The sequence below is a fragment of the Streptomyces pseudovenezuelae genome (genome assembly GCF_029892565.1).
GTDB lineage: Bacteria > Actinomycetota > Actinomycetes > Streptomycetales > Streptomycetaceae > Streptomyces > Streptomyces pseudovenezuelae_A.
The window spans coordinates 1-56099 of sequence record NZ_JARXVH010000033.1 but is presented as its reverse complement, the minus strand read 5'-3'; the positions used below and the strand labels follow the sequence as shown (position 1 = coordinate 56099).

Sequence of the window (56099 nt, the reverse complement as noted above, 5' to 3'; positions counted from 1 at the left end):
CAGGACGTAATGGAGGGCTGTGCCATTGCCCCAGGAGGCGCCCTGCACCTTGTAGAGGCCCGCGGATCCGTAGAGGAAGCAGACCTGGGCCGCGATGACGAACATGCCGCAGTTGTGGAGTACTGCCGTCAAGGTCCGGCGAGACATGGCCAGTTGGTGTCGGAGGTCGTCTGCTCCTGAGTCTGTCGAGCCGCTCTCCCCCTTTCCCGCGGAGGCTCGGCGCCGGGTTCTGCGCGCGTCCAGGGACCAGCGTCGGCCGCACGCGGTGAGGACGAGGTAGAGGGCCATCAGGAGGATGAGGTTGTCTCCTCCGTCGGTCATGAAGATCGCCCTGGCGTGGAACGACGCCACCACGACCGCGAACAGCACGGACACCACCCGGGTCCGCCAGCCCAGGAGGAACAACGCGGACGTGAGGAGGGCCAGCGCGTAGCACGTCTCGAAGTAGGGCCGGCTGTCGGACAGGGTGAGGATGCTGGCCCACCCGGTCTGGCCGAACAACTGCCTGGCCAGCTCGGGCGTCCAAGGTGACCCGGGCCCCCAGATCTCGTCGCGGTGCGGAAACTCGCGCAGCAGGAAGACGAGGTAGAGGAGGCCGTAGCCGATGCGCAGAACGGCCGCGGCGTAGAGGGAGACCGGCCGCTCGGTCAGGACGGTGAGGAGCGCACCGACCCTCTCCGGTCCGCGGCGCCGCGGACCTGGGTCCGCCCCGTCGGGGGTACGTGGGACACCTCGATGCGGAACGAGTGCCTGCTCAGTTTCCATGGGAGGTCACCTTCCACCAGGGCAGATACCGCGTTTCGACAGGCTTCGGCGCGGCAGCGGCCGAGCCGGGGCCGGGCCCCTCGGCCGGCGCGGCGATGGGCACGGTGATCACCCGCAGCTGGACGGACTCGAACGTGCCGCCGCGGTGGTCGGTGATGCGGTCCGCCGCGATGTCGGTCAGGTACTTCTGCATCATCAGCGCCCGCTCCGAGCGGGGCCGGTCGTCACCACCATGGGTTTCGAGGTACGAACTCCAGGCCCGCCGCAGCATGTTCTGCGCGGTGTGGCTCGGGAAGACGTCGTGTCTCACCGCCGAGTTGTCGACGCCGCTCAGATCGAACCAGCCGCTCACGTGCACCCTGCCGTCCGGGGCGGTGTGCATGGTCCGTGCAGAGATCTGCCGGTTGACCGACTCCGGATCCGGAGCGAAGAGCCGCCAGTTCTGCTCGAACAGGGGGAAGACCCACGCGTTGACCTGCCGGCTGTACTGCCGGGAGAGAGGGTTCGGGGGCGCCACGTGCAGGAACACGAGGAGTACATGGACCAGGGACGTCGCCAGACACAGGGCCACAGCAACGCTCGTCCCCGCCTTCAGCAGGAGGGGCGGAGGCTTCGAAGGCCCTTGGCGGGCAAGGGTTGTCCCGCCCCGGTCCGTCCGCCCTGCCTGTCCCGCCTGCCCTGTCGCCTCGGCGCCGATCCGGTCCGGTTCGTCGACGTCCACCGTTTCGATGCCGCCCAGCACGGTCCCACCCGGCCTTTCATTCCTGGCTTCTCTCACTTTGTTTCTCCTGAGATTTCGCCAACGGCGCGCGACGGAATCGACAACGATCCGTCGCGCGCCGCTCGTCCTGCTCGCTCAAGGGGAGCTGAAGCTAGGCAGATTTCTTGTGGTGACTTTCGTGATCGCTGCCGTAGCCCTCGGGCTTGTCGGGCTTGCCTTCATGCCCGCCGTAACCGCCGTGCTCTTCGGGCTTCCCGCCGTGGTCGTGGTCGTTGGGCTTCCCACCGTGGTCATGGCCGCCGGGCTTGTGGCCGTGATCGTGATGGCCGTTTCCACCGGTCGAGCCGCCCGTCGCACCACCGTTCGTACCGGCTGTGGTGGCGCCCGTGGTGCCGCTGGTGGTGGCGCCCGCGACGAGACCGCCCACCGCGCCGGTGGTTCCACCCGACGTCAGGACACCGCCGAGAAGACCGCCGGTTCCGCCACCCGTCGGCACGCCGCCGATGACGCCGACCGTGGTGCTTCCCGTCGTGCCCGCCGTGGCGCCGCCCGACGTGGCACCGGCGACAACACCGCCCGTGATCAGACTACCGGTGGTTCCGCCCGCGGCACACGTACCGCGGCTGATCGTGTTGTTGTCCAGCGTCACGGCGCCGGTACGGGCCAGCGCCCGGCCGGCGATGGTCGTTCCCGTCGTGACGGTGATCGACTCCTGGGCCATGATGGTGCCCACGAACGTGGAGTTGGTGCCGAGGGTGGCCGAACTGCCGATCTGCCAGTACACGTTGCACGGCGAGGCGCCGTTGACGAGCGACACGTTGCTGCCGGACGCCGTCGTCAGGGTCGAACCGATCTGGAAGACCCATACGGCATTGGGGTCACCGTGCGCGTCGAGCGTGAGCGTGCCGGTGATACCCGCGGAGATGGGTGCCTTGTAGACGCCCGGATCCAGCGTCCTGCCACCGAGCTCCACGGGGTCGGGAGCGGTGGGGTACGTGACGTCCGGCGCCTGACCGGCGGCGTTGTTGTACCCCGTGACCAGGTCGCTCTTGGCCTGGAGCGCCACCGCGTCCGCAGAGTGCTGGGCCCCGAGCACCGTGCCGGGCGGGAATCCGGTGATGGCCGTTCCCGGCGACACTCCGAGATCACCGGTGATCGACGAGGGCCCGGTGTTGGTGACTTGTGAACCGGCCAGTACGGCGAAGCTGGTCGCCGTACCGAGAGGTACGGGTGTGGCAACGGCACTTGCGCGTGTCGGCGTCATCGCGAGCACGACCGCGGCGATCACCACGGCCGTCAGCGCCGCGAACCAGACCGACATGGTGCGCCGTACTGGAGCGTCAGGGATATTCAGCGTCATCGAGGGGCCAACTCCTATCAGGGATGGTGCCTGTTTGGTGGTTCTCGGTCGCGGGGAATCTCCTGCATATCTTTCGCTGGCATATTACGCACGAGCGGAATCGGATTGCGATTCATTCGACTGACTTCACCGAAATCGGCGAACAATTCGCGAAATACACAGAACTGCTTAATAGGCCGAATGGCGCCTATCTATTATCCGGGCGAGCAAGGCATAAAATCACTAAAGCGCAATTCTCCCTGACGGGGGCAGGTGGGCGCGGCCGGCAAACGGAGACCGTGCGGCGAGAAGATCACGCAAGCATGGTCTGACGAGAGGTCCGAGCGTGACGGGGCATTCAGCGCACGAGCGGCACGGACCGCAGTAATACTGGTTGCGGGTTGGTGCACTCTCACGTGCAACCGCCCGGAAGGGCGACTCCGGCGCGTATGCGCCGGAGTCGTTGTCTCGACCGTCGGTTCGGTTGGCGCGGGAGATTTCAGCACCCGCCTCTCGAATAGAGCTCGCAGATCAGCAAGAAGTCACCGCTGCCGACTCAAATGCCCGGCAGGGTTCCGTAGGACGGATTGCACCGGCCCGCACTCGGCTCGGAAGGGAGGGGACGTGACCCAGGCGGCCGACATCCGTAAGCGGCGCAACCACGATGTCGTCGACCCGAACGGACGCAAGATCGGCATGCTCGAAGCGATCTATGTGGACACCGTCACCGACGAACCGGCCATGGCCACCGTCCGGACCGGGCCGCCCACTCGCCGGCGCCTGGTTTTTTGTCCCCCTCGACGAAGCGATCCTCGGGCCGGGCTACCTCAAGGTCTCGTATGCGAAGAGCCTGGTGAGGAAGGCTTCTTCGATCGGCACGGACGACATCCTGCCCGCCGCGCAGGAAGAGGCGATCTTCCAGCACTACGGCATGACGTACGAGTCGGGCGCCGGCGGCGAACGGCAATTCGCCTGCCGCTGAGCGACCGAGTCGGGCCCAAGGGAGTGTTCGAGTCGTGATGCTCTTCCTGCTACTGGTCCTCGTGGCCGTCGTCCGAGGAATCATCGGCGCGGCAGCCGAGGGCCTGGGCTATCTGCTGGCCATCGGCGGCCTTCGCCGCTGTACGGCTGTCCCGGCGCAGCCGGCGTCCCCTCCGGACAAGGACAAGGCCGCTGCCGCCTTCGCACGGTGGGATGCGTTTCTCGTACGCAGGAGGGACGCGGAAGTACCGCTGGTGTCGCTGGAGTTGGCGGTCGCCAGTGCCGCACGGCTCGTGTCCAGGGCCGGAATGCTCATACGCCGGGTGCCGCTGGACGGGGACCGTGAAGGGGAACGATTTACGGGGGCACCATGTCTCTGTCGTACGAACAACATGGCTGTGCGGCTCCCCTGCCTACCTGGCCCATGTGGGCTTCGCCGCCCATGTCCCCGCCACCTTCGGCGAGGCGCTGATGGCGGGCGCGTTGGCGCACCGGCACAGGCACCGCGGGCCGTTCGGGGCCGAGCGGATCGCGGAGGAGCTGCTCGCCCACGGGCTGCTGGAGTTCCTGTACACGGACCAGGTAGGTGCACGGGAAGTCGCTCGACACATCTTCGACGGCCTGAGACGGATGGCCAGGGTCAGTACTCCCTGGCGGCTCCCACTGCCCTGCTCGACGCCGATGCGGCCTGCGTCTCGCCAAGGGGCAGGGCGTCACCGAGGACGTCGAGCCGTTGTCCGGGCCGCAAGCTGTTGCCGGACCGGGACGTGATGTCGATTCGTACTTCCCGTCGAGACAGGGGGAGGACCGTGCGATCCAGCGCGAGTTCACTGGTGCGGAGGGCTGCCCCCTCCCCGCGTCAGTGGGGACCACAACAGCCTTCCCGCTGCCGAGGAGCCACCCGAACACGTCCGTCTGGCTCGCTCAGCAGGAGAGTTTGGACGTCAATGCATCAAATGCCTGGGTAACCGGAGTTGCCTCAAAGGAGTTTGGCGGACACGAATCATGGCAATTCAGACAGGTGAACTCGGCTGTCGTCCCTCGGTTGAGGGCCGGGGCGTGACGACTGCAGGTGTGATGTCCGGCCGCTCCGAGTCCGCCGTCACAGGCTCAGCAGGAGGTCCCGGACCGCGGTGGGCTGGGACAGGAACGGGTGGTGGCCGGCGTCGAGTTCGACGATGTTGCCGGCCCGGCGGGCGAACTCGTGCTGGAGACGCATCGGGGTGCCCCGGTCCTGGGTGCAGGCGAGGTACGTCGAGGGCACCTGTTGCCAGGCGGCCGCCCCGACCGGCTGCCCGGTCACCTGCAGGTTCTGCCGGGCCAGGTGGTCCGCGGCCTGTGCCTGGACCTCGGAGTCGCAGTCCTGCAGGAACGTGTCCACGAGCAGTTCGGGGCGGACCCCGAAGGTGCCGGCGTCGGGGTCGACGTCGAGGAACGGGGCGGGGCCGCCGTCCCCGAACTCCGACAGGCTCTGCCCGACCTCGGGCAGGTAGCTGGAGACCAGCAGTAGGTGGCGCACTGACTCGATGCCCGCGGCGGCTTCCGCGGTGATGATGCCACCGTAGCTGTGGGCGACCACGATGGTCGGCTCGTCGCTGCCCTGCAGCACCTGCCGCACCGCGGCCACATCCTCGGGCAGCCCCGGACCGTCGACGCCGACGCCGACGGGCAGGCCCGCCTCGCCGCAGCTCGGCAGCGCCGGTGCCACGCTCGACACTCCTCGCTCCCGCAGCAGTTCGGCGGTCCGGTGCCACCACCACGACCCGTCCCGCACACACGCCCCATGCACGAACACGACCCTCATCGCTGCCTCCACGTCTGCCTCGACTTACCCCCGCCGACGATAGACGTAGTAGCTGTTACGTGAAAAAGTGCGGGCCATGGGGAGACGACCGCAACCGCACATCAAGGTGGGGTTGCTCGATGCCTGCGCCGATCACGCCCTGGCGTACGGGCTCCCCGACCGGCTGGAGCCGCTGGCCACCGCCACCGGGACCTCAGCCCGCATGCTGATCTACCACTTCGGTACCCGTGACGCCCTGCTGCGGGCCATCCTGGGGCGCGCGCGACAACGTCAGCTCGACATGTTCGGCGACCTCTTGCGCGTACGACCCGACGAGCCGTACACGGCAACCCTGAACCGGGCCTGGACTTCCATCACTGGCCCGGACGGGCAGCCGTACCTGCGGATGTTCGGTCAGCTGCGCGAGAGTGCGGAGCAGCAGCTGTGGCCCAACTTCCGGCGCACCGCGACGACCGACTGGCTCGGACCGCTCGAGGACGGTCTGCGCAGCATCGGTCGACCGGATCTCGCGACCCTTGTTCTCGCGGTCATCCGTGGTCTGCTCATGGATCTCGACGCCACCGGCGACACCCGGCGCACCGACCGGGCCTTCCGTGACTTCCTCGTCGCGATCGAGCACCTGCCCAGCGGCGACGGCTCAACCCCCAACCGCTCCCGGGAACCGGGCGGGAGCATGCGAGGCAAGAGGGCGTTACAGCCGCGCGGCCGTGCGGATCAGTCCGGCGAGGGCGAGGGAGCGGCTGTGCGCGGGCCAGGCGATGTGGGTGACGACGGGGGGTGCGTCGGTCAGAGGGACGGCGGTGTGCCCGGCCCATAGCCAGGAGCGGGCGGAGTCGGGGAAGACGGCCATGGTGCGCCCGAGGGCGATCAGCTGGGCCAGCTGCGTCTGGTCGTGGATCTCGGGGCCCGGTCCGGGTGGATACGTGCCGTGGCGGGGCCAGCGGGCGAGCGGAAGATCGGGGACGTCGCCGACATCGGCCAGGCACAACGTCTTGCGCGTGGCGAGGGGGTGCCCGGCGGGCAGGACGGCGATCTGTCCCTCGGTCATCAGTTCCTCGCTGTCGAACCCGGCGAGGGAGTTGTACGGGGCGTGCATGAGCGCCACATCGGCACGGCCGTCGCGCAGCAGCTCCGGCTGCTCACACATGCCGCACGGCAGCACCTCGATCTCGGCGGCACAGGGCTCGGCCGCGTAGGCGTCGAGGAGCTTTCGCAGCAGCTCGTGGGACGCGGCGGCCTTCACCGCCAGCACCAGGCGGTCGCGGGGACCGCCCGGACGGTCGGCGCCGCCGGCGCGACGGGTGCGGCGAGCGGCGGCGGTGCTCGCGTCGAGGGCCGCACGGCCCTCGTGCAGCAGCACCTCTCCGGCGCCGGTCAGGGAGACGCCGCGCCGGTTGCGGGTCAACAGGGAGACGCCGAGGCGCCGTTCGAGCTGCTGGATCGCCCGGGACAGCGGTGGTTGGGCCATGCCGAGGCGCTCGGCGGCACGGCCGAAGTGCAGTTCTTCGGCGACAGCCACGAAGTACCTCAGCTCGCGGGTCTCCAGGGCATCCATGGCCACAGCGTAGCTTCTGGGTGATACCCACCAGGTATGACAGGGCACCCGTTCGGTGTTGGCCGCACCGCTCGTCCGCGAGTGACCATCAACAGCATGAGCGAAACGAAGATCGCGCTGGTGACCGGCGCGAACAAGGGAATCGGGTACGAGATCGCGGCCGGGCTGGGTGTCCTCGGGTACCGCGTGGGTGTGGGAGCCCGCGAGGAGGTCCGGCGCGAGAGCGCCGTGGAGAGGCTGCGTGCCGCCGGCGTGGACGCGTTCGGGGTGCCGCTGGAGGTGACGGGCGACCGGAGCGTCACCGATGCCGCGGAACTGATCGAACGGCAGACAGGGCGCCTGGACGTCCTGGTCAACAACGCCGGCATCTCAGGAGACACGGGGCCGGGGTGGGTCCAGGACCCGACCACCCTCGACCTCGACCTGGTCCGCACGGTCGTGGAGACCAACGTCATCGGTGTCATCCGGGTGACCAACGCGATGCTCCCGCTGCTGCGGCGTTCGACGTCGCCCCGCATCGTCAACGTCTCCAGCGCCGTCGCCTCCCTGACCCGGCAGGCGGACCCGGACATCGAGATCGGCCCCGTCATGGCGGCCTACTCGCCGTCGAAGTCGTTCCTCAACGCCGTCACCGTGCAGTACGCCCGGCAGTTGGCCGATACGGACATCCTGATCAACGCCGCGTGCCCGGGCCTGGTCGCGACCGACTTCACCGGCTTCCACGGACCCCGCACTCCTGAGCAGGGCGCGGCCACAGCGATCCGGCTCGCCACGCTGCCCGACGGAGGCCCGACCGGCTCGTTCTTCGAGGACGACGGCGTCATCCCCTGGTAGCGCACGCAGGTGCTCCAGCTCCTCCTTCGCGAACACCTGCGCAATCAGGAACAAGCCCCGAAACCACCGAAGTTCCTACCGCCGACGCGGATCCAGGACCACCGCCGACCACCCCCTGCAGCCACACGCCGACCACGCGGCAGAGCGCCGGCCAATGCTCCTCATCGCCTCGGGAACCGGCCGCGCTCCTCCGTACGAAGCCGCGGGGTCAACAGACCAGGGACCGGCTCAGTGGGCCCGAGCGCAGATGGCGGCCCCGGGGTTCGGTGTCCGTCAGCAGGCCGGCCTCGATGACGGGACGGCCGCCCACCACGACGGTCTCCGGCCAGCCTGTGACGGACATGCCCTCGTACGGCGTGTAGTCCGTGGCCATGTGCAGGCCGGAACTGCGGACGGTCCGGGTGGCCTTGGGGTCCCAGATCGCCAGGTCCGCGTCCGAGCCGGGCGCGATGACTCCCTTGCGGGGGTAGAGGCCGTTGAGCCTGGCCGGGTTGGCGCACATCAACTCGACGAAGCGGCCCGTCGGAAGACCGCCCTTGACTACCAACTCGCTGAAGATCACCGGCATACGGGTCTCCACGCCCGGCAGACCGTTGGGCATCGCCCGTACGTCGTGACTCACCGACTCCTTCTGGGCCGTGTCGTAGCAGCAGTGGTCGCTGCCGATCGTCGCCACCTGGCCCATGAGCAGTCGTGAACGCAGCCCGGCGACCGTACCGGCGTCCCGCAACGGCGGGCAGCACACGAAGCGTTCGGGATGCGGGCCCGCGTACGCCGTGTCGTCGAGAACCAAGTGGTGGGCCACCGTCTCCGTGAACGCCCGCACTCCCCGGCCGCGGGCGCGGGCCACCAGGTCGACCGCCTCGGGTGTCGATTGGTGAACGAAGTATACCGGGGCCGACACCGACTCGGCGATGGCGAGGATCTCGGCGACCGACGCGTTCTCGGCCAACTCCGGCCGCGTACCGGAGTGATGGGACGCGCTGATCGACCCGGCGGCCTCACCGCGCTCCTGCGTGTCCGCGATGATGTGGTCGGCCTCGCAGTGGATGACCACCATGCCGCCCAGATCCCGCAGTGTCGTCATCACATTCAGGATGGTCTTCTCGTCGGCCATGGTCTCGCCGCGGTAGGTGGTGAACATCTTCACCGTGACGATGCCGTCGGAGGCCAGCGACCGCAGCTGCTCCGGCACGGTGTCGTCCCACTCGACCACACACCCGTGCAGCGCGCTGTCGCACAACCCCTGTGCCGCCTTGGCGCGCTGGGCCGCGGCGACGTCGGCCGGGTTCTCGCCGGGGCGCGGGATGGCGAAGTCCACGATCGTGGTCGTACCCCCGAAGACGGCCGCCGTGGTGGCCTGACGGTAGTCGTCGAGGGAGGTGAAGTCCCCCGAGGTGAAGCCGACATGGCAGTGCGGGTCCACGCCGCCGGGCAGCACGAGGCGTCCGGAAGCGTCCAACTCGGTGGTGCCGGGGGCCTGTACGGTGCGGTACGCGCCCGGCTCCACCACCCCGAGCACCTTGCCGCCGCCCACCAGGACGTCCGCGACGCCCTGCCAGTCTGCGTTGACCACGGTGCCGCCTCGGACGACGAGGTCGACGGGTTCGATCGATGAGGGGTGGGACATGGCAGACCTCCAGCGAGGACGAAGTGTCAGAGAGAGGCGAGGTAGGCGTGCCAGCCGCCGTGGGCGGTGATGTCGACGACGCCGGGGGCCGCTAGCGCGGAGGCGCGCATGCGCATCGAGAAGGAGCCCGAACCGTCCGCCAGGGCGATCACACCCAGTTCGAGTTCTTCGGGCTCCTCGGGGAGCAGTTGCTCGCGCAGCACCTCGTAACTGACCTCGTACACCTCGCCGTTGATCGCCGCGCCGCCCTCCGTGACCGGGTGCAGACCGGGGAACTCGTCGCGTACGGAGAAGAAGCGGTACGTGGCTGCCGTGCGGGCGGGGCCGAGCAGGCGGGCCTCGCTCAGCGCGTGGTTGAGGGTGCCTCCGGACATCGCCTGGCCGTTGACGAACATCTTCAAGGTCATGGGGGAGTGCCTTTCAGGGCGATACGGGAGTGGTGGCGTCGTCGTACAGCAGGCGGCCGGGGCCGAGGTCGTCCACCGGGTCGGCCGCGACCTCCCCGGCTATCTGGCGGGCCAGCGTGTCGCCCCACACCGGGGCGAGGGTGAAGGCGTAGGTGCCGCCCGCGACGAAGAAACCGGGGTGGCCGGGGACTTCGCCGATCACCGGCATCTCGTCCGGGGTCGCGGCCAGCGGTCCGGCCCACATGCGCAGCAGCCGCAGGTCGCCGAGGAACGGCAGGATGCGCCCGGCCTGGGCGAGGTTGCCGGCCATGCTGGGCACGCTGACGGTGTTGCGGCCTTCCATGTCGAGCTTCGCCGCGGGCCAGCCGCCGCCGATCAGGAGGTTTCCCGCACTGACCTGCTTGACCGACATGCCCTCGCCGATGTGCTGGACCAAGTGATGCATGACCGGCGGGACCCGCACGGTCACGTGCATCTGGATCGCGACCGGAGACATCTGTATCCCCACCCCTGCGAGCGCGGAGATCTCGGTGATCCACGGCCCGGCCGCGTTGACGACGACGGGTGCGGTCCAACTGCGGTCGTCCGAGAGCACCTTGTAGTCGTCGCCGACCCGCTGGATGCCGGTCACCGGGGTGAAGGCGTGCAGTTCGGCGCCGAGGCGGCGGGCCGCGGTCAGATAGGCGGGGGTGATCAGGAGCGGGTTGGCGTAGCCGTCGAGCGGGCACCAACTGGCGGCGCGTACACGGTCGGAGAGCAGCGGCAGCTGCTTACGGGCCTCGTCGCCGGTGACCACCTCAGTGGGGATGCCCGCCCGCCGCTCCCACTCGTGCTTCTCCCTCAACTCCTCTTCCTGCACGGCGGTTTCGGCGACCATGAAGCCACCGCCGCGCCGCAACTCCACGTCGGCGCCGAGCCGTTCCTCGATCTGCGCCCAGTGGTCCGACGCCCGTCGTTGCAGTGGCAGCAGGCGGGCGCTGTCGACCGGGACCTCCTGGCCCGGGCGGCGGGTGTGGATGGCCTGGATGTGGAGGTTGCCCGCGGTGGTGCCGGAGCCCTCGCGGTTGGGCCCGCCGCGCTCCAACACCACGACCCGGTAACCGCGTTCGGCGAGATGGAAGGCGGCACTGGCACCGAGGACGCCGGCGCCGATGACGATGACGTCGGGCCGGGTCACGGGACCTCCTGCCCTTCGACCGTCGCGGCCATGGGCAGCGGCCGTATCGGCATCCGGGCCGCGAAGCACTCCGCCGCCCGGTTTGGCCCGGAGCCCCGCCCGGCCAACGCAGCGACGATGTGGCCGCATTCGCGTCCCTGGCAGGGGCCCATGCCGGCGCGGGTGGCGGCCTTGGTGCCGTGCAGGTCGTTCCAGCCGGTCTCGGCGGCCTGCCGGATCTCACCCGCGCTGACGCCCTCGCAGCGGCAGACCTGGGTGTCGTCGGGGATGTCGGCCGTGGCCGGCATGGGGTAGAGGCGGTCGGCCAGTGCCGCGAAACGGTCCAGGGAGCGGGCCCGGCGGCGGAGACCGGCCACCGGTGCGGGCGCGCGTTCGGGGGCCAGGCGGCGCAGGATCGCATGGGCGGCGAGCTGTCCTCGTACGCCCGCCGCCTGCACCCCCGCGATACCGGCACAGTCCCCGGCGACGTACAAGCCGTCGACCGAGGTTGTACCGTCCGCGTCCACGACCGGGAGCTGTTCCGTGCCCGTCGGGTCCGCCTGGGTGTCGCAGCCCAGCAGCCGGGGGAGTTCGGTGCTGGGGCGGAAGCCGAATCCCACGCACAGCGCGTCGGTCTCCAACCGCCGTACGCGGCCGTCCTCGTGGCCGATGTCCACCGCGGTGACCTGGGTGTCGCCGTACGCGGCGAGCACGCGGGCGCCTTGTTCGACGCGCACGCCGTGCCGGGCGAGGGTGAGCAGATAGCGGGCCGCCTCCGCGAGCCGGGCGGGTTGCCGCAGTGTGCCACCGAGCGCAGAAGCGCGGGGGCGGTACGGGTGGTTGAGCTCGACCAGCGCCTCGATCCGGGCGCCCACCTCCAGCAGCGCGCAGGCGACCGGCAGCAGGAACGGGCCGGTCCCGGCCAGCACGACCCGGTTGCCCACGGGAACCCGGTCCATGGTGGCCAGGTGCAGGGCGAAACCGGGGGTGACCACGCCCGGCAGCGTCCAGCCAGGGAAGGGCAGGGAGCGTTCGTACGCACCTGTGGCGGCGAGTGTGGCCCGGGTGTTGATGCGGCCGAGGGCGCCCGTGCGGACGTCGGAGGTGAAGAGGGTGCGGCCCGCGTCCTCGGCGCCCCAGACCAGGGTGCCGGTGCGTACGACGACCTCGGCTTCCCGCACCTGGCGGATCAGCTCGGTGCCGCGCGGGCGGAAGTCACCGAAGGCGGCGGTGAGTTGCGCGGGCCGGCGCTTGTAGTACTGACCGCCCAGGGTGTCGGACTCGTCGAGCAGTACGACGCTCAGCCCGCCCTGCGCCAGGACCAGCGCCGCGTGCAGTCCCGCCGGACCGCCGCCGACCACCGCGACATCCGCCTCCGACCCCGTCATGAGGTCAGCCATGCGCGGCCGTCGGCAGGGGCTCGGTATGGGTGCGGATGTCCATGCCGTCGGTGACGTGCGCGGTGCAACTGCGGGAGCCGGGGCGGCCGTTGATGGTCACCTCGCACTCCAGGCAGACGCCCATTCCGCAGAACGGGCCGCGCAGCTGGCCGTTGACGGGGTTGCGGCGCAGCGGCCAGATGCCGGCCGCGACCAGGACGGCGGTCACGGACTGGCCCGCCCAGGCCTGGCCGGGGGCGCCGTCGATGGTCACGGTGACCGTCTGCGGCGGTGAGTTGGTGCTCATGGCTGTGCTCACAGGGCTGAAGAGGGGTGGGGGCTTCACAGGATGCGCTCCAGGAACTGGCGGGTGCGTTCGTGTTCCGGCGCGGAGAAGAAGAGGTCCGGGGACTTGTCCTCCACCACCAGGCCGTCGGCGATGAACGCCACCCGGTCGGCGGCCGCCCGGGCGAAGCCCATCTCATGGCTGACGACGATCATGGTCATGCCCTCCTCGCGGAGCCGGACCATGACGTCGAGGACCTCGCCGACCATCTCCGGATCGAGCGCCGAGGTGGGTTCGTCGAAGAGCAGCAGTTCCGGGCGCATCGCCAGGGCGCGCGCGATGGCCACCCGCTGCTGCTGGCCGCCGGAGAGCTGGGCGGGGTAGGAGCGGGTCTTGTCGGCGAGGCCCACCATGGCCAGCAACTCGCCCGCCGCGACGCGTGCTTCGGCCTTGGACACGCCGTTCACGTGCACCGGACCGGACGCCACGTTGTCCAGCGCGGTCATGTTCGGGAACAGGTTGAACTGCTGGAACACCATGCCGGTGCGCCGCCGCTGGACGGCGATTCGCCGCTCCCGCAGGGCGAGTTGGCGTCCGCCCCGGTCGCCGTAGCCGATCCGCTCGCCGCAGATGCTGACGGTGCCCGAGTCGGGGGTCTCCAGGTGATTGAGGGTGCGCAGGAACGTGCTCTTGCCGCCACCCGAAGGGCCCAGGACGAGGACGACCTCCCCTCGCCGGACCGTCAGGTCGATGCCCTTGAGGACCTCGACATGGCCGTACGACTTGCGGACCTGGCGCGCTTCCACGACCGTCTCGATGGTCATCGGGTCTCCATTTCGAGTGCCGGAACGGCGGCGCTCTTGATACGGCGGCCACGGCTCGGCCCGGTCTGGTGGCCGCGGCCGACCCGGATCTCCAGCCACCGCTGGACCAGGCCCCACAGGGTGGTCATCGCCAGGTAGTACAGGGCCGCAGCGGTGAGGCCCTCCAGGACACGGAAGTTGGTCTGGACGGCGAACTGCGTGCGGCGCAGCAGTTCTTCGACGGAGATCACCGAGACGAGCGTGGTCGTCTTGAGCAGCCCGTTGAAGCTGTTGCCGAGCGGCGGGACCATCACGCGCAGCGCCTGCGGCATGACCACCACCCGGAACACCTTCCAGGGCGGCATGCCCAGCGCGCGGGCGGCCTCGGACTGACCGCGCGGGACGGACAACACCCCGGCGCGGACGATCTCCGAGAGATACGCCGCCTCGTTGAGGACCAGACCGGTCAGGGCCGCGCTGATCACGCCGAGGCGCAGGCCCACCTGGGGCAACCCCGTGTAGATGATGACCAGTTGGACCAGTAGAGGCGTGCCGCGCATCAGCCACACGTAGCAGCCGGTGACCGCCCGGACCGGTGCGATGCGGGACGCTCTGCCCAGTGCCACGAGCACGGCGAGCGGAAGGGCGAGCGCCATGCTGACCGTGGTCAGCCAGATCGTCGTCCAGGCTCCCTGGATGAGCTGGGGATTGGTGAGGAAGTCGAAGAAGGCATCCCAGGACCACATGGCTCTCGTCCTTCGCTGGTTACTTCGCGCTGATCGCGCCGGTGGTCACCTTGAGGTCGCCGGTGTAGGCCGTGACGCCGTACTTCTTGAACAACGTGGCCAAGTAGCCGTTGCTACGAAGGGTGTTGAGCGCCTCCGCCACCGCGTCGGCGGGCTTCTGCTTGCCGAAGCCGAGGGCGAGCGGGGCGGGGTTCATGCCCTTGACCGCCGTCTCGAAGCGGCCGTCCTTCTGGTAGTAGCCGGTGACCGCCTCGACGATGGCCACGCCCTCGACCTGGCCTGCGGACAGTGCCTGGTAGGCGTCGGCGGTGGTGGTGAAGGTGCGGACGGTGACCTGCTTCTTGCCGGCCGCCTTCAGCTCCTTGTTGAGCGCGGTGAGGGTGTCGAACTCGTAGCCCGGGGCCTCCACGGCGATGGTCTTGCCGGACAGGTCGTCCTCGGAGGCGATCTTCTTCGGGTTGCCCTTGGCGACGGAGATGGAGACGCCCTGGATCTCGTACGGGACGAGCTTGACGGTCTTGGCGCGCTCCGGTGTGTAGAACATGCCGGTGTCGATCATGTCCCAGCGTCCGGACTGCACGCCGGGGATCTGCGCGTCGAAGGGGATGTTGACGAACTTCGGGGTGAGACAGAGGAGTTTGGCTATCTCGTCGCCGAGGTCCACCCGCATGCCGACGATCTTGTTGGAGGCGTCCAGGTACTGCATGGGCGGCAGGGTCGCGTTGGTCGATATCGTCAACGTTCCTGCCTTGACCAGGTCCGCCTTGCCCACCTTGGGCGTGCAGCCGGTCGGGGCCGCGGCGGCGGACGACGAGGACGAGTCCTCGCTGCCGCAGGCCGCCACGGTCAGAAGCAGGGCGGCGGCGGAGGAGGCCGCGATGAGAAGTCTGCGCACGGTCGGTTCACCTTTTTCCGGTGCTGGTGGAACAGGAGTGCAGCCCGGCCTCGTCGAGCGCCTCGGACAGGCCGAGCAGCGCGGACGGGTCCTCCAGGGGGAGCAGCGGGGGGCGTACGTGCCCTCCGGGCTGCCCGAGCAGCCGCATGGCGGCTTTGAGCTGCGAGGTGGGTGAGGCGAACCGTGAGCTGTAGTCGTCGTTGACGAGCAGGTTCACAAGCCGTTCGTAGCGTGCGGACCATTCCCGGGCCTGGTCGAGGTCACCGGCCCAGTAGGCCTCGTAGAAGGGGACGGCGAAGGGGGCGCCGAGGCCGCCGCCGTCGATGTTTCCGGCTCCGCCGAACTCGGCCATGACGGCCATGCCCCGGCGGTGGATGAAGCGGCCGAAGACCTGGACCTTCCCGGCCAGGGCGGCGCAGGTGTCCGCGACCTTCAACTCGTCGCCGGAGCTGTCCTTGACGGCCACCACGGTGTCCAACTCGGCCAGCCCGACCAGGGTGTCGACGGTGATGTCGACGGCGGTGCCGCGCGGCCAGTTGTAGACCATGAGCGGCAGGTCGACCGCCCCGGCGAGAGTGGCGTAGAAGGCGTGGATCTCGTCCTGGCTCGGGTGGACGTACGGCGGCGGGGTGGTGAGGATGCCGTCCGCGCCGATCGAGCGGGCGTGTTCGCCGTAGCGCGCGGACTCGGCCGCGGTGTACGCGCCGCAGCCGATCACCACCGGTATCTGTCCGGAGAGTTCGGCGACCGCGATCTCGGCCACCCGGCGGCGCTCCTCGGGGGTCTGGGAGAACCACTCGCCGGTCGTGCCGTTCACCAGGACACCGTGCACGCCGTGCTCCGCGTACAGCGCGAGCAGTACGCGCCAGGCGTCCTCGTCGAGGGAGCCGTCGGCGGTGAAGGGGGTGGGTGCGGCGGGCCAGTAGCCGCGCCAGGGGACGGCACTCGGAGTGGTCATGATGTGCTCCGTGGGATCGATTGCACAGCACGGTCGCAGTGGGCCGGGGCGGAGGTCAATGCCGTTTTGGCTGGAAATTGCTCGTGAAACGCATTGTTTACGCCACCGACTTCACGGGATCTGCCATCATGGCGATCACGGCTCGGCGCTTGAGGAGGGCCGTATGGGATCGATTTCATGATCGGATCGGGGGTGGGCCGGTGGCAGTCACCTTGGACGAGGTGGCCGAGGCCGCGGGGGTCTCCAAGAGCACGGCTTCGCGGGTGCTCAGCGGATCGAGCCGGGTCAGCGACCGGACGAAGCGGGCGGTGCAGTCCGCGGCGGAGCGGCTCGGCTACCGGCCGAACCGGATCGCCAGCGGACTGCGCACGCGGCGCAGCAACCTGATCGGGCTGGTGATAACCAACCTGGTCAACGCCTCGTTCCACGTCATCACCGAGGTGCTCCAGCAGCGTCTGGACGAGCGCGGCTACCAGGTGCTGCTGTGCGTCACGGACGCGGATCCGGCGCGCGAGGCCCGCTATCTGGACATGCTGCTCGACCACCGGGTTGACGGGCTGATCATCGTCGGCACCGGGGACAACACCGAGATGGTCCGGCAGGTGGGCGCGGCCGGCATCCCGGTGGTCAACCTGATGCGCACACCCCAGAACGTCCCCGGCGACTCCGTGATGGCCGCCGACCGGGAGGGCGCCGAACTGGCCGCCCAGCACCTGATCGGGCTCGGTCACCGGCGCATCGCCTTCATCGGCGGGCCCGCGCACATCGACTCCGGGCGCGACCGTTACGCCGGGTTCGCCGCGGCCCTCGCCGCCGCCGGGCTCGAACCCGATCCCGACCTGTGCGCGCGGGGGCCCTACACCATGGCGTTCGGGGCGGAGGCGGCCCGGCGGGTGATGGCCGCGGAGCGTCCGCCCACCGCGCTGTACAGCGCCAACCACGAGGCGACGTTCGGGACCCTCGGGGCGCTGGTCCAGCTCGGGGTCCGGGTGCCGGAGCAGCTCTCCCTCGTGTGCCACGAGGAGGCTCCCTGGTTCTCGTACTGGCACCCGCCGATCACGGTCGTCGACAACGGTGCGCGGGACCTCGGTGAGCTCGCCGCGGAGCAGTTGCTGCGCCGCATCGACAGTCGGCCCGACATCGGCGGGCCTGGCGGCCCGGAGGGTGCCGGGCGGCTCATCCGTGTCGGGTCCCGGCTGGTGGTGCGGAGTTCGACGACGGCTCCGGGGCGTCCGGGGGCGGCTCCGCTCACCCCTTGAGGTCGTCGTGACCGTGCAGGTGGGCCAGTACGTCCTCCAGGGGGAGGTCGAAGCGGTCCTTGTCCGCGGTCCAGTGCCGCATGACCGTGGCGCTGGCCTCGGCCAGGTCGGGTGGGAGGCCGGTGGAGCGCAGGGTGGTCGCGATCTCCTCCATCTCCGGGGCCCAGCGCCAGGCCCGGGCCGCGACGCTGGGGAGCTGGTCCACCTCGGCGAGGATCTTTGAGGTGACCGACTCGGCTTCCAGGGCCAGTTCGGCGCCTACTCCGTGGCTCGTGGCGAGTGCGTGCGAGACGGCGGCGAGGGCGCGGGCGGACTTCTGGAAGGAGGCGAAGGACATCTTCAGGGCCGACGCGGCACCGACGCCGGCGTCGAGCGGCCTGGCGAGTACCTCCGTACCCTTGAAGAGTGAGGCGACCCGGTCGGCGGCCTCCGCGTCGCCGCTCAGGTAGAGCCGGGGGGAGCCGTTCCCTCCCGGGGGAGCGCCGATGATCGAGCCGTCGACCATGACGATGCCGCGTTGGTGGCAGGCGGCGGCGATGCGGAGCGTCCGCTCGGGGCTGATGGCGTTCGCGTCCATGTAGATGCCGCGGAAGGCATGCCCGAGGACTTCGTGCGCGACGTTCTCCGCCGCGTGGGGCGGGCAGATCGACAGGACCAAGTCGCTGACGGCCAGGGCGGCTTCGAGCGACTCGGCCGCCTCCAGCCCCGCTTCCCGGGCTCGCTCGATACTGGCGGGACCGCGGCCGGCGGGGACGTAGAGCACGCGCGCACCGGCACGGCGTACCCGGGCACCGACCGGAGCGCCCATGGAGCCTGGGTGCAGGAGTGTCACTGTCGTCGTCATGGACGAGTCCTTGTGGAGTCGGGGCGGTGGAGGGAGGAGGACTCCACGGTACGAGGGAGATCGGCCGGTGCAGGCGCCGGGGCGACCCGCACGAGTCGACGTCCCAGGGGCGGCGCGGGACGATGGAGACAGCGGCGCTCGGAGGCGCATGCGGCGCACGGGGCCGTGGTCACCTGAGGGAGGCCGCCATGGCTCGGGCCGGATCGGGAACAGTGCGCAGGACCCCCGTCGTCATCGAGGATGGCGGCACCTTCTCGGGCAACCATCCCTGGAAGATACGACTGGTCAAGCATGGCCCGCGGGACGAGTCGGCGAACTTCCGCGCGGCGAAGACGACGGCGAAGAAGATTCTCCAGGAGATGGCCACGGCCGGGACCACCCTGCCGTACGGGCCCCCGCCGTTCGAGATGCACCACGGCGGGAGCCTGTGGGTTAGGGCGGCGGACGGTTGGCGGATGTACCGGGCCAGGGTCGGTATCGAGTGGAGCATGCAGTTCTGCGCCGACCCCGCGAAGATCGACCGGCTGCGGCGGGAGGCCGCCGATCTCGTCGACGCGTTTCCGTTCACGCTCCCGGCCCTGGACGCCATGGGCTACAAGCGTGCCGCGCGCCTCCTGCGCACTCCGATCACGGACGCGCCCGGTGTCGCCGCGTGGACCGACTCCCTCTTCAACGCGTGTGTGCCGCTGAGCAAGAACAATCACCAGGGGATCCTCCCCAAAGCGGCCGGCGAGCATCACTACCCCTGGCCGATCAAGGGCGCGGAGTTCATCAAGGTCGACGACTTCCAGCTGTGGGTGACCCTGCCCGACGGTACCCACGCCGGTGTCGTTCCGATGAAGCGGCGGGGCTCCGGCGACGGGCGGGTACGCATCGTCCACGCCCGGCACGGCACACCCGCCGGAGACGCCCTGGCCGAGGCGCAGGGGAAGGGCGAGATGGCGGTTCTCCCGGCGGACAGCGACATCGCTCTCAAGGCGTTCAAGGAGCAGATCCCGCCCGGAGCGGCGACCGCGGACGGCGCGCTGGTCACCGGCCGGGCACGCCGCGTCGCCACAGGCACGCGGCGCAGAAACAACCGGCTCCCCGGTTAGCCACCGGCTCCCCGGTCCTTTCAGAAACCGGCCTTCCGGGGGGCGAGGAGTGATCATGCCGCGCAAGATCGTCATCTGCCTCGACGGGACGGGCAACCAGGTCGGCGCCCGGAACCCGACCAACGTGGTCAAGCTGTTCGAGATGCTGGCGGCGGCCGACCCCGCACGCCAACTCCTCTACTACGACGCCGGGGTCGGCACCATGTCGGCGGCCACCGCGCGCGGACCGCTCGGCCGCCGGATCTCCCGGACGAGCGGACTCGCGTTCGGTACGGGGCTGAAGGCAAACCTCGTCGAGGCCTACACGTACCTGATGCAGAACTGGCAGCCGCAGGACTCGGTGTACGTCTTCGGGTTCAGCCGCGGCGCCTACACGGCCCGCGCCCTCGTCGGGATGCTGAACAAGCCCGGACTCATGCGCCCAGGCTCGGAGAACCTCGTCTCCTACGCCGTGGCGAGATACGCCTTCAACCAGGACATCGACGAGAGCATGGAGGCGGTCGCACGCTTCTCGCACGCCTTCTGCCGGCGCACCGAGGACGAGCCGCTGTGGGAGACGGTCAAGCTCAACAACAGGCAACAGATCTCGCGCTACGCCCTGCCCATCGCCTACCTCGGCCTCTGGGACACCGTGAAAGCGGCCGGCATCCTCCGCCTCGGCAACCTCCACTGGCCCTACACCCGCCAACTCCCCAACGCCGCCCGTATCCGCCACGCCGTGTCCCTCGACGAGAAACGGCGCCCATACCGGGAGTTCCTCGTCACACCGCGACCGGAGCCGGTCCGGGACACGCTGGAGGAGGTGTGGTTCGCGGGCGTGCACTCCGATGTCGGCGGGACGTTCGACCACGAGGAGCATGCGCCGCTGCTGTCCACCATCACCCTGAAGTGGATCACCGACGGTGTGTGTGCGGACCTGGACTTCCGGCCCGGTGCATACGCCGAAGTGACCGCGTTGAACGAGGACTTCGCTTCCGCGCCCGTCCACGACAACGGCCCGCTGTGGATACTTGTCGGTCGGCGGTCGCGCGCCGTGCCCGACGACGCGGTGTTCCACGCGAGCGTCCGACTCCGGCGGGAGCAGGACCCGACGTACCGTCCGGACCTGCCCGCACCGGACGCTCCCGGCTGCTGGGCGGATCCCGACTGGCTGACGCCGGCCTGCGACTGACCGGGCCCCTGGCTACGGCACCAGGGTTCCGCCGTCCGTCGGCCGAGCCGCGTCCCGCAGTGCCCCCAACAGGGCGGCCGCCGCCGGGATACGCAGCGTGTCCGGCCATAGGAGGGCCAAGACGCGGCGGACGGGCCAGCCGGCGAGGGGGCGGGCGACCATCCGGGGGGTCGAAGTGTGCGGTCACGCCCGGTTCGTTCATGACGGCGAGGCCGATGCGGTTGGCGACCAGGCTGTGCAGGGTCAGTTGGTCGTCGGCGGTGGCCGCTGTCCGGGGGGTGAATCCGGCGTCGCGGCATGCGGCCAGGAAGCGGGTACGGCCGGACTCCAGCACCCAGCGTTCGCCCGCGAGGTCGACCAACGACACCGTGGGAGAGGCCGCGGCCGGGTGGTCGGCGGGGAGCAGGGCACAGCGGCGGTCGGTGAGCAGTGGGACGCGGCGCGGGCCGGGGTCCACGATCACGGACGGGTCGCCCGTGCTGTCGGGGGTGTCGCCTGTGCTGTCAGGCCGGCGGTCCGTCTCCGTTTCCCTTGCCCTCTTTTTCCTTCTCCCTGAAGTCCAGGTCGCACATCACCGCGAGTTCGACCGCGACCTCCAGCAACAGACCGCCCTTCCATCAACCAGCGGCACGTCGGCGGGGTCGTCGCGACCGGCCGCTCGGGCGTCACCGAGCTGCTGCCCTGTGCGCTCGGAGCACTCCTCGCGGCAGCCGTGCTCACCGCACTCGGCCTGCGGCCGCGGCTCACCGCGGTCCGCGAGGACAGGGGCGACAGACCCCGGGTGCCCGCCCAGGCCGGCACCACCGATACCCGCCGGTTCAGGTACTGGACGCCGTCTGGTCCTGCAGCTCGCCGCGCCAGCATGAGGTCGGCGAAGTCCGGCCCACCGGCGTCACGTCTGCCCAGGCGATTCACGCTGAGGGCCAGGACCACCAGGGCCGCGCCCTCGGGGCGTCTGGGGTCGCGGCCGGTGAGTTCGGCGAAGCGGTTGAGGCGCTGTTGGATGGTGTTGCGGTGGCAGTACAGGGCGGCGGCCGTGTCGGCGAGGGAACCGCTGCCCGACAGGTGCACCTGGACGGTCCACAGCAGGTGGTCCGCCTCCGCCGGGGGAGCCCCGGCGTGCAGGCCACCGAACACGTCGCCCGCCAGATCCCGGCCGAGGTCCCCGGCCCGGTGGACCAGGACGTCGAGCCAGCTGTCCTCCAGGCGATGCGGTTCGGTGGCCTCGGGCGGCAGGACGCGGGCCGCGGCGGTCGCCAGCGTCACCGCGCGGGGCAGTTCGGTCAGCCCGGTCACCTCAGGGGAGACTCCGCACGGTGTCCCTGAAACTGTGCCAGCACCGCGTCCCGGGTCAGCCGGGGGCTCAACTGGACGACCAGGACCATGTCCGAGGCGACCGCCTGCTGTTGCAGCGGGGCACCGAGGTCACGGAGTGCGTTGGCGACTCCGCGCAGGAAGGCTTCACCGCCTCCCGGGAGCGACCGCACACAGGAATCGCCCGGACACCTGGAACCCGAGCGCCCGCGCTGCGTCCCGCACCACGGTCGGGTTGCGACCGTCGCTGTCCAGGAGCCGGCTGAACCACAGCCGCCGCTCGTCCTCCGCCCGCCGCCCCATCTCCAGCACGGTCCGCTGATAGGCGGTCTAAAAGCCCGGGGAAACTGGGGTTGTCTTAAGGGAGTTCGGCGGAGACCTGCGAGGTCATCCGGGAGGGTTTTGGAGAGGTGGAGGCTGGCGTCCCGGGCTTCTCGACGAGTTCCCGTTGATGGTGTGGACGATCATGCCGATCCTGGGCGGTCCAGGAGTTGTAGTTATCCTCACAAACCATGCAATGAGAGCTTTTTCGTGACACCGGTCACGTCACGGAACCGCCACCTCGTCTACGTTCGCAGGTCTGTGCCCCCGCCCCCGAACTGCCGAGGCCCCATGCCATACCGCCCGAATCCCCGACCGACCACGCGCAGTGCGAGCACGCACGGCCGACGCGGCAGGCGTGCAGGCCTCTGCGCGGTTCTCCTCACCGGCTCCGTGACCATCCTCCTCGCGGCAGGCACTGTGGGTCCGGGCGCGGCAGCCGTCACCGAGACGGCGGAGCGCTCCGGAGCCAGGACCACACAGGCGCCTGTGACGAACGAGGCGCGCGTGACGACCGCCGTGCTGGACTTGGACCACCCCGCCCGGAATCCGCAGGTGCGTGGGAAGGACATTCCTTACGACACGGCCAGCATCATCAAGGTCGACATCCTCGCCGTGCTGCTCCTCCAAGCCCAGGACGCCGGACATGGCCTCACCCAGCAGGAGCGCACCCAGGCCGAGGCGATGATCGAGCGCAGCGACAACGACGCGGCGAACGCGCTCTGGCGGCGGATCGGCCTGGCGCCCGGCCTGGAAGCGGTGAACAAGCGCCTCGGCCTGTCCTCGACCGTGGGCGGGGCCGGCGGCAAGTGGGGACTCACGCGCACCACCGTGACCGACCAGATCCGCCTGCTGCGCGCAGTGTTCGCCGATGGCGGGACCACGTCCGCAAGCGAGCCCGCACTGACCACGACGTCACGGAACTACATACGTACGCTGATGACCCGCATCGCCGCCGGACAGTCCTGGGGCGTCTCTGCGGCCTCCGACTCCGGATGGGCGCTCAAGAACGGCTGGCTGCAACGCAGCACCACCGGACTGTGGGACATCAACAGCGTCGGACAGGTGACCTCGGGAACACACCACTACCTCGTCGCGGTTCTCTCCGACGGCAACGTGTCGATGACGGGCGGCATTGCGGCGGTCGAACGCGCGGCCCGCGCGGCGGTCTCCTCGGCACGGGCGGCCGGGTGACGGCGGAAGGTGATGGCACCTCCGGTTGACGGCAATGGCCCCACCGGGCCATGTCGACTGCGCGGATCGCCGCACTGACGACGGGACGACGTGAACCGGGCGGATCCGGACCAGGCGCCACGGCCTGCCGCATGATGACCGCCGACACCAGCCTCTCCACCGTCCCGCGCATCCTCAGCCACCTCACCCGCACCAGCCTCTGAATGTGGTCGGCGGCAGCCGGACCACTGACGGGGCTAGGACTGACGGCGCGCGAAAAGGACCGCCCCTGGAACGCTGTCGTCGGGGTCGAGCAGTATCTGAGCCTCGACCGTGAACCCGGCATCGCGTAGCCAGGCCGCCACTTTGTCAGGCTGGCGGCGGTGGACGTAAACGTTCATCGGGCGACCGCCGTAGCCCTGGGTCTTCAGCCTTGACTGGTTGCCGACGTGAAAGCCGAGCAGAAGTGATCCGCCGGGACGCAACACCCGCCGGAAGTGCCCGAAGACCGTGGGGACGGCCTCGTCGGGGATGTGAATCACCGACCAAAATGCGAGCAGGCCGGCGACCGAAACATCGGTGAGGGCGAGGTCCGTCATCGAGCCCACTTCGAACCGCAGGCGAGGGTGGTCACGCCGAGCGACATCGATCATCACGGGGGAAAGGTCAATGCCGAAAGCATCCACACCCAGCTCGTGGAGGTGAGCGGTGACCTGTCCAGGCCCGCAGCCCACGTCCGCCACCGGTCCGCCGCCAGCGGCGTGGACCAAGTCTGCGAACAACGTCAGAGTCGCCCGAAGATACGGTTTCTCGGCCAGAGCCTCGCGTATTTGGTCGGCATAGTTAACCGCGACCGTGTCGTACAACCACTTCCCGTCGAAGGAGGCACTGGCGGTCATCGCGCTGGAGCGGTACGGCTCGAGTCTGCGGCTCGAGGACCTCAGGGACTCCTCGGTGTACCCGCTCATCCGGCTCCGCCGGCACTTCGAGTTCCTCCGGGACGGCCAGCTCGACCAGCAGTTCCTGCGGGGTTGCCTGTTCGGCGACTTCGCCAACGAGATCAGCGATCACAGCGAGATCATCCGGGAGGCGCTCCGGGAGGGCTTCGCCTTCTGGGCCGAATGCCTGACGTGCGCGGTTGCGGACGCCCAGGCGGCGGGCCAGGTGTCAGCCGGACAGGACCCGGCAACGCTCGCCGCATTCCTGCTCAACGCCTGGGAAGGGACGCTGATCTCCTCCCGGACCGAGCGGTCCGCCAAGGCCTTCAAGCCGTTCTTCGACACGGTCTTCGGGGTACTGCTGCGCTGAGCTTGGTCTTTAACCAGGAGCCGCCGAAGGGTCCCCGGTATCGGACTACGAAAGGCGGTCGGCGCCGCCGTCGGGGGCGGCGTGGGCCAGGCCAGTCCGGTAGGCGATGACGACGAGTTGGGCCCTGTCGCGAGCCTCCAGCTTCGTCATGGAGCGCTGCACGTGGGCGCGGACGGTGAAGGGGCTGAGGAACATCCGCTCGGCGATCTCCTGGTTGGACAGACCGGTCGCGACCAGAGCCACCATCTCGCGTTCGCGCGGCGTGAGCACGGCGAGCTGTTCGGGGTGGTGCGGCGCGTCCGGTGTGGCCAGGAAACGGGCGACCAATGAGCGGGTCGCAGCTGGGGACAGAAGAGTGTCGCCGTCGGCGATCGTACGCACGGCGTCCAGTAGGTCCTCGGCTCCGATGCCCTTGCCGATGAAGCCGCCGGCCCCCGCGCGCAGCGCCTGAGCGACGTACTCGTCGGTCTCGTACGTGGTAAGGATCAGGATGCGACTGGCACGTAGTTCCGGGTCCGCGCAGATCTCCGACGTGGCGGTGAGACCGTCCACCTCGGGCATACGGATGTCCATGATCACCACGTCCGGGCGCAGCTCCCGGGTGAGTCTCACCGCCTCCCTGCCGTCGGTGGCCTCGCCGACCACGGTGATGTCGTCGGCGGTGTCGAGAAGCATCCGGAAGGCCCCGCGCAGGAGGGCCTGATCGTCGGCGAGCAGCACCCGGAGCGTCACGGCGTATCCCCGGCCTCTCCGTCGCCCGTTCGTTCGTCGTCTGTCGCTCCGTCGGCCATTCGCCCCTCGATGGTTGCTGCTTCGTCAGTCGTACGCGTCGTGTACTTGACGGGCGGGACGGGTAGCTGGGTGGAGACGAGGAAGCCGCCCTCCGGGCGCCTGCCCGCAGAGAGGTGTCCCCCGACCGCCGTGGCACGTTCACGCATCCCGATCAGACCATAGCCGGGTGGTCGGTCCGCCGCCGCGGACGCAATCGGTCCCGTGGACGCGGTCGGCGCCATACGGGCGCCGCCTCCGTCGTCGGCGACGGTGATGGTCACGCGATCGCGGTTCCAGGCGAGGCGCACCCGGGCGCTACCGGTACCGGCGTGCTTGGTCACGTTGGTCAGTGCCTCCTGGACGATGCGGTAGGCGGTGAGGTCCACTCCCGGCGGCAGCGGCCTGGCCGTGCCCTCCTGGTGCACCGACACCTCCAGACCCGCGCGGCGGAAGGACTCCAGGAGCGTGGGAAGCCGGGACAGCCCGGGCGCCGGTTCGGCGGGCGCGGCAGTGTCCCCGGACTGACGCAGCAGACCGACCGTGGCCCGCAGGTCGTCCAGCGCGGCGCTCGTGGTCTCGACGAGCTCCTTCAGGCTCCTGCGGGTCTGCTCCGGGCGGACGTCGAAGAGGTGGGCGGCGACCGTGGCCTGCGCGTTGGCCAGGGTGATCTGATGGGCCACGAGGTCGTGCAGTTCCCGGGCGATGCGCACCCGTTCCTCGGCCACTCTCCGGCGCGCCTCGCTGTCCCGGCTCTTCTCGGCCTGCCAGGCCCGCTCCTCCACAGCCGCCAGGTAGGCCCGCCGGTTCTGCGCCGAGTGACCGAGTACGCCGGCCACCAGCGGGAACGCCGCGACCGCTCCGATCCTGCTGGCGTCCTGCCACGAGTTGGTCCCGAACGGGAGGGTCGAGGCGCTCAGCAGCGCCGTGGAGGTGAGCACCACCGTGGTTGCCACGCGCTGTTCCACGCGCACGGCGAGCGAGTAGGCGGTGATCACGGCGGGGGCCACGATGAGCGGGCTCAGCAGGAGACCCGACGGCGCGACCAGCATGCCGCAGACGGTCGTGACCGCCATGGCGGCCAGGGGCGTCCTGTGCCGCACCGGCAGCACGGCACAGGACACCACGGCGATGAGGTAGGCGGCGGCGGACGGCGGAGACAGCGGCTTGTCGTCGGCCCGCACCACGCCGCCGAGCAGACAGAGCGCGAACGCCGTCGCCGTGATCGCTCCCTCCCGCCACCACGTGCCGCGTGGTCGCGGGCCACCGCCACCCGTGTTCGTCATGGCCGGCTCAGTCCCGGCCGATGGGGAGCCGCCGCACCGCTGCGTCCGACTCGGTCGCGGACGCCGGGACTCGCCTGCTCAGTGCCTCACCCTCGATATCCACATTCGGCAACACACGGTTCAGGATACGAGGCAGCCACCAGGCCCGGTGGCCGAGCAGTGCCAGGACCGCGGGTGCGATCGCCATCCGGACCACGAAGGCGTCGAAGGCGACGGCGGAGGCCAGGCCGACGCCCATCGTCTGGATGGTCGGACTGCTCATCCCGATGAATCCGGCGAACACGCTGATCATGATGATCGCCGCCGCGGCCACCACACGTCCGCTGTGCCGGAAACCGTTGACGATCGCCTCGTCGGGGGACGCGCCACGGACGTAGGCCTCCCGCATCCGGGTGAGGAGGAAGACCTCGTAATCCATGGCGAGGCCGAACACTATTCCGATGATGAGAATCGGCATCAGCGACATGACCGGTCCGGTCTGTTCGATGCCGACCAGGTCTGCCGCCCAGCCCCACTGGAAGACAGCGACGAGGACGCCGAAGGCGGAACCCACCGACAGCAGGAAGCCGAGCGCGGCCTTGACCGGGATCAGGATCGAGCGGAAGACCACCATCAGCAGGAGCACCGCCAGGCCGATGACCACGGTCAGATAGGGGATGAGGGCGTCGGACATCGCTTCGGAGATGTCGATGTTCATCGCGGTGGTGCCGGTCACCAGGACGGCGGCGCCCCTGTCGGCCTCGATACCGGTGACCGCGCTCCGGATCGCGTGCACCAGGTCCTTGGTCTCACCACTGTTCGGCGCGGTCTGCGGGACGGCGGTGAGGACGGCTGTGTCCTTGGTCCGGCTGAGAACCGGATCACCGACCGACGCGACGCCGTCCACTCCCCGTACGGTCCTGACGACCTGGTCAGTGGTGGCGCGGGTGTCCTCGTCCGCCGACTCAGACGTGTCCACGACCACGGTCAACGGGCCGTTGAAGCCGGGGCCGAAGCCTTCTGACAGCAGGTCGTAGGCGCGGCGCTCGGTGGTCTCCACCGACTTGGACTCGTCTCCGGGCAGGCCGAGTTCGAGGCTCAGCGCCGGTAGGGCGACGGCGCCGAGACCGAGTACGGCGATCATCAGCACGGCTCCCGGCCGGCGCAGCACGAACCGCGCCCAGCGGGTGCCGAGCCCAGGCCGGCCGGCCGCGGTGGGCACCGGGTGCGGGAGCTTCCTTCCCGGCCGGGTGGCCCTGCGGACGGCGCGGGAGAGTATCCGCCGGCCGCAGAAGCCGAACAGCGCGGGGACCAGGGTGAGTGCGACGAGTACGGCAAGGGCCACGGCGCCCGCGCCGCCCAAGCCCATCTTGGTGAGTTCGGGGATTCCGACGACCCCCAGCCCGACCAGGGCGATGAAGACGGTCGCGCCGGCGAAGACGACGGCGGATCCGGCCGTGCCCACTGCCCGGCCGGCGGCCTCCTCCGGCTCGCTGCCCTCAGCGAGTTCGTCGCGGAAGCGCGAGGTGATGAAGAGTGCGTAGTCGATGCCGACCGCCAGCCCGAGCATCAGCGCCAGAATGGCGACGGTGGAGGTCAGGCCCAGCGGAACGGCCAGCGCGGTGATCAGGCCGAAGGCGATGGCCACGCCCACGAAGGCGGTCAGCAGCGACAGTCCGGCCGCGACCAGCGACCCGAGGGCGAGGGCAAGGACCACGGCCGCGACGACCACGCCCACGATCTCCGTCGTACCGCCCGGTTCCTCTTCCGAATCCAGGGCCGAGCCGCCGATCTCCACGGTCAGGCCCGCGTCCCGGGCCTGGCTCGCGGCGTCCTCCAGGGCGCTCTTCGTCTGCTCGGTCAGGTCGACGGCGTCCGCGGTGTAGGTGACGGTGGAGTAGGCGATGGTGCCGTCCTCGCTGACAGCGCCGGTCTCATAGGGGTCGGTGGCCGAGGCGACCTGATCGTCCCCGTCCAGTGAGCCGAGCGTGTCCTCGACGGCCGCCTTGTTCTCCCTGGCCGTAACCCGCTGCCCGTCCGGGGCCTGGAACACCAAACGGGCTTCGGCACCCTGGGAGTTGCTCTGGGGGAAGCGCTCGTCCAGCAGGTCGAACGCCTTCTGCGACTCGGTACCGGGCATGGAGAGTTCCTCTTCCTCCCCGGCCGGCGCCATGGCGGCGGCGGCAACGGCCAGCAGTAGGGCACCCAGCCACAGAAGAAGCACGCGCCGGCGCCGCCGGAAGGCCCACCGTCCGATCCGGTAAAGAATTGTTGCCACTTGTTGATCACTCCAGACGCCGCAGGGCAAGGGGAATGCGCGGGATTCACGCGTCTCCCACACTTCCCTCCGGCGCCCCGGCCGGGCATCGTTCCCCGTCGCCGTCTTTCCCTGGTGCAGCCCGACCAGCTGCTCACGTGTCCTGGTGCCTACGCACTACAGGCCGACTTGGGTCTCAACGGGCTTGACCTGGAGTTCAGTGACCTGGGGTTACAGCCGGACCGTCACGCCGTCGGCGGACGAGCGGTGCGCCTCGACGAGGACGCCCGCGCGCACCTAAACCGGATGGCAGGTGCCACGCCAAGCGATCGGCCCTCCGTCCATGCCACCGAGCGGGTCAGCCCGGCGCTGCGCCAGCAGCTGGCCACCGCGGTGAGTACGTGATCCCCCGCTACTTTGCGGCTGGTGTCTGAGCCAGGACATCAGGGCCAACGGACCAGATCGTCTGAGACAGGGGCCAATTCGCAGGAGACAGGGACAGTTACCTCAGGTGGAGCGAGACGGACGAACACTCGGCGTCTCACTCAATCGCTGATGCGACTGACGGGCTATGAGCTCGTAACACGATCATGATCGGGCCTTCTGCGGCCTCCTCCAGCAGATGAGGCCGCAGGCCAAAGAGACGAATGCGTCGTGGAGTTCGGTTCGGCGTTCCCAGCGGACGGCGAGGCGCTTGAACTGGTGGAGCAGGGCGAAGGTCTGCTCGACGACGTAGCGGAGTTTTCCCAGGCCCTTGATGTTCGGGGCGCCCTTGCGGGAGATGACCGGCAGAATCCGCCGCTGACGCAACTGTTCGCGGTGGGCGTTGGAGTCGTAGCCCTTGTCGCCCAGGAGCGAGTCGGGGCGGTGGCGCGGCCGGCCGGGGCGGCCTGCGACGGGCGGGATGCCGTCGACGAGGGCGAGGGTCTGGGTGACGTCGTTGACGTTGGCCGCGGTGGTGACGACCTTGAGCGGGGTGCCTCGTCCGTCGCAGATCAGGTGGTGCTTGCTGCCTGTCTTTCGCCGGCCGACCGGCGACGGACCGGTGTCGGCTCCCCTTTTTTCGCACGGATGTGGGAGCCGTCCACACACGCACTCGCACAGCTCGACGTACCGGAAGGACAGACCGCCGTAGAGGTGCCGACCGAGCTGTTCGAGCACCTGACCAAGGACGGCCAACTGTCCGGCGAGATCAGGAAGTTCACCGCCCCGATCATGCTCGTCACGGAACAGGGAACATGCGTACTCCAAGGCCCGGAAATGCACGATCCTGAAGCCCTGAGCCAGATGCGCATGCCCGACTATGAGACCTGCATCGAGGTCCCCAAGTCCTCGATCATGGCCCTACTGGAGGAGAGCAGTGGACCTGATCACCCCCGCACAGCGTGACGAGCTGTTCCGCAGCTTCGAGCGTGACGCCTTCCACCTGGAGCTGCGGGACGACTACGGATCTCCCGTCGAAGACACGCCGTACGCCAGGTGGCAGCGGGGCGAGCCCGACGACTACGCGTGGCTCGACCTGTGGATGACGCTGATGAAGCGCGTCACGGGTGAAGGCAAGACCGTGCGACGTGTCCGAGTCATCACGGAGCCACACTCCGAGTACGTCGGATGGGAGCACTCGCTGACCCACCTCAACATCGAGGCCGGCGAGGACATCCGATGGCTACCGCGACACCGGTTGCCCGAGGCCGTCACCTTCCCCCTGGACGGCAACGACTGGTGGCTGTACGACGACCGTCTCCTTGCAGTCGGTCACTTCGATCCGGAGGGCCGCGTCCTCGGGTCAGAGATCGTCGAGGACCCTGACACGGTGGCCGCCTGCATCCGTGCGCGCGACCTGCTCTGGGCCGACGCCATCCCACACGCCGAGTACAAGCCCTGACCCGTCAGTGAGCAACCAAGCACAAGAAGCACGAGAGGCACTGGGTGCCCGGCTACGTGGATTCCGCAAGGATGCGGGGTTCGCGAGCGGTCGGGCATTCGCCGTGGCCACCGGGTGGGCGGAGTCGAAGGTCTCCCGGCTGGAGAACGGCAAGCAGAACCCCAGCGAAGATGACATCCGCACCTGGTGCATGAAGACCGACAGGCAAGAGCACCTCGCCGACCTGATCGCCACGGTCCGCCACATCGATGAGCTGTGGCTTGAGTGGCGCCGGCAGTTTCAGACCGGTGCGGAGCAGCGGCAGAAGAAGGCCTTGCCGGTCTACGCCAAGACCAAGGTCTTCCGCATCTGGCACCCGACGCTGGTGTGGGGAACCCTCCAGACCGCGGAGTACGCGGCGGAGACCTTCCGCCAGGTCGTCGACTACTACGAGATTCCCGACGACGCGGAAGCCGCCACCGCCAAGCGGCTGGAACGACAGCAGTACCTGTACCGAGGCAACCGGATCTTCAACGTCGTGCTCGGCGAGCAGGCGCTCTACACGAACTTCGGAGGACCGGAGGTGATGAAGGGGCAGCTCGACCGACTGCTGGCGGTGATGCGACTGCCCCGCCTGAGCCTGGGCATCATCCCGCGCTCCGCCCCCATCGGTATCTGGCCCGGCAACTCCTTCTCGATGTTCGACGACAAGCTCGTCCTTGTTGAGACCTACTCGGCGGAGTTCTCCGTCACGCAGCCCCGAGAGATCGAGCTCTACGCCAAGGCCTTCGCCCTCTTGAAGCAATCGGCGGTCTACGGCACCGCTGTCCGAGACCTCATCCTCACCGCCAGCCAACACTTCGATCAGATGCCGAGCGACTAGGAGAGCACCATGCAGCCTGTGACCCCGAACTGGCGGACCAGCACCTACACCGGGACCGAGAACTGCGTTGAAGTAGCCGACAACGAACCGACGAAAGTGATGGTGCGGGACACGAAGGCTCGCAGCCGCGGAATCATGGCCGTCCAGCCGACCGTGTGGGAGGTATTCCTGGAGGTCGTCAAGAAGGGATAGTGGTGTACCCCGCACGGGGCCGCGTGCGCGGGGTGCTGATCACGCGGAGTGAATTACTGAGGTTTGAACTCGGGTTGTCGTAGCCGATGACACGGCTTGATCGTCGCGGTACGCCGTTGATATGAGGTATGCGCAGGGCGGTGGCATGTCCGATGAGCGTCGACAGTTCCGTGAAGGCGTCCGGATGATGGTCGCTGAGCGGTTCGCCCTGGGCAAGCCGAGTTCGGTGATCGCGAAGGAACTGCGGGTCAGCGCCCGGTCGGTGCAGCGGTCGCGCGGGTCCTGAGACAAGTGCCTGCGGGCTCTGCGGTCGGTAGGTTCGGCATTGCCACCACGATTGGGTGAAGCCCAATTCGCCCAGCTGGAGCGGGAGTTGGCCAAGGGGCAGGTCGCGCACGGGTGGCCGGATCAGCGATGGACGCTGTCGCGGGTCAAGACCGTAATCGGGCGGCGCTTCCACAAGAGCTACACCCCATAGGGGGTGCGCAAGCTCCTGATCCGGCAGGGGTTCTCTTGTCAGGTGCTGGCCAGACGGGCCCTCGAACGTGACAAGGAGCAGGTCACCGGCTGGGTGAAGAAGATCTGGCCGCAGGTGGAAGGACCGCGCGGCGGCGCTCGACGCGTGGATCGCCTTCGAGGGCGAGTCCGGTTGTTCGATGACGCCGCCGATCGCCCGCACCTGGGCCCGACGGGGGCACACACCCGTCATCCGGGTTCGCGGCCATACCCGCCGTCGTATCTCGATCGCCGCCCTGACCTGTTACAGGAGCGGCGAACGGTCCGGGCTTATCTACCGGCCGCGCCGCGACGACGGCCGACGCGACGGACGCAAGAGATCCAGAACCGTCCCCAATAGCGGCCAAAACTGCTTGTGACCAGCACGTTAGCGTTTACCGAGCCAACTGGGCAGACCCCGGAATCAGGCCATTGCAGTAGATTCGACTCTCGGTCACGGTCGATGCAGACTGCGTTCCAGATGAGCAAACAAGATGACTGACGCAACTGCGGTGCCCACCGTTGTCAACACTGGATGCACCTTGAGGTGGTTACCGGTAGTTCGTTAAATCCGGAGGTCGAGGTCAATGCCGTGTCCGGTAGTGACCGCGTTGATCAGTGCCTGCAGGTCGGAGGGCGGGTCCTTGTCCGTCCAGGCTTGCCACCACCGGTTGAGGGTGACGGCGGGGGTGAGCCAGGAACGGATGGCTCGTAAGGCCCTGGGCCAGCAAGGCTGTTGGGGCTGGTGGGACCGGTCTGGTCCCCCTCTCTGCCCCCTTGTCGGGGCACGGGTCCGGCGCGGTGGCGTCCAGGGCTCCGGGTGGGGCGAACCATTGGTCCCAGCAGAAGGAGAAGGCGCAGTTGACCAGGGTTTGGTGGCGGCGGATGGCGCGGTCGGAGCGGACTTGGAAGTCGGCCCAGCCGAGTTCGTCCTTGATCTGTTTGTAGCTCTGCTCGATCCATGGCCGCAGGCCGTAGAGGCGGACAATCTCGCCGAGGTCGGCCGGCGGGTGCGGGCCGGTGGAGGCGTGGGGGTGGGGAAGGTTGGTGGCCAGGTACCAGGTGGCCTTCGGCGGCAGCCCGGCTGGGTCGGTGGTGGCCACCACCAGCCGGCAGGGTGAGTTGGGGCCGTAGCCGCCCAGGCGGGCATCAGCGGCCCACCAGGTCTCGGTGTGTCCGTCGCGGAAGTGACGCTTAACGGGTGTCCAGTCACCGGGGCTCTTGGCGTCCTTCCAGGTCAGGTCTTGGGCGGCTTCGATGGGAATGTGCGGCTGGTCGGCCGGGGCCCAGGTGCCCCGGTGCGGCTTGAGTGCCACCACGTAGGCCAGGCCGGCCTCGCGCAGTGCGAGGTACCAGTCGTCGCTGACGGAGTAGGCGCAGTCGGCGACCACCGCCCGGCAGCCGAAGCCCGCCTCCTTCCCTCGGGCCGCGAGGGCGGCCGACAGTTGCGGTTTCGTGCGGAAGGCCGGATCGGACCGGCCGCGGGCGAAGTGGTGGGCAGGGGTGTAAGGCGTCGCGTGCAGCGGGTAGTAGACGCGGCCGTCGGTCCACACCGTGGTCACCGTGACGATGCCGTTGTCCGTCTTGCCCAGCCGGCCCAGCCACTGCCGGCCCACGTTGGCCGTGGCGGTGCCGTCCTTGCGGTCCCCGGAGTCGTCGATCACGATGACCCCGCCGTCGTGCGGAGCCGTCGCCGACTGCTCGCGCAGCAGCTCAAGGCGCCGGTCGTTGATCTGCTCGGCCTCCCACGGCGATTCGGACAGGAAGAACTGCAGCCGCTGCACCCCAGGCGTCCCCGCACCCGCCACGGGCTCCGCGCCTGCCAGGCAGGTGATCGTCTTGTTCCGCTCCCGCGGCGCCAGCAGTCCCGTCAGGTACTCGCGAAAGCCCCGCCGCTGGGCCAGGCTGAAGAAGAGGTCGTCGAACCGGGCCGCGTACTCCTCCAACGGCCCCGGAGCAGGCGGACACGGACGGCGACTGGTCATCTTCAGCCCCCAGTCAGGCAGTTGACTCCTACCATCGGCCTACGGCCAACCGGACCAGCCGTCAAACCCACACCACCACCGGATTTAACGAACCGTGTCAGAACGGAGGTGATCACGTGTCGGGTGTGCCGGGCACGGGACGGGGAGCCTCTAGCCTCGCAAGCCGCACGCGACGCCGACAGTCCGGGACGCACTGCATGCGGCGCTGACCGACTGCCTCATGGCCGACGGTGAGAGCCTGCCGCCCACGGACCGTTCCCCGCCTGGGACACCTACGGCATCGACGACACCTCGATGACCACGCCGATCGCCTGGTCGATCACGGTGTACGAGCTGACGGTCTCCTGGAGCCGGCGACCAGCCGTTGCAGCTCGCTGTTCTTTCGTGGACGGGCGGGGACGGCGTCGCTTTTCCTCCACGCCGTTGAGCTTCAGGGTGACCGTCCGGCCCGCAGAAAAAAGTTCTGTGGATCTTCGCGGCAACCTTTTCGGCCTCTCTGACCACTCAGTGTTGTCCGGCCAAGTGGGCCGGTCAGATGCAACAGTTGAAAGAGAGCACAGGCATGTCCCTGGAACGAGAGCGCAGACATGTCCCCGGTCCACCCTCGTCATCGGTGGCGTCCCGCGGCGGCCACCGTGCCGACGGCGGTGCGCGCGGTGGCCGTCCGAAGCATCGTGGTCGTCGGTTGCTCGCGCGTCGGGGTCTTTGGGCGGGTCTCGCCATGGTGGTCGTGGCCGGGTCGGCTGTGGTGGTCAGCCAGGCTTCGGCAGACCAGAAAACCCTGGATCTGAAGAAGTGGTACGTGCTGGTCAACCGCAACAGCGGCAAGGTGCTGGACGACCGCGGCTCCGCCAGGAACGACGGCGCTGCGGTGGTGCAGTGGGCGCGCCACGGCGGGGCCAACCAGCAGTGGCGGTTCATCGACGCGGGTGACGGCTACTACCGGCTGAAGAACCGGACCTCCGGCAAGGTGCTGGACGACCTCGGCTGGTCGAAGACCGCCGGCTCCGCCGTCGTGCAGTGGAAGGACCTGAACGCCACCAACCAGCAGTTCAAACTGGCCAAGTCGTCGAACGGCTACCTGCGTCTGGTCAACCGCTTCAGCGGCATGGCTGTCGGTGTCCACAAGGCCGCCAAGGCCAACGGGGGCAACGTTGTCCAGAACCGCGACCGGAGCGGCGCCGATCAGCAGTGGAAGCTCGTCGCGGTCGGGAACGTCAGCGGCGGCGGTACGCCCACCACGCCGAGCAGCAGCGCTCCCGCGAGCCCGACTCCGAGCGCCCCGCGCCCGTCGTCCTCGCCTTCGTCCGCGTCTCCGTCGCCCACGAGCGGTGGCGGCAGCTCGGCGAAGCGTTTCCTGGGCAGTGACAAGGTGATCATCGGCGGCTCGATGACCGACGCCTCGGCGAACGCCGCGCCGTTCGACGCGCGCTACGCCTATGTGCACAGCCAGCCCGCGCCCTCGTCGGACTACTACACGGCAGCGAAGTGCAAGGACGGGTGGTCGAACTGGTGGGGCTGCTGGAACGGCAGCACCACGGCGCCCGGCACGTACGTGACCTGGCGGGACGAGGTGGCGTCCCAGGCGACGTACAAGGGCAGCTCGCGTCCGCAGAAGATGCTGTGGAGCTGGTACTCGTTGCGCGACCTCGGCGATGCAGCGGGCGAGGGCGACGGTCCGGGTGAGGTCAAGGCCATCAACCGGGTCGACCTGCTCACCCGGTACCTGAACGACTACCGTTTCTTCCTCCAGAAGATCGGCACGTCGCACGACGCGATCGACATCGAGCCCGACTTCTGGGGCTACGTCCGGTCGCTCGGCGATCCGCACAAGATTGCCGCGCAGGTCTCGGCCGCAAATCCGAAGGATTGCGGATCACAGGAGAACAGCGCTGCCGGACTCTCCCGCTGCCTGATCTCGATGGCCCACAAGTACGCGCCGAACACCGCCGCGGGGCTCCACCTCACCTGCTGGGACTGGCAGAACAACACCCAGCAATGCGTCAAGGACTACGCGAGCCTCGGGGCGCAGAACGCCGACTTCCTGGTCGCCGACGTGTCGGACCGCGACGCGGGCTGGTACGCACAGCCGGCCCACGGCGGCCGTAGCACCTTCTGGACCGACCAGACGGCCGCTGACACGCTGAAGTGGTACAAGACGATGGCCGAGTCCGTGGGCAAGCCGGTGGTCCTGTGGCAGATCCCCGTGGGCAACATGGCGCAGAACGACACCCTCAACCACTACAAGGACGACAAGGTGGACTGGTTCTTCGGACACATGGACCAGGTGGCGAACGCCCATGTCGCCGGCCTGTTCTTCGGTCCAGGGCAGCAGGAACAGACCACGGTCGAGTCCGACGGCGGAAACCTGATCAACAAGACGATCGCCTATCACAACTCGGGTGGTACAGCGCTTAATTGACATGCTCCTCGCCTTGAAAGGCGAGGATTCTGGCCTTCCCCACCGGTTGCCGTGCCGCTACGCGGCGCGGTTTCCGGTGGGGAATCCGTGGCTTCCTGTTTCTTCGCGCTGTGCCCGAACGGATTCTGGTCTTACCGGCGCTCCGCAGGCTGTCACCGCCAGTCCGGCGGCCTGGTGGATGTTGAGTGCGGCGTTGTGGTCCCGGTCGTGGAGGGTGCCGCAGGCGGTGCAGGTCCATTCCCGGATGTGCAGGGGCTTGGGACCGTCCACGGTGCCGCAGAGGGAGCAGGTCTGGGAGGTCGGCTCGAACCGGCCGATCTTCACCAGCGCCCGCCCGTACCGCTGCGCCTTGTATTCCAGCATGTTCACGAATGCCGTCCAGCCCGCGTCGTGGACGGACTTGGCCGGCTTCGTGCGCGCCAGTCCCGCAACCGACAGGCTCTCCACGGCGATTCCTTGGTTCTCGGAGATCAGCCGGGTGGAGAGCTTCTCGCCGGTGGACAGCACCGCGATGGGGGTCCCCCGGACGGAGTGGGGGAGCGTCAGGCCGAGGTCGATGCCGACGCTCTGGCCGGATGCGGGCATCCGGTTCGCGTCGGCGGCGGGGTCGGTGCCGGTGACGAACGAGGCGAAAAACCTGGCGTTGGCCGTGAACCGGATCGACTGCCGGGTGTCCTTGCGGGACTTGAACCGGGGCGCACTCAGCTTCGGACCCTTGCGGGTGCCCTTGAAGGAGGCGAAGAAGTTCTTGTAGGCGGCCTCGGCATCGCGCAGCGACTGCTGCAGCACGACCACGGACACCTCACCCAGCCAGGACCGCTCCACGGTCCGTTTCGCCTCGGTGATCACACGAGTGGACAGCTCACCGGCCCCGGGGAAAGGCCTGCCTGCTCTGCGGGCCTCCTCACGGGCGCGTACCGCATGGTTGAACACGACACGGACACACCCGAACGCCCTCGCCAACGCGGTCTGCCGGCCGGCATCCGGGTGCAACCTGAAGGCGTACCGGAGCTGCACTGCGAATGAATCCCGGTAGCGGTACAGCACTCAAGTAGGTGCAGATGACGAAAGGCGCCCCATCTCTTCGATGGGGGCGCCTTTCGTCGTCTTCGTCGGGCTGAGGGTCAGCGCTTCAGGGTAAGGACACCCGGCCGGTACGGCAGCTTCGCGTAATCCATGCCGTCCGATGAGGGGTTCCTGCCCTGGTAGAGGAACTGCAGGTTGCAGGGGTCGATGGTCATGGTCTGGTCGGGGTTGTTGCGGACCAGGTCACCGTGGCTGATGTCGTTGGTCCAGGTGGCACCGCTGTTGGCCTTGCCCGCGAAGGGGCTGCTCTCGCTGCCGGCCTGCTCGGCCCACGGGCCGTTCAGGCTGGAGGCCGTGAACGAGCGGAAGTAGCGCCCGTTCGCACCCATCGCCTCGACGATCATGAGGTACTGGTTCTGGCCCTGGACCTTGTAGACCTCCGGCGCCTCGAACAGCTTCGCCTTCGTGTCGCTCATGACCGTGGTGTACGAGGAGCCGAAGCTGCCCGGGAAGTTCCCGAGCGGCGTGGTCGACTTGTAGATCTTGCCGTTGTCATCGGCGAAGAACAGATACATGTTCTGGCCGTCGGCGATCACGGTCGGGTCGATCGGGGCGCCCACGGGGAGGCTGCCGGTGAACAGCTCCTTCGGCGCGGACCAGCCATTGGGGTCGGTGGGGTCGCTGGACGTGCGGTAGCTGAAGGGCCAGGGGGTACCCCACCCGTTCGAGACCAGCACTCAGATCTTCTTGGGCGCGAAGTAGAACAGTTTGGGCGCCACCGCGGACCCGCTGATCTTGGTCTGGGTGGCCGTCGCCATGTCCGACCAGTCCGTGAACGGACGGAAGGTCATCGCGCCCCACGCCGATCCGGTGGAGGTGGTCGCGTAGACCAGGTGCTTGCCGTTGTACGTCACGGTGGTGAAGTCCTTCAGCGCGACCGCCCCGTTCGCCGGCTCCGCCAGCGGGCCCGTCGAGGTCCACCGGTACGTCGACGGAAGAGCACACGTGTCGCTCTTCGGCGCCGGGGCTGGCTGGAAGGTCCAGCGCTGGTTGGCGCCGCCCTTGGAGTCCCAGATCTGGACGGCAGTGCCGTTGGCGGTCCGGCCGCCGGGGATCTCCAGCGCCCGGCCGCTGGCGACGTTGGTCAGCGTGTAGGAGCCGTCGCTGTTCCGGCTCGCCTTCCAGTGCTGGTGGGCGCCGCCGTTGGCGTCCCAGACCGTCAACTTCGTCCCGTCGGCCGTCCGGTTCAACGGCTCGTCCAGTACCCGGCCGCTGGCGACGTTGGTCAGGGTGTAGGAGCCGTCGCTGTTCCGGCTCGCCCGCCACTGCTGGTTGGAGGCGCCGCTGGCGTCCCACACCTGGAGCGGGGTGCCGTTGGCGTTCTGTCCCGCGGGCACGTCGAGAACGCGTCCGGCGGCCGCGTTGGAGAGCGTGTAGACGGTGCCGGAGGTGATGTCCCCGGCCTGCGTGCCGCCGCTGCCGGTGCTGTCCAGGGCGGTGAGCACGGCGTTGTAGGCGGGCTTCTTGTTGCCGCCAGCGTCGAACAGCAGCGCGTTCTCACCAGTGCGCCAGGAGTCGCTGTCGCGGATGCCCCACACGGTGATGCCCGTGCAGCGGGCGACGTTCATGCACGCCTGGACGGCGTTGGTGTAGGCGGTGGCGGGCGCCTGGGCGATGTCGAGCTCGGTGATCTGCACGTCCACGCCGAGTGCGGCGAAGTTGGACAGGGTGGTCTGGAAGCTGGCCGGTGGGCCGCTGGATGCGAAGTGGCTCTGGAAGCCGACGCAGTCGATGGGGACACCGCGGGACTTGAAGTCCTTGACCATCTTGTAGACGCCCTGGGTCTTGGCGTCGGACCAGTTCTCGATGTTGTAGTCGTTGTAGCAGAGCTTGGCGGAGGGATCGGCGGTCCGGGCGGTGCGGAAGGCCTCCTCGATGAAGCCGTCGCCCAGCACGTCCTGGAACACGGAGCTGCGGTGCCGGCCGCTGCTGCCGTCGGCGAAGGCCTCGTTGACCACGTCCCAGACGTAGATCTTGCCCTTGTAGTGGTCCATCTCGGTGGTGATGTGGTTCTTCATCACCGTGCGCAGGGTGTCGGCGTCGGTGATGGACTTGACCCAGCCCGGCAGTTGGGAGTGCCAGACCAGGGTGTGGCCGCGGAGGCGTGGCTGACGATCGAGTCGGCGGCGGCGAAGGTGAAGTTGCCGCGGGAGGGTTCGATGGCGTCCCACTTCATCTCGTTCTCCGGGGTGATCATCTTGAATTCCCGGTCGAGAAGGGTGGAGTACGTGGAGTCGCCGAGCTTGCCCGCGGCCACTGCCGTGCCGAAGTAGCGACCGCTGCCGGCCGCCGCGTCGGCGGCCGTGGCCGGTGCGGCGGCCTCCGGCGTGCGTGCGGCCAGGGCGACCAGTGGTACGGCGGCGCCCGCGGCGGCGAGGACCACGGAGGCGGCGATCACGCGGCGGGTCGCCGGACGGCGACGACGAGAACGGTTCTGATCTGACAACGGCATGTCCTTCTGGCACAGCGGGCCCTGATCCGGCCCCGGATGCCTCTCAGCTGCCGCCACGCACACAAGGGTTGCCGCGATCGAAAAAGCATTCTCACGGCCGCCGCCGTCGCCCTGCCGCACAGCGGCGTTCACCGGGTCGGGACGAACCCTCCCCGGACCGACGCGGAGCCGCCCGAGCCCTGTGCGTCGACGCGGTAGCCGTCGCCCGCGGCACTGCGGACGCCGGGGCCGTTGTTGAACTGCGCGGCGAACTCATGGTTCCCGGCCGGCACGGTCAGTCCCGGCTTGAGGACCCAGCGGTAGACCAGCGCGCCGCCGGCCTCCTGGACGGTGACGGTGAAGTCACCATTCGGCAGGGTCTGCCAGGTGCCGGTGTTCTTCGCCTCGCCGGTCTGCACGATCCGGATCTCGACCGTGAGCGAGGTGAGCGGCTGGGTCGTCTTGAGGACGAGGTCGCTCTGCGTCCAGTAGACGGTGCTCTTCGGATCCAGCGAGCCGTCCGACCGCAGCGCCCCGTTCTGGTTCTCGCCGACGGTCGGCGAGGGACTGGTGGCCGACGGAGTCGGGCGCGAGCTGCCCGGGGTGGTGGCCGGGGGCGGCGCGACAGGGGTGGGGCGGGCCGATGTCGGGTGCGGGGAGCTCACGGTCGGGGACGGGGCGGCAGGCGTGGTCACGGTGGGCGGCGGCGGGGGGGACGCGACGATGGCGGCGACGGCGAGGCCGCCGGTCGTCAGGATGCCGCCGGCGGCGAGCCCGGCGAGGGCGACCCTGGTCCCGGACCTCGCGAACGGTCGCGCGCGGTGACGGACGGCGGGGCCGGCCATGCCGCGTTCCACCCGGGCCAGCATCCGCGCGCGGTCGGGCCGGTGGGCCTCGGCGGCCTCGCGCAGCCGACGGTCGATTTCCTCGTTCACCGGTTCCTCCTCCTCCCTGGCACCAGGTCCCCGGCCGCGTGTGCGCCCAGGAGCTTTTCCAGCTCGGCCATTCCCTTCGAGGTCTGGCTCTTCACCGTTCCGACCGATATCCCCAGCGCTGCAGCCGTCTCCTTCTCCGACAGGTCGAGGGCGTGCCGAAGCACCACGCAGGCGCGCTTGCGGAATGGCAGCCGGGCGAGCGCCGCGCGGACGTCCAGCACGGCCGCCGCGTCCGGCCCCTCCACCTTCTCGGGGCTGCGGGACCAGAACAGCGTGATCCGGCGTCGCTCCCGCACCGTGCTGCGGATGCGCCCCCGCGCCAGGTTGGCCACCACACCACGGGCGTAGGCGAGCGGGTGGTCGGCCTGCCGCAACCGGTCCCAGCGCTGCCACAGGGCGACCAGGGCATCCGCCGCGAGGTCGTCCGCCGCGTCGGCCTCGCCGGTCAGCAGGTGTGCCAGACGGGCGAGCTCGGCATAGTGGCGTTCGAAGAATTCGTGGAACTCCGCGGACGCGTCATCGAGGACCATCCCCCGGTCGCCCTCTCCTTGCCATGATGTGTGCGTTAGTTGCGTGTTCAACAACGGGGAGCGCAGCCTAACATTGCCCAGCCCGGGATTCGAACGGCGGTCGTGCATGGTTGCGGGGCGGTGCAGGCCGGCCGGCGGGCTGGTCAAGGCCGGGCGAACCGGACGCCGGTCGGCTGCGCGACGTCCGGCTGCACGGCGGCGACGAGCAGCGCCAAGGGAATGCCCGTGACCATTCCGCGCCTGCGCCACGGTTGCGGCGCGGCGTGCTTCGTTGCCCTCATGACCGTCCATCCGGTAGTTCGAGTCGGCCTTCCGGCTCCTAGTTGCCGCAGAGGACGAGAAGGTTGCCGCGTACTCCTCCAACGGCCCCGGCGCCGGCGGACACGGACGTCGCTCGGTCATCCTCGCCCCCGAAACTCGACACCCCACCGCAGTACGATCGACCCACTCAGCCGTCAACCCCACCTACCGACGAGTTCAACGAACTACCGGTAGACACGCGTGGCCGTCGGCGCGTTCGGTCACGCGTACGTACCGGTGCTGTGCCTAGAACTTCCACTTGATCTCTATCTTCTCTGGATCGAAGCGGTAACCATGCCAGCGCTGCGTACCGGGCCGACCGGGGTGGACGATGACCCGATCGACCACCAGGCGCAGGGTGTTGCGCCGCCACTCCAAGCCCGAGGTCTCCCACGCGTCCCGGATCGTCTGTGTTGCTGGCATGTGGGCGAGGGAGGTCTCGCTCTGGTAGTGGCTCAAGGCCTCTCGGGCTTCCTGGACCGATGCTTCGGCGATGCCTTTGGCCTGGATGAACTGGTCGCGGCTTAGCACGTCGGTGGCGTAGTCGGTGACCAGCTGGTCGAGTTTGCCCTTGCGTCGCTCAAACTCCTGCACCAGGTGGCGCACTTTGTCCTCATCTACCTTCGGCGAGAGGAATACAGCGACCTTCGGATCGTCGAAGACATGCCAGACGGCCTGGGTCACCAGCAACTCGACCGGCTCGGCGATACGGAAGGTTTTGCTGCACCCACTGGCGTTGCCGTAGTTGTCGTGAGGTCGGCATCGATACCGACGCTGCGACGGCCGGCCGCACTCCGGCCCCCGGCCGCCGCTGTACATCCTGGAACCACACCGGCCGCAGTAGATGAACCCGGTCAGCAGGTACTTGCGTACGCCGGTCTGGGTCTTGGGCCAGCGCCACTGCTTACTCAGGCGCTGTGCCTCCATACGGTCCCACTCTTCGCGGGTGAGGACGCCCGGCCACTCCGCGGGATACTCCTGGCCCTCATACTCCCGCACGCCGATGTTGCGCTTCTTCATGATCGTGCGCTGGAGGTTCTCGATCCGCCATTGCTTGCCGGTGGCGGTCAGCACGCCCCTCTTGTTGAGGTCTCGCGTGATGTCGCCGATGGACTCGCCAGCGATGAAGCGCTGGGCACACTCCCGGACGATCAGGGCCTCCGACTCGCGGATGACCAGTCCGCCGGGTTCGTAGCCGTAGGGCCGTCCGCCGCCGTGGATCTTCCCCTCTATAGCGCGCGCCTTCTGCTTGCGTTTGATGCGCTTGGAGAGGCGGGCCGCCTCCAACATGGCGTTGTTGACCGCGTTGATCGCCGCGTGGATGCCTTCGGCGCTGTCGAGGTTGTAGCTGATGCCGTCGCCGTCGGTCGTCTGGATGCGCTGGAGCTTGGTCGTCTCGGCGAGCTTGATCAGCTCCAGGAGCTCTTCCAGCCGCCGGTACAGCCGAGGCATCTCCGTGATCAGGATGATGTTGACCTGGCCCTGCTTAATGGCGCTGAGCAGCAGGTCGTAATGCTCACGGGGCTTCTTCGAGTACTTCGAGGCGCTGATGTCGTTGTCGGGGAAGATCCCGACCACAGGCCAGGCGTTCTCGTCCGCGTAGTCACGGCACTCGCTGACCTGGATGGAGACGTTCTCGCTGAGCCCTCGTCGGTCGCGGCTCAAGCGGGCGTAGATGGCTGTGTTCCAGGCTCCCCGAGGGGAGGTAGGGGATGTATCGGACATGGCGCACTCTCCAGTGGAGCATGAGCGACGCTCCTGGGGAAGTGCTGACCTGGGACTTTCGTGCCTTGGGGGAGGCGCTTCTAGCGGGTGCCTTCGCCGTCAGTTGCAGATGTCGCGGAGTTCGTCGACGAGGCCGGTCACCGCGGGATCGGTGGGGTAGCGGGCGAGGGTGGTGTAGAGCTGCATCACGACGCCCAGCCGGAAGTCGGCGGCGTCGGAGATCCCGTAGAGCGTCGTATCGGCGGGCTGCGGTCCAGGGAGGCCCGGCGTGCGAGGTTGCGGTCCTTGGGGGAGAGCGGGGCGAAGTCCTCCATGAGCGCGGCCGCGAGGTCGTTCCAGGCGAGGACTTCGCATGCGGCGGACATGACGAAGCCGGCCGTCTGCGGCAGCCGCTCGAGGAGGGCGAGGATGCTGGGGCGGACGTCGCGCCGGTGCGGTCCGGTCCGGTTCGGCGCGGTGCCCGCGAGGACGTGGAGGTGGTCGGACTCGGCGTCGGTGAGGTGCAGCGCTCCCGCGATCGCGGCCAGGACGTCGCCCGAGGGGCGTGGCGCCCTGCCTTGTTCGAGGCGGATGTAGTACTCGGTGGAGATGTGCGCGAGGACCGCCACTTCCTCGCGGCGCAGACCTGGTGTGCGGCGGCGCGGTCCGGAGGGGAAGTCGACGTCCTGAGGGCGGAGCCGCTCGCGGCGGCTGCGGAGGAACGCCCCAGTTCCTGTTTGTCCATACGCCCAGTGTCCGCGCGGCGCGGCGGCGGATCCTGGTACAGCCTGTGCCTGTATCCGGCCGGCAGGCGGCCGGACGCTGTTGCCATGACGAACAACACGAACACCACCGACAGCGCACCCATCGGCCTGCTCACCGGCAAGGTCATCTTCATCACCGGCGCCAGCCGCGGCATCGGGGCGGCTGCGGCCCGGCTCTTCGCCTCCGAGGGCGCCGCCGTCGTGCTCGCCGCCCGCAGCACCGACGCCCTGGACCGCATCGTGAAGGAGATCCGCGCCGACGGCGGCGTCGCCGACGCCGTCACCCTGGACCTCGCCGACCCCGCGAGCATCCGCGACGCGGTCGACCGCGTGGAGGAACTGCACGGACGGCTCGACGGCGCTTTCAACAACGGCGCGGTCGTGCAGCAGCAGCCCGGCCCGCTCGACACCACGAGCGACGCGGACATCGACGGGCAGTTCGCGGTGAACTTCCGCTCGCACTGGACCGCCATGACCGCCGAGGCCGCGCTCATGCGGCACAACGGCGGCGGGGCGATCGTCAACACCTCCAGCATCGGCAGCCGCCGCGCGGTACCGCCCCTGCCCGCGTACGGCGCCATGAAGCGCGCGCTCAACAGCCTCACCGAGACCGCCGCGGTGACCTGGGCCCCGGAGGGCATCCGGGTGAACGGCATCACTCCCGGCGGCACGGCCACGGAGATGATGGAGGAGTGGGAGGCGGCGACTCCCGGCATCATCGAGGCCAGTACTGCGGGGACACCGCTCGGCCGGATGGCCGAGCCCCGAGAGGTCGCCGAGGCGGCCGCGTGGCTGCTCAGCGACCGGGCCTCGTACGTGACCGGCGCGATCGTCCCGGTCGACGGCGGCGCCGGCGTCTGAAAAAGAGCGGCCCGCGCTCCGGGCCGCTCTGTCGCGACCCCGTACATGAACGGCGACGGCATCTCGATCACCGGCGATGCGCTCGGTATCGGTCCCGGACCCGCACGGAAGCTGCGGGACGCCGAAAAGAGGGGGACAGCCACCGAACCCGCGGACGGGGTGTGGACGGTGGTGCCGTGATGAACATCGACGGCGGGTGTGCGAAGCGGTGAGTGTCGGCCCGTCGGCCTTTCCCCTTCATGAGCACAAAGACCGTTGCGGTACTAGCGTTTTCCGGCGCGGCCGTCGTACTCCTCACGGGCGGTGAGGACTTCCTCGATGTGCCCCACCGACCACTCCGTGAGCGCCCTCAGGGGACCTCGCAGCGTCTGGCCGAGCGGGGTCAACTCGTACTCCACGCGGGCCGGCACCTCCGGGTACACCGTCCGCAGGACCAGTCCGTCGCGTTCGAGGGTGCGCAGAGTCTGGGTGAGCATCTTCTCGCTCACTCCCGCCAGCCGCTGCCGCAGTCGGGTGAACCGGCACGCCCCGTGCTTGCCGAGTTCGCCCAGCACGAGAACCGCCCACTTGCTGCCGATCTGGTCGAGCACGTCACGCGAGGGGCAACCACGCGCGTACGGGTCCCATGACGGTATGGGCTCGATCACATCCTCGGTGGTCGCCACACTGCTCACCTCGATACTCACTTCGGGGTTGCCACCTTACCTGGAAGTGGTTCCTTACCAAAGGAGAGTGACGAGGTCACCCTGGGTTTCGTGCCGCGGGAGGTCTGCGGCAGGAAGGGGCGAGCTCATGTCAATCGTTGTCACCGGAGCCTCCGGTCAGCTGGGCAGGCTCACCGTCGAAGCACTGCTGGCGCGCGGGGTGCCGGCCGCCGACGTCATAGCGACCAGTAGGGACATCGCCAGGATCAAGGACTTCGCCGACCGCGGCGTCGTGGTGCGCCGGGCCGACTTCGTGGAGCCGGACAGTCTCGCGGCGGCCTTCGAGGGCGCGGACAAGCTGCTGCTGATCTCGACCACGACCGTGGACGAGCGGGTCGCCAACCACCGGCGCGCCATCGACGCCGCGGTGACGGCAGGCGTGTCGCTGGTGGCGTACACGAGCATGTCGCACGCGGACAGGGCCACCACGGTCCTCGCCTCCACCCATCGCGTCACGGAGGAGTACCTGCGGGAGCGCGCGGTCCCCAGCGTGATGCTGCGCAACAGCTGGTACCTGGAGAACTACACCGCCCAACTCCCGCTGGTACTGCGCAACGGGGTCGTTGTCGGGTCGGCCGGCCAGGGCAGGATCAGTGCCGCGGCCCGCGCCGACTACGCCGACGCCGCCGCGGTCGTACTGACCACCGAGGGCCATGCCGGCGAGGTGTACGAGCTGGGCGGCGACGAGGCGTTCACCCTGGCCGAACTCGCCGCGGCGATCTCGGCCGCCAGCGGGAAGCAGGTCACGTACACCGACCTCCCGGCCGACGGACTCGCCCAGGTGCTGACCGGTGCCGGTCTGCCCGCCGAGCTGGCGCACGTCCTCGTCGACGCCGACCTCGGCATGAGTCGCGGCGAGTTGTTCACCGCTTCCGGCGACCTGCGGCGCCTGATCGGACGGCCGACCACGCCGCCGGCCGACGCGATCGCCGACGCGCTGCGCTGACAGGCCTACGCCCACCGATTCACTTGCCCCACTTGCCCACGTCCCTCCCGGTCACCCGGGGAAAGGTCCTTCACGATGTCCACCCGCACCACTGCGCACGCCACTTGGCAGTCCGCGCTCCTCACCCTCACCGCGGCGTCCGCCGCCGTGGCCGCCTTCACGCTTCCCGCCACCGCCGCACCGATCCATGGCCGCGAGGGCAACGGCCACACGATCGCGCTCGACGGCAGCCGGGCCTTCCCCGAGAGCGTCGCGGCCGACCACCACTACGTCTACACCGCCAGCATCGCCGACGGCACCGTCTACCGCGGGCGCCTGGGGGCGAAGACGCTCGAACCCTTCCTGCCGGGCGGTCAGGACGGCCGTAGCCAGGCCACCGGGATCAAGACCACCGGCAACCGCCTGCTGGTCGCCGGCGCCTTCACCGGGCGCTTCTTCGTCTACACGAACACCGGGAAGCTCGTTTCCTCCTACACCGTCCCCGACACGGGCGAGTCGACCCTCGTCAACGACGAGACCGTCGCCCCCGACGGGGACGTCTACATCACCGATTCCTTCCGCGCCGTCGTCTACCGGATTCCGGCCGCCGAGGTGAACACCCCCGTCACCGGCGCCCGTCGGACCCTGGAGGTGGCCTACCGCCTGCCGGACTACGTGGCCGGCCAGTCCAACGGCAACGGCATCGTCACCACCCCCGACGGCACGTCGCTGATCATCGGCTACTGGTACAGCGGCGCGCTCTACCGGCTCACCCTCGCCACCGGCGAGATCCGCAGGATCGCCGCACCGGCCCTGACGAGCGCCGACGGGATGGCACGGCGAGGGAACACCCTGTACATCGCCCGTTCCGTGAACAACGAGGTCGACGCCGTGCGGCTGTCCGGCGACGCCACCCGGGCCACTGTCGTCTCCGCCCGCACCTACACCGGGGCCGACACCACCACCGGCGTCGCCGTGAGCCAGGACCAGCTGCTGGTGACCAACTCCCAGATGGACACCTTCCTTTACGGCGATCCGCTGACCAGCCCGGTCTTCACCCTCGAAAGCCTGCCGCTGCGCTGACCCCGCACCATTGGTTCGGTGCTGTGCTCGCGGCGGGTGGGCCGCTTCGCGGCCCGGTCGGAGATCAGTCCGCCGATCGCTCGCCGGGCCTGGGCGAAGGTGCCGCGGCGTCCGGTGCACCGGCACATCGGGGCCCACCGCCGGAGTTCGGCGTTGGCGTGCCCGACGCCGATGCGGGCCGAGGGCTGCAGGCGCCGGGCCCCGCGCCAGGCTCGCTCGTCACTCTCGCAGGCGTCCTCCTCCGGTTTTTCGGCGGGGCGGTGACCTGGTTGCGGAACTCCCTGGCCAGGCCCTGGTAGCCGGGGTAGACCTTCGCCTGCACCGTCGGGTGCCGGTGGAACTGCTCGGCGACGCCCTCGGTGCGCAGGGCGGTCCGGTCGTGCATACGCCCAGGCCTCTCGATGCCGGAGAACGGCATCCGGCCCTGGCCGTCGCTGAAGGTGGTGGTGGTCTTGGGGCAACTTGCCCCAGACCTTTAGGGCCGGATCAAGTTGACAAGTGGGAGTCTCCGCAGCGGATCCTGCGGCCCGGCGCAGCAGTGCACCGGCAGGCCGGATGCGGCACGATCGCCGGATTCATCGGGTCCCGGGGCGGGTTCGGGCGACCAGCCGGGTCTCGATGTTGCGCAGGGTCGAGATCGCGGCGTCGATGTCGTCGGAATCGGTCACGGCCTCCTCGAGAAGGCGGCTCCAGACCTCACGCAGTCGTTGCAGGTTCTCCTGTGCCTTCTCGGTGGGATACAGGCGCACCCGCCGCGCATCGTGCTGATCGGTGTCGCGCCGCACCAGCCCTGCCTGCTCCAGGCCCCGCACCGCCCGGCTGAAGTTGCTCGAGATCATCTGGGTGGCCTCGGCGGCCTCGCCGGCGGTCGTGCCCGGGTGGCGGTCGATGTAGCGCATCACCGCTCCCTGCAGCGGTGTTCCCGACTCGACCTCGCCCTCCTTCGACGCACCGATGTGGCGGCCCACCGCCAGGATCCGGTCGGCGAGTTCGAACAGCCTCGAAGTCTGTTGCTCGTCCATGCGCCAGGTCCTCCGCCGTCGCCCCTCGATTGCTGTCAGTTGACAGCTACTTTAGTCCGTGCGTTAGCTTTGCTGTCAACTGACAGGCATCGGTGGAACGAAGCCACCGGACGTGCCGCCCGCCCGATCGAAGGACGAAAACCATGCCCCTCGTCGCCATCGAAGAACACTGGGTAGCCCCGGGCCTCACGTCCGCTCTCAAAGCCCTGCCGCGGCCGGACGAGAGCCTCGCCTTCAACGAGATGGGCGACCACCGGCACCGCCTGGAGGACCTGGGCGAGGAGCGGATCGCCGCGATGGACGCCCAGGGCATCGACATCTCGGTCCTCGCCCTGACCCCGCCCGGAACCCAACCGCTCTCCGCCGAGCAGGCCCGGCACCTGAGCCGCGCCGCGAACGACACGGCCATCGCGGCCGTCGACAAGAACCCGACGCGGTTCCGCGCGCTTTCGACCCTGCCCATGTCCTCCCCGGAGCACGTCGTCGACGAGCTCGTGCGCGCGAAGGGCCTGGGCCACGTCGGCACGATGGTCTACGGCCGCTCCGGCGATCGCTTCCTCGACGACCCGGCCTACGACGAATTCTTCGCCGCCGCGGCGGAACTCGGCCAGCCGGTCTTCATCCACCCCCAGATCCCCTCGGACGCGGTGCGCGACGCCTCCTACCGAGGCCTCGGCGAGCTGACCGATCTCGCCCTGGCCACTTTCGGATGGGGCTGGCACCTCGACACCGCGACCGCGGCACTCCGGCTCATCCTGCGCGGCACCTTCGACCGCCACCCCGCCCTGCAGATAGTGCTCGGCCACTGGGGCGAGATGCTGCTGTTCTGGCTCGACCGGGCCGACAGCCTCTCCCGCCTCGCCGGCCTGCAACGGCCCGTCTCGGACTACATCCGGACGAACTTCCACATCACCGTCTCCGGCATGCTCAACCCCGCGCTGCTCCACCACGCCCTGTCCGTCACCACCATCGACCGGCTGATCTTCTCCACCGACTACCCGTTCCAGCACCCGACCCAGGACGAGATCAACTCTTTCCTCGCACACTTCACTTCCGACGAGGACCGACAGAAGTTCTCCTCCGCCAACGCGGCGGCGCTCTTTGACCTGGAACTCTGATCAGGACGAAATAGCGAGCCTTTCCGATCTACGGTTGGTCCGTCGTGCGGGGTTGGCGGGTTTCGGCTCGCCGGCGGGCTCGGCCGTGGCGCGATGGGGCGGTGAGTGAGCGCAAGGCGTACAAGACCGACCTGACCGAAGCCGAGTGGGCCGGATCGAGCTACTGATCGCGGCGTGGAAGGCACGGCATCCATCGGCCTCCGGCCGCCAGCGGCGTTACGACATCAGTTTTAGTAGGTTCTTGGGTGTGCAGCTCCGCTACAACCAGCCACCGAGCACGAGCACCACATGCGAGTTCAGATCGCGCACCGATGAGTCTGCCGCGCCGCGCCGGTCTGTACGCGTGAGTCCGACTCACGGAAGGCTGGCGCTATGCGGAAATTGATCTACGGCATGAACCTGACCCTGGACGGCTACATCGCCGCGCCCGGCGACGACATCGGCTGGGGCGTGCCGAGCGACGAGCTGTTCCAGTTTTGGTCCGACCAGTTGCAGGCGACCGACCTGACGCTGTACGGGCGCAAGCTGTGGCAGACGATGAGCTCCCACTGGCCGACCGGCGACCAGCAGCCCAACGCCACTCCGGCGCAGATCGAGTTCGCGCGCCGCTGGCGGGACATGCCGAAGGTGGTGTTCTCCTCGACGATCGACAAGGTCGACTGGAACACCCGCCTGGTCACCGGCGACGCGGTCGCCGAGATCACCCGGCTCAAGGCCGAGGACGGCGGCCCGATGGACATCTGCGGCGCGACGCTCGCCGGGGCGGCCATGCGGGCCGGGCTGATTGACGAGTACGTGCTGGCCACCGCGCCGGTCCTGGTGGGCGGCGGCACGCCGTTCTTCACCGCGCTGGACAGCTGGGTGAACCTGAACCTGGTGGAGACGCGGACACTTCCCCGCGGCGTGATCCTGACCAGGTACGAGACGAGGCGCTGAGCGCCCGTCACGCGACTCGACCGCCTGCCGGGTCCACGCGAACGTGAACGCCACCACTGGGGTGGACAGCCGGCAGTGCGGCTTCACATCCACCCATGCCGGACCCTGCTCAGTGGTCAGGATGTAATCCGGGATGTGCTTGCGGGCCTGCCCCTCCACAACGGCCTTCAGCAGGAACGGCTGGGCCACGATGCCGCGTACGGACGGATCGAAGTCGGCAAAGAGCAACCGCGTCAGTTCCTAGCGCGACTCGTAGATCACGTGGTCGCGCATCGTCGCTGACCAGTAGATACCCGAGCAGTGCTTCTGGCCCTCGCACCAACGGAACGTCCGCTACGGACAAGCCGACTGCAGAAGGTCGACAGGTGCCGTACCCCAGTCCCGGACCTCCACAAGAGCACCACGCTGCTGACGGATACTCACCGTCGCCGTGACACTGTTCATCGCAAACCCCCGCCCCACGGGCAACGACCCGTACAGCCAACGGTGTCAGCCAGGCACTGACGGGCGGAGCGGGCCGGATCCCCGCCATCCGAAAGGGTGAGAGCCCTGTCAGCTCCGGTGAGCGCCGACCAGGCAAGTGACAGAACCATAGAGACCCCGAGCGGTGGATTCTCATCGATCTTGTCAGTTTTCCGAGCCGACACCGCCTCATCGGAAGGTGGCCTGGCCGCCGAACGGGTGCTCCAACGCGCACCATGTGGCATGAGCGGAGGTCGTCCGGCGGTGTCCTACCGAAGTGTGGTCCCTCTCGACACGTTTTGTGGCGCTTACGGCTTGGCCGACGAGGTGATCGGCGATCCGGCCGGGGCTGCGGAGTCCGGCACCCCCGCGTAGTCGGGCAGCTCGACGCCGTTGATCGCGCGCCCGACCAGCTCGGTGAACCATTCGCCGGCGAAATCGGGGCGCGGCTCGGCGTCCGGCCCGGGGACGTCGCGGCTGCGGGCGTTCAACCGGCCGATCTCCTGGTTGGCCTCGACGAACGAACGCATCCGCGCCTCGTAGCGGGCGAACCCGGCCTCGGGGTCCCATCCGGCAGCGGCCAGCTCTGCGGCCAGCAGGTAGGCGCCGACCAGTGCCAGCCCGGTGCCCTGCCCGGACATCGGCGACGAGCTGAACGCCGCGTCCCCCAGCAACCCCACCCGTCCACTCGACCAGCGGTCCATCACCACCTGGGCGACCTGGTCGAGGTAGAAGTCCGGAGTGTCGTCCAGGTGCGCGAGGATGTCCGGGGTCAACCAGCCCAGGCCCGCCATCCGCTCCCGCAGCAGGAGCTTCTGGGCTGCGACGTCACGGTGGTCGACGTCGAAGTCAGCCGAGTCGAAGTAGAACATGGCCATCGCCCGAGTGGCGTCCTGGATGGGCCGCAGGAGGGCGGAGCGCCCGGACTCCTGATCCTGGTACTCCAGCAGCCAGCGGTCCAGCCCGAACTCGTTGGGCACGCTGCAGAAGGCCAGCACATGCCCGAGGTGGCGCAGGAACCGCTCATGCGGCCCGAAGACCATCGCTCGCAGCTCCGAGTGCAGCCCGTCTGCCCCGACCACCAAGTCGAAGCGCCGCCGGTTGCCGCCCGCGAAGACCACGTCGACCCCGTCCGCGTCCTGAGCGAGCCCGGCGATTCGGTCGCCGAAGACGTACTCGACGCCGTCGCGGGTGTCGTCGTAGAGCACCTGGGACAGGTCCCCGCGCAGGATCTCGATGTCCGCGATGAACCCGTCGCCACCGTCGTCGTCGGCACGGAAGGTCTCCAGCACCTGCCCGTCCGCGTCCACGGTGTGCGCGCCGGCGGTGTCGGTGCACGCCGCGCGCACCGCCGCGTCCAACCCCATGCGCGCGATGACCTCCTTGGCGACCCCGCGCGCGTCCACCGCCTGCCCGCCGGGACGCAGCTCGGGAGCCCGCTCCACCACGGTCACTTCAGCCCCCCGCCGGCGCAGCCAGTGGGCCAGCGCGGGTCCCGCGATGCTCGCCCCCGCCACCAACACCCTGGGACCGCTCACCCGCGTCCCCTGCCCGCCCGTCCGGATCGAGTGGCCCTGGTCGGAGTCGTCGACGCTCATCACAGCCTCCATCTGCTTGCTCCCGCGCTGGAACGTCCCCAGCACAGGCCCACCGCTGTCGGTGTATCCAGCCGTATCGACCACGGATCCGCACAAAACTCATCGGTCACCGCAGACATTGATGAGAAACGCCAACTCCGATGAGACTCACATCGACCCAGACTGGTGTAGACCAGGCGGACCGGCCTGTCGGCCAGGCCGCCGGCTGAGAATTCGCCAGATCTGCGCGCAACACGGTGAGACGCTGAAAGGACCAGTGAGAACGGACAGCCCCGACCAGCGAGTCTCACGAAGACGGCATAAGTCCCGTCGATGTGCCATCGGAGATGAGACTGTGCCGCGAAATCTGGGTCCCTACAGTCAGCCGCCCGCGGCAGTGGCGCCGAGGCCAGCACTCGCCGCAGCCGGGCGACCTCGATACGGCCCTGGCTGAGAGCGCCGTACAACGCGCCGTAGCCACGCCGGTGTTCGGGCGCAGGGGCGAAGTCCGACCAGTGTCTTCACCGGCCCGTCCGTGCAGAGCAGGGAGTCGGTCAGCTCGAACAAGGTGTCCCCGCGTCCGGTCAAGCAGCCGTAGAAGCCCGCCCGGAAGCATGACAGTTGCCCAAGCGCATCCTGCGGGACACCCACGCACAGCAGACTCATGCCCACGGCCTTCCTGCTGAGCGGTGTATCTGTGACGGAGCACAGCCTCAGCGGAAGGCCGGCCCCACGTGCCCTGATCTGGGCAAACCTCACTCACGTGTGAAACACATTCGAGGTCGAGCGGGAGGCCACGGGTTGATCAACTTCCAGTTGTGCACGAGTGGGCTCGAACCGGGCGCTGAGCGGCCCCAACTCCGTTGTTCCTGACTCGCAATGTTGTCATGATCGTGAAATGAACAGTGTCGGAGCGAGCGGCATTCATCGGTGGGGGCGATCCCTGTTCGAGCGGCAGCAACAGCCAGTGGCATGGGCTGGACAGGTCCTTGAGGCAGCTTCGCTGAGTCTGGGAACGACTCCCGAGATCGACGCGGCCCTGGAGATGGCAGCCGATCCAACGCAGTGGAGCCGTGGGCGTGAATTGTTCGATCGCGTCCGCCAAAGGAGCCTGGGCGGCGAGGACCCAATCGCTGAGCATCTGCTCTTCCGGCTCGCTGAGTTGGTCGGCAAGCTCGCGTACAAGGCGAGTTCAACTGGTCGATGCAACATCGACTTGTTGAACTCGCCCGATACACATCATTCGCCTTCACCGCGCACCTCCTCGACGCCGGCATCGACGCCTCGATCGGCACCGTTGGCGACGCCCTGGACAACGCGCTCATGGAATCCCAGATCGGCCTCTACAAAACGGAGTTGATCAAGCCCCGCAAGCCGTGGCACGGCCTCTCCCACGTCGAACTCGCCACCGCGGAGTGGGTCGACTGGTTCAACATCCAGCGCCTCCACACAGCGATCAGAGACATCCCGCCCCACGAGCACGAGACCAACTACTACGCTCAACACCAGCCCCAACCGGCGGCTGGAGCCAACGCATAGAGCCTCCACCGATCTCGGAGCGCTTCAGGCCCGCAGCTGCTTTTCGCTGGACAGAGTCTGGAGCTTCGCCAGTTTGCATGCGTCGGCCGACCCTGGCTCTGCGGTGAAGACGAGCAGCTTCAGATCGCCCTCGGGAACCGTCAGGACGGTGCTGTCCGTTTTGACGGGCCCGATGTCCGGGTGGTCGATAACCCCGCTGCGTCGCTCGAACCGCCTGCTGGCACCGCCGCGCCACAACTCAGTGAACCGTGGACTCACCGCGTGCAGCGCGGTGATTCAGAGCAGTGAGTTCATCGTCGGACGGATGACGGCTCGAGGTCTCTCGCAGATCAGCCACCAGGGATGCTTCGAAATCCTGGTCCTGTCGCCCTGGCTCCGCCGCACAGTTCGTCGTGCTCGTGAAATAGCGCCAGGCCATATTGCGCTCGCGACGAGCGGAGAGCGACGGATCACCGCAGAGGGCGGCACCGAGGGAGTTGTAGCGCAGAAGCGTCCAGGTCGCGTCAAACACGGCGACAGGCACTCCGTCGAGGCGATCGAGCAGTTGCCCCGTGGCCGGACCGATGCGCCGGTTGACCCGGCCCGGCTGTGTGATCGAGTGACCGGTGAGGATGCAGAGGTGTTCATACTCGGCCTGCGCCAGACTCAGCGTACTGGCGAGCGACTTCAATACCTGAAGGGAGGGGCGGGCTCGGCCCTGCTCAAGGCGTTTGATGTAGTCCGCGGACATGTCACTCAACTCGGCCACTTCCTCCCGTCGCAGGCCTGGGGTGCGGCGCGAACCACCCGTGACGAGGTGATCGAAATCGGTGGGCGTGACGCGGTCTCGCCACTGCCGAAGCAGCCCACCGAATCGACGGAGTTCATACACGAAGAGCAGTATAAGGACGTGCCCAGCACGACCAGTTCGCCGCCCGGCCACGCTTCACCTGCGTACGGAGAGGCCATTGCGCCTCTGCGCCAGCCGAGTCAGCTGGTGGACAGGAAGTCTCCGTCGCTGTCTTCGGTTTGTCGCGCGACCTCGACGAGCCGATCGATCCGACCTGCCTCGACACGTGCGAACAGATGCGATTCAAACGTCATGCCGGGTCCCTGTGCAGGCACCATCCGAAACAGGTAGCGGCCGGCGATCGTGCTGCCCACGCTGAACTGCTGTCGACGATCGCGATTTTCCCCATGTCGGGTGGTTTGAGCACTTTGTTATTCCCCATACCGAATTCTCCTAATTGGCCATGGGTACGGCGGAGT

General features: G+C 68.9%; 54 protein-coding genes and 6 pseudogenes (1 of these 60 running past the window's edge). 21 read left to right on the top strand and 39 right to left on the bottom strand.

Going from position 1 to position 56099, the window contains the following annotated elements; translation table 11 throughout:
• The 3 genes from M2283_RS48620 to M2283_RS48610 form a co-directional block, all read right to left on the bottom strand.
• Nucleotides 1-765: the 5' portion of an HTTM domain-containing protein gene (locus M2283_RS48620; protein ID WP_280883052.1), read on the bottom strand. Its footprint begins 375 nt before the window's first position; the window shows 765 of its 1140 coding nt (coding positions 1-765); its start codon is at nucleotides 763-765; its stop codon lies off the left edge, out of view.
• Complete coding sequence (locus tag M2283_RS48615; protein WP_348538991.1) at nucleotides 755-1543, bottom strand: DUF5819 family protein; 789 nt, start codon at nucleotides 1541-1543, stop codon at nucleotides 755-757. Before M2283_RS48615 ends, M2283_RS48620 begins: the two co-directional genes overlap by 11 nt.
• 94 nt (nucleotides 1544-1637) lie before the next feature.
• On the bottom strand, nucleotides 1638-2846 hold the full coding sequence (locus M2283_RS48610) for an ice-binding family protein (protein ID WP_280883051.1): 1209 nt from the start codon (nucleotides 2844-2846) through the stop codon (nucleotides 1638-1640).
• A 603-nt stretch (nucleotides 2847-3449) separates the two neighbouring features.
• Between M2283_RS48610 and M2283_RS48605 the strand changes: the two are divergent.
• Nucleotides 3450-3807, top strand: a pseudogene (locus tag M2283_RS48605) (PRC-barrel domain-containing protein).
• Nucleotides 3808-4908: 1101 nt separating this feature from the next.
• Here the strand turns inward: M2283_RS48605 and M2283_RS48600 are convergent.
• Both M2283_RS48600 and M2283_RS48595 read right to left on the bottom strand, forming a co-directional pair.
• The gene (locus M2283_RS48600) at nucleotides 4909-5610 is read right to left on the bottom strand and encodes an alpha/beta fold hydrolase (protein WP_280883050.1); all 702 of its coding nucleotides are present in this window, start codon (nucleotides 5608-5610) and stop codon (nucleotides 4909-4911) included.
• Nucleotides 5611-6301: 691 nt separating this feature from the next.
• Nucleotides 6302-7165 carry a LysR family transcriptional regulator gene (locus M2283_RS48595; protein WP_280883049.1) on the bottom strand — a complete coding sequence of 288 codons (864 nt, stop codon included), beginning with the start codon at nucleotides 7163-7165 and terminating at the stop codon, nucleotides 6302-6304.
• A gap of 96 nt (nucleotides 7166-7261) precedes the next feature.
• Between M2283_RS48595 and M2283_RS48590 the strand changes: the two genes are divergently transcribed.
• Nucleotides 7262-7999: an SDR family oxidoreductase gene (locus tag M2283_RS48590; protein WP_280883048.1), complete on the top strand. Its 738-nt coding sequence runs from the start codon at nucleotides 7262-7264 to the stop codon at nucleotides 7997-7999.
• Nucleotides 8000-8207: 208 nt separating this feature from the next.
• Here M2283_RS48590 and hydA read toward each other — a convergent pair whose 3' ends face one another.
• The 9 genes from hydA to M2283_RS48545 are packed head-to-tail and all read right to left on the bottom strand — an operon-like array spanning nucleotide 8208 to nucleotide 16259.
• On the bottom strand, nucleotides 8208-9629 hold the full coding sequence (hydA, locus tag M2283_RS48585) for a dihydropyrimidinase (RefSeq protein ID WP_280883047.1): 1422 nt from the start codon (nucleotides 9627-9629) through the stop codon (nucleotides 8208-8210).
• Nucleotides 9630-9655: 26 nt separating this feature from the next.
• Complete coding sequence (locus tag M2283_RS48580; protein ID WP_280883046.1) at nucleotides 9656-10036, bottom strand: allophanate hydrolase-related protein; 381 nt, start codon at nucleotides 10034-10036, stop codon at nucleotides 9656-9658.
• Nucleotides 10037-10049: 13 nt separating this feature from the next.
• Nucleotides 10050-11213, bottom strand: a complete 1164-nt coding sequence (locus M2283_RS48575) for an NAD(P)/FAD-dependent oxidoreductase (RefSeq protein ID WP_280883045.1) — start codon at nucleotides 11211-11213, stop codon at nucleotides 10050-10052.
• The gene (locus M2283_RS48570; RefSeq protein ID WP_280883044.1) at nucleotides 11210-12580 is read right to left on the bottom strand and encodes an FAD-dependent oxidoreductase; all 1371 of its coding nucleotides are present in this window, start codon (nucleotides 12578-12580) and stop codon (nucleotides 11210-11212) included. Before M2283_RS48570 ends, M2283_RS48575 begins: the two co-directional genes overlap by 4 nt.
• Nucleotides 12581-12584: 4 nt before the next feature.
• Nucleotides 12585-12878 (bottom strand): (2Fe-2S)-binding protein, encoded by a 294-nt coding sequence (locus M2283_RS48565; protein WP_280883043.1) that lies wholly within the window; start codon nucleotides 12876-12878, stop codon nucleotides 12585-12587.
• Nucleotides 12879-12913: 35 nt separating this feature from the next.
• Nucleotides 12914-13681: an amino acid ABC transporter ATP-binding protein gene (locus tag M2283_RS48560; RefSeq protein ID WP_280883042.1), complete on the bottom strand. Its 768-nt coding sequence runs from the start codon at nucleotides 13679-13681 to the stop codon at nucleotides 12914-12916.
• On the bottom strand, nucleotides 13678-14406 hold the full coding sequence (locus tag M2283_RS48555) for an amino acid ABC transporter permease (protein ID WP_280883041.1): 729 nt from the start codon (nucleotides 14404-14406) through the stop codon (nucleotides 13678-13680). Before M2283_RS48555 ends, M2283_RS48560 begins: the two co-directional genes overlap by 4 nt.
• 19 nt (nucleotides 14407-14425) lie before the next feature.
• Nucleotides 14426-15301, bottom strand: a complete 876-nt coding sequence (locus tag M2283_RS48550) for an ABC transporter substrate-binding protein (protein WP_280883040.1) — start codon at nucleotides 15299-15301, stop codon at nucleotides 14426-14428.
• A gap of 7 nt (nucleotides 15302-15308) precedes the next feature.
• On the bottom strand, nucleotides 15309-16259 hold the full coding sequence (locus M2283_RS48545; RefSeq protein WP_280883039.1) for a dihydrodipicolinate synthase family protein: 951 nt from the start codon (nucleotides 16257-16259) through the stop codon (nucleotides 15309-15311).
• A 200-nt stretch (nucleotides 16260-16459) separates the two neighbouring features.
• Between M2283_RS48545 and M2283_RS48540 the strand changes: the two genes are divergently transcribed.
• Entirely contained in the window at nucleotides 16460-17518 is a 1059-nt protein-coding gene (locus tag M2283_RS48540) for a LacI family DNA-binding transcriptional regulator (protein WP_280883038.1), read from the top strand.
• Here the strand turns inward: M2283_RS48540 and M2283_RS48535 are convergent.
• Nucleotides 17508-18362 (bottom strand): NAD(P)-dependent oxidoreductase, encoded by an 855-nt coding sequence (locus M2283_RS48535; RefSeq protein WP_280883037.1) that lies wholly within the window; start codon nucleotides 18360-18362, stop codon nucleotides 17508-17510. The two genes, M2283_RS48540 and M2283_RS48535, sit on opposite strands and share 11 nt — an antisense overlap.
• 188 nt (nucleotides 18363-18550) lie before the next feature.
• On the opposite strand from M2283_RS48535, the gene M2283_RS48530 reads away from it, so the two are divergent.
• Both M2283_RS48530 and M2283_RS48525 read left to right on the top strand, forming a co-directional pair.
• The gene (locus tag M2283_RS48530) at nucleotides 18551-19456 is read left to right on the top strand and encodes a DUF6424 family protein (RefSeq protein ID WP_280883036.1); all 906 of its coding nucleotides are present in this window, start codon (nucleotides 18551-18553) and stop codon (nucleotides 19454-19456) included.
• Between the two features lie 55 nt (nucleotides 19457-19511).
• Nucleotides 19512-20627: a DUF2235 domain-containing protein gene (locus tag M2283_RS48525; protein WP_280883035.1), complete on the top strand. Its 1116-nt coding sequence runs from the start codon at nucleotides 19512-19514 to the stop codon at nucleotides 20625-20627.
• A gap of 12 nt (nucleotides 20628-20639) precedes the next feature.
• Here M2283_RS48525 and M2283_RS48520 read toward each other — a convergent pair whose 3' ends face one another.
• From M2283_RS48520 to M2283_RS48515, 3 genes and pseudogenes are all read right to left on the bottom strand, one after another.
• Nucleotides 20640-20789, bottom strand: a complete 150-nt coding sequence (locus M2283_RS48520; protein WP_280883034.1) for a hypothetical protein — start codon at nucleotides 20787-20789, stop codon at nucleotides 20640-20642.
• Nucleotides 20790-20811: 22 nt separating this feature from the next.
• Nucleotides 20812-21084 (bottom strand): annotated as a pseudogene (locus tag M2283_RS52225) (LysR substrate-binding domain-containing protein); the annotation flags it as partial.
• Between the two features lie 2 nt (nucleotides 21085-21086).
• Nucleotides 21087-21923: a PucR family transcriptional regulator gene (locus tag M2283_RS48515; protein ID WP_280883033.1), complete on the bottom strand. Its 837-nt coding sequence runs from the start codon at nucleotides 21921-21923 to the stop codon at nucleotides 21087-21089.
• Nucleotides 21924-22553: 630 nt separating this feature from the next.
• Between M2283_RS48515 and M2283_RS48510 the strand changes: the two genes are divergently transcribed.
• Together M2283_RS48510 and M2283_RS48505 are read left to right on the top strand one after the other, a co-directional pair.
• Nucleotides 22554-23456 carry a serine hydrolase gene (locus M2283_RS48510; protein ID WP_280883032.1) on the top strand — a complete coding sequence of 301 codons (903 nt, stop codon included), beginning with the start codon at nucleotides 22554-22556 and terminating at the stop codon, nucleotides 23454-23456.
• Nucleotides 23457-23506: 50 nt separating this feature from the next.
• Nucleotides 23507-23659: a hypothetical protein gene (locus tag M2283_RS48505; protein ID WP_280883031.1), complete on the top strand. Its 153-nt coding sequence runs from the start codon at nucleotides 23507-23509 to the stop codon at nucleotides 23657-23659.
• A gap of 33 nt (nucleotides 23660-23692) precedes the next feature.
• Here M2283_RS48505 and M2283_RS48500 read toward each other — a convergent pair whose 3' ends face one another.
• Entirely contained in the window at nucleotides 23693-24334 is a 642-nt protein-coding gene (locus tag M2283_RS48500; RefSeq protein ID WP_432423248.1) for a methyltransferase domain-containing protein, read from the bottom strand.
• On the opposite strand from M2283_RS48500, the gene M2283_RS48495 reads away from it, so the two are divergent.
• Nucleotides 24291-24743, top strand: a complete 453-nt coding sequence (locus M2283_RS48495; protein WP_280883029.1) for a TetR family transcriptional regulator C-terminal domain-containing protein — start codon at nucleotides 24291-24293, stop codon at nucleotides 24741-24743. The two genes, M2283_RS48500 and M2283_RS48495, sit on opposite strands and share 44 nt — an antisense overlap.
• Before the next feature lie 45 nt (nucleotides 24744-24788).
• On the opposite strand, the gene M2283_RS48490 is transcribed toward M2283_RS48495, so the two are convergent.
• The 4 genes from M2283_RS48490 to M2283_RS48470 form a co-directional block, all read right to left on the bottom strand.
• The gene (locus M2283_RS48490) at nucleotides 24789-25475 is read right to left on the bottom strand and encodes a response regulator transcription factor (protein WP_280883028.1); all 687 of its coding nucleotides are present in this window, start codon (nucleotides 25473-25475) and stop codon (nucleotides 24789-24791) included.
• The gene (locus tag M2283_RS48485) at nucleotides 25472-26797 is read right to left on the bottom strand and encodes a sensor histidine kinase (protein WP_280883027.1); all 1326 of its coding nucleotides are present in this window, start codon (nucleotides 26795-26797) and stop codon (nucleotides 25472-25474) included. The genes M2283_RS48490 and M2283_RS48485 overlap by 4 nt, the downstream gene beginning before the upstream one ends.
• Before the next feature lie 7 nt (nucleotides 26798-26804).
• On the bottom strand, nucleotides 26805-29054 hold the full coding sequence (locus tag M2283_RS48480) for an MMPL family transporter (protein ID WP_280883026.1): 2250 nt from the start codon (nucleotides 29052-29054) through the stop codon (nucleotides 26805-26807).
• Between the two features lie 567 nt (nucleotides 29055-29621).
• The gene (locus M2283_RS48470; RefSeq protein WP_280883025.1) at nucleotides 29622-30194 is read right to left on the bottom strand and encodes an IS5 family transposase; all 573 of its coding nucleotides are present in this window, start codon (nucleotides 30192-30194) and stop codon (nucleotides 29622-29624) included.
• On the opposite strand from M2283_RS48470, the gene M2283_RS48465 reads away from it, so the two are divergent.
• The 5 genes and pseudogenes from M2283_RS48465 to M2283_RS52220 form a co-directional block, all read left to right on the top strand.
• Nucleotides 30171-30422 (top strand): hypothetical protein, encoded by a 252-nt coding sequence (locus M2283_RS48465; RefSeq protein ID WP_280883024.1) that lies wholly within the window; start codon nucleotides 30171-30173, stop codon nucleotides 30420-30422. The genes M2283_RS48470 and M2283_RS48465 overlap by 24 nt on opposite strands.
• Nucleotides 30394-30918, top strand: a complete 525-nt coding sequence (locus M2283_RS48460) for a DUF6879 family protein (protein ID WP_280883023.1) — start codon at nucleotides 30394-30396, stop codon at nucleotides 30916-30918. Before M2283_RS48465 ends, M2283_RS48460 begins: the two co-directional genes overlap by 29 nt.
• A gap of 7 nt (nucleotides 30919-30925) precedes the next feature.
• Nucleotides 30926-31780 carry a helix-turn-helix domain-containing protein gene (locus tag M2283_RS48455; RefSeq protein WP_280883022.1) on the top strand — a complete coding sequence of 285 codons (855 nt, stop codon included), beginning with the start codon at nucleotides 30926-30928 and terminating at the stop codon, nucleotides 31778-31780.
• A 9-nt stretch (nucleotides 31781-31789) separates the two neighbouring features.
• On the top strand, nucleotides 31790-31972 hold the full coding sequence (locus M2283_RS48450) for a DUF397 domain-containing protein (protein ID WP_280883021.1): 183 nt from the start codon (nucleotides 31790-31792) through the stop codon (nucleotides 31970-31972).
• Nucleotides 31973-32093: 121 nt separating this feature from the next.
• A pseudogene (locus tag M2283_RS52220) lies at nucleotides 32094-32805 on the top strand (winged helix-turn-helix domain-containing protein); the annotation flags it as partial.
• Between the two features lie 246 nt (nucleotides 32806-33051).
• On the opposite strand, the gene M2283_RS48435 reads toward M2283_RS52220, so the two are convergent.
• Complete coding sequence (locus M2283_RS48435; RefSeq protein WP_280883019.1) at nucleotides 33052-34452, bottom strand: IS701 family transposase; 1401 nt, start codon at nucleotides 34450-34452, stop codon at nucleotides 33052-33054.
• Between the two features lie 272 nt (nucleotides 34453-34724).
• Nucleotides 34725-34871 carry a hypothetical protein gene (locus M2283_RS48430; RefSeq protein ID WP_280883018.1) on the bottom strand — a complete coding sequence of 49 codons (147 nt, stop codon included), beginning with the start codon at nucleotides 34869-34871 and terminating at the stop codon, nucleotides 34725-34727.
• A gap of 302 nt (nucleotides 34872-35173) precedes the next feature.
• On the opposite strand from M2283_RS48430, the gene M2283_RS48425 reads away from it, so the two are divergent.
• Complete coding sequence (locus tag M2283_RS48425) at nucleotides 35174-36874, top strand: RICIN domain-containing protein (protein WP_280883017.1); 1701 nt, start codon at nucleotides 35174-35176, stop codon at nucleotides 36872-36874.
• 57 nt (nucleotides 36875-36931) lie between these two features.
• On the opposite strand, the gene M2283_RS48420 is transcribed toward M2283_RS48425, so the two are convergent.
• The 8 genes and pseudogenes from M2283_RS48420 to M2283_RS48390 form a co-directional block, all read right to left on the bottom strand.
• Nucleotides 36932-37891 (bottom strand): RNA-guided endonuclease InsQ/TnpB family protein, encoded by a 960-nt coding sequence (locus tag M2283_RS48420; RefSeq protein ID WP_280883016.1) that lies wholly within the window; start codon nucleotides 37889-37891, stop codon nucleotides 36932-36934.
• A gap of 107 nt (nucleotides 37892-37998) precedes the next feature.
• Nucleotides 37999-39450 (bottom strand): annotated as a pseudogene (locus M2283_RS51845) (non-reducing end alpha-L-arabinofuranosidase family hydrolase).
• A gap of 6 nt (nucleotides 39451-39456) precedes the next feature.
• A pseudogene (locus M2283_RS51840) lies at nucleotides 39457-40412 on the bottom strand (endo-1,4-beta-xylanase); the annotation flags it as partial.
• 128 nt (nucleotides 40413-40540) lie between these two features.
• On the bottom strand, nucleotides 40541-41326 hold the full coding sequence (locus tag M2283_RS48410) for a hypothetical protein (protein ID WP_280883015.1): 786 nt from the start codon (nucleotides 41324-41326) through the stop codon (nucleotides 40541-40543).
• Nucleotides 41323-41856 carry a SigE family RNA polymerase sigma factor gene (locus M2283_RS48405; protein ID WP_280883014.1) on the bottom strand — a complete coding sequence of 178 codons (534 nt, stop codon included), beginning with the start codon at nucleotides 41854-41856 and terminating at the stop codon, nucleotides 41323-41325. Before M2283_RS48405 ends, M2283_RS48410 begins: the two co-directional genes overlap by 4 nt.
• A gap of 143 nt (nucleotides 41857-41999) precedes the next feature.
• On the bottom strand, nucleotides 42000-42137 hold the full coding sequence (locus M2283_RS48400; protein ID WP_180360973.1) for a hypothetical protein: 138 nt from the start codon (nucleotides 42135-42137) through the stop codon (nucleotides 42000-42002).
• Between the two features lie 265 nt (nucleotides 42138-42402).
• Nucleotides 42403-43881: a recombinase family protein gene (locus tag M2283_RS48395; protein WP_280883013.1), complete on the bottom strand. Its 1479-nt coding sequence runs from the start codon at nucleotides 43879-43881 to the stop codon at nucleotides 42403-42405.
• A 111-nt stretch (nucleotides 43882-43992) separates the two neighbouring features.
• Nucleotides 43993-44605, bottom strand: a pseudogene (locus M2283_RS48390) (helix-turn-helix transcriptional regulator); the annotation flags it as partial.
• Nucleotides 44606-44690: 85 nt separating this feature from the next.
• On the opposite strand from M2283_RS48390, the gene M2283_RS48385 reads away from it, so the two are divergent.
• Nucleotides 44691-45485, top strand: coding sequence for an SDR family NAD(P)-dependent oxidoreductase (locus M2283_RS48385; protein WP_280883012.1), 795 nt, complete (start codon nucleotides 44691-44693; stop codon nucleotides 45483-45485).
• A gap of 263 nt (nucleotides 45486-45748) precedes the next feature.
• Here M2283_RS48385 and M2283_RS48380 read toward each other — a convergent pair whose 3' ends face one another.
• Nucleotides 45749-46171, bottom strand: a complete 423-nt coding sequence (locus M2283_RS48380) for a winged helix-turn-helix transcriptional regulator (RefSeq protein ID WP_280883011.1) — start codon at nucleotides 46169-46171, stop codon at nucleotides 45749-45751.
• 106 nt (nucleotides 46172-46277) lie between these two features.
• On the opposite strand from M2283_RS48380, the gene M2283_RS48375 reads away from it, so the two are divergent.
• Nucleotides 46278-47135: an SDR family oxidoreductase gene (locus tag M2283_RS48375; RefSeq protein WP_280883010.1), complete on the top strand. Its 858-nt coding sequence runs from the start codon at nucleotides 46278-46280 to the stop codon at nucleotides 47133-47135.
• A 75-nt stretch (nucleotides 47136-47210) separates the two neighbouring features.
• A complete protein-coding gene (locus M2283_RS48370) occupies nucleotides 47211-48197 on the top strand; it encodes an SMP-30/gluconolactonase/LRE family protein (protein ID WP_280883009.1) in 987 nt (328 codons plus the stop codon).
• Between the two features lie 575 nt (nucleotides 48198-48772).
• Here the strand turns inward: M2283_RS48370 and M2283_RS48365 are convergent.
• Nucleotides 48773-49219 carry a MarR family winged helix-turn-helix transcriptional regulator gene (locus tag M2283_RS48365; protein ID WP_280883008.1) on the bottom strand — a complete coding sequence of 149 codons (447 nt, stop codon included), beginning with the start codon at nucleotides 49217-49219 and terminating at the stop codon, nucleotides 48773-48775.
• 143 nt (nucleotides 49220-49362) lie between these two features.
• Here M2283_RS48365 and M2283_RS48360 point away from each other — a divergent pair, with 143 nt between their 5' ends.
• The 3 genes from M2283_RS48360 (at nucleotide 49363) to M2283_RS48355 (ending at nucleotide 51273) form a co-directional block, all read left to right on the top strand.
• Nucleotides 49363-50337, top strand: coding sequence for an amidohydrolase family protein (locus M2283_RS48360; RefSeq protein WP_280883007.1), 975 nt, complete (start codon nucleotides 49363-49365; stop codon nucleotides 50335-50337).
• Nucleotides 50338-50482: 145 nt separating this feature from the next.
• Nucleotides 50483-50722, top strand: a complete 240-nt coding sequence (locus tag M2283_RS52215; protein ID WP_432423247.1) for a transposase — start codon at nucleotides 50483-50485, stop codon at nucleotides 50720-50722.
• Nucleotides 50710-51273, top strand: a complete 564-nt coding sequence (locus tag M2283_RS48355; protein WP_280883006.1) for a dihydrofolate reductase family protein — start codon at nucleotides 50710-50712, stop codon at nucleotides 51271-51273. The genes M2283_RS52215 and M2283_RS48355 overlap by 13 nt, the downstream gene beginning before the upstream one ends.
• 770 nt (nucleotides 51274-52043) lie before the next feature.
• Here the strand turns inward: M2283_RS48355 and M2283_RS48350 are convergent.
• Nucleotides 52044-53333, bottom strand: a complete 1290-nt coding sequence (locus M2283_RS48350; protein ID WP_280883005.1) for an FAD-dependent monooxygenase — start codon at nucleotides 53331-53333, stop codon at nucleotides 52044-52046.
• A gap of 1182 nt (nucleotides 53334-54515) precedes the next feature.
• Here M2283_RS48350 and M2283_RS48345 point away from each other — a divergent pair.
• On the top strand, nucleotides 54516-54851 hold the full coding sequence (locus M2283_RS48345; RefSeq protein ID WP_432423246.1) for an integrase core domain-containing protein: 336 nt from the start codon (nucleotides 54516-54518) through the stop codon (nucleotides 54849-54851).
• A gap of 24 nt (nucleotides 54852-54875) precedes the next feature.
• On the opposite strand, the gene M2283_RS52210 is transcribed toward M2283_RS48345, so the two are convergent.
• From M2283_RS52210 to M2283_RS48335, 3 genes are all read right to left on the bottom strand, one after another.
• On the bottom strand, nucleotides 54876-55109 hold the full coding sequence (locus M2283_RS52210) for a hypothetical protein (protein ID WP_432423245.1): 234 nt from the start codon (nucleotides 55107-55109) through the stop codon (nucleotides 54876-54878).
• Nucleotides 55090-55722, bottom strand: a complete 633-nt coding sequence (locus tag M2283_RS48340; RefSeq protein WP_280883004.1) for a helix-turn-helix domain-containing protein — start codon at nucleotides 55720-55722, stop codon at nucleotides 55090-55092. Before M2283_RS48340 ends, M2283_RS52210 begins: the two co-directional genes overlap by 20 nt.
• A 98-nt stretch (nucleotides 55723-55820) precedes the next feature.
• Nucleotides 55821-55994 (bottom strand): hypothetical protein, encoded by a 174-nt coding sequence (locus M2283_RS48335; RefSeq protein ID WP_280883003.1) that lies wholly within the window; start codon nucleotides 55992-55994, stop codon nucleotides 55821-55823.
• Between the last annotated feature and the right edge of the window lie 105 nt (nucleotides 55995-56099).

Coding starts and splice junctions, on each gene's coding strand:
- M2283_RS48590 (WP_280883048.1), top strand. CDS start 7,262: ATGAGCGAAACGAAGATCGCGCTGGTGACCGGCGCGAACAAGGGAATC.
- M2283_RS48395 (WP_280883013.1), bottom strand. CDS start 43,881: ATGTCCGATACATCCCCTACCTCCCCTCGGGGAGCCTGGAACACAGCC.
- M2283_RS48560 (WP_280883042.1), bottom strand. CDS start 13,681: ATGACCATCGAGACGGTCGTGGAAGCGCGCCAGGTCCGCAAGTCGTAC.
- M2283_RS48600 (WP_280883050.1), bottom strand. CDS start 5,610: ATGAGGGTCGTGTTCGTGCATGGGGCGTGTGTGCGGGACGGGTCGTGG.
- M2283_RS48450 (WP_280883021.1), top strand. CDS start 31,790: ATGCAGCCTGTGACCCCGAACTGGCGGACCAGCACCTACACCGGGACC.
- M2283_RS48485 (WP_280883027.1), bottom strand. CDS start 26,797: ATGACGAACACGGGTGGCGGTGGCCCGCGACCACGCGGCACGTGGTGG.
- M2283_RS48385 (WP_280883012.1), top strand. CDS start 44,691: ATGACGAACAACACGAACACCACCGACAGCGCACCCATCGGCCTGCTC.
- M2283_RS48350 (WP_280883005.1), bottom strand. CDS start 53,333: ATGAGCGTCGACGACTCCGACCAGGGCCACTCGATCCGGACGGGCGGG.
- M2283_RS48365 (WP_280883008.1), bottom strand. CDS start 49,219: ATGGACGAGCAACAGACTTCGAGGCTGTTCGAACTCGCCGACCGGATC.
- M2283_RS48555 (WP_280883041.1), bottom strand. CDS start 14,406: ATGTGGTCCTGGGATGCCTTCTTCGACTTCCTCACCAATCCCCAGCTC.
- hydA (WP_280883047.1), bottom strand. CDS start 9,629: ATGTCCCACCCCTCATCGATCGAACCCGTCGACCTCGTCGTCCGAGGC.
- M2283_RS48570 (WP_280883044.1), bottom strand. CDS start 12,580: ATGACGGGGTCGGAGGCGGATGTCGCGGTGGTCGGCGGCGGTCCGGCG.
- M2283_RS48580 (WP_280883046.1), bottom strand. CDS start 10,036: ATGACCTTGAAGATGTTCGTCAACGGCCAGGCGATGTCCGGAGGCACC.
- M2283_RS48525 (WP_280883035.1), top strand. CDS start 19,512: ATGCCGCGCAAGATCGTCATCTGCCTCGACGGGACGGGCAACCAGGTC.
- M2283_RS48510 (WP_280883032.1), top strand. CDS start 22,554: ATGCCATACCGCCCGAATCCCCGACCGACCACGCGCAGTGCGAGCACG.
- M2283_RS48530 (WP_280883036.1), top strand. CDS start 18,551: ATGGCTCGGGCCGGATCGGGAACAGTGCGCAGGACCCCCGTCGTCATC.
- M2283_RS48610 (WP_280883051.1), bottom strand. CDS start 2,846: ATGACGCTGAATATCCCTGACGCTCCAGTACGGCGCACCATGTCGGTC.
- M2283_RS48500 (WP_432423248.1), bottom strand. CDS start 24,334: ATGACCGCCAGTGCCTCCTTCGACGGGAAGTGGTTGTACGACACGGTC.
- M2283_RS48595 (WP_280883049.1), bottom strand. CDS start 7,165: ATGGATGCCCTGGAGACCCGCGAGCTGAGGTACTTCGTGGCTGTCGCC.
- M2283_RS48370 (WP_280883009.1), top strand. CDS start 47,211: ATGTCCACCCGCACCACTGCGCACGCCACTTGGCAGTCCGCGCTCCTC.
- M2283_RS48520 (WP_280883034.1), bottom strand. CDS start 20,789: ATGGTCGCCCGCCCCCTCGCCGGCTGGCCCGTCCGCCGCGTCTTGGCC.
- M2283_RS48435 (WP_280883019.1), bottom strand. CDS start 34,452: ATGACCAGTCGCCGTCCGTGTCCGCCTGCTCCGGGGCCGTTGGAGGAG.
- M2283_RS48425 (WP_280883017.1), top strand. CDS start 35,174: ATGGTGGTCGTGGCCGGGTCGGCTGTGGTGGTCAGCCAGGCTTCGGCA.
- M2283_RS48565 (WP_280883043.1), bottom strand. CDS start 12,878: ATGAGCACCAACTCACCGCCGCAGACGGTCACCGTGACCATCGACGGC.
- M2283_RS48545 (WP_280883039.1), bottom strand. CDS start 16,259: ATGACCACTCCGAGTGCCGTCCCCTGGCGCGGCTACTGGCCCGCCGCA.
- M2283_RS48375 (WP_280883010.1), top strand. CDS start 46,278: ATGTCAATCGTTGTCACCGGAGCCTCCGGTCAGCTGGGCAGGCTCACC.
- M2283_RS48355 (WP_280883006.1), top strand. CDS start 50,710: ATGCGGAAATTGATCTACGGCATGAACCTGACCCTGGACGGCTACATC.
- M2283_RS48345 (WP_432423246.1), top strand. CDS start 54,516: ATGCAACATCGACTTGTTGAACTCGCCCGATACACATCATTCGCCTTC.
- M2283_RS48360 (WP_280883007.1), top strand. CDS start 49,363: ATGCCCCTCGTCGCCATCGAAGAACACTGGGTAGCCCCGGGCCTCACG.
- M2283_RS48405 (WP_280883014.1), bottom strand. CDS start 41,856: ATGGTCCTCGATGACGCGTCCGCGGAGTTCCACGAATTCTTCGAACGC.
- M2283_RS48505 (WP_280883031.1), top strand. CDS start 23,507: ATGTCGACTGCGCGGATCGCCGCACTGACGACGGGACGACGTGAACCG.
- M2283_RS48400 (WP_180360973.1), bottom strand. CDS start 42,137: ATGAGGGCAACGAAGCACGCCGCGCCGCAACCGTGGCGCAGGCGCGGA.
- M2283_RS48535 (WP_280883037.1), bottom strand. CDS start 18,362: ATGACGACGACAGTGACACTCCTGCACCCAGGCTCCATGGGCGCTCCG.